General features: G+C 62.2%; 41 protein-coding genes and 2 pseudogenes. 17 read left to right on the top strand and 26 right to left on the bottom strand.

The window, feature by feature from the left end; genetic code table 11:
• The first annotated feature begins 44 nt into the window (after positions 1–44).
• Positions 45–245: a hypothetical protein gene (locus tag OKB81_RS03625; protein WP_270666129.1), complete on the top strand. Its 201-nt coding sequence runs from the start codon at positions 45–47 to the stop codon at positions 243–245.
• Positions 246–317: 72 nt separating this feature from the next.
• Here OKB81_RS03625 and maiA read toward each other — a convergent pair whose 3' ends face one another.
• From maiA to OKB81_RS03595, 6 genes are all read right to left on the bottom strand, one after another.
• The gene (gene maiA, locus OKB81_RS03620) at positions 318–956 is read right to left on the bottom strand and encodes a maleylacetoacetate isomerase (RefSeq protein ID WP_010675120.1); all 639 of its coding nucleotides are present in this window, start codon (positions 954–956) and stop codon (positions 318–320) included.
• Between the two features lie 69 nt (positions 957–1,025).
• Positions 1,026–2,024 carry a fumarylacetoacetate hydrolase family protein gene (locus OKB81_RS03615; RefSeq protein ID WP_160837118.1) on the bottom strand — a complete coding sequence of 333 codons (999 nt, stop codon included), beginning with the start codon at positions 2,022–2,024 and terminating at the stop codon, positions 1,026–1,028.
• 10 nt (positions 2,025–2,034) lie between these two features.
• Positions 2,035–3,183, bottom strand: a complete 1,149-nt coding sequence (locus OKB81_RS03610) for a homogentisate 1,2-dioxygenase (protein WP_160837116.1) — start codon at positions 3,181–3,183, stop codon at positions 2,035–2,037.
• Positions 3,176–4,330 (bottom strand): 4-hydroxyphenylpyruvate dioxygenase, encoded by a 1,155-nt coding sequence (hppD, locus tag OKB81_RS03605; protein ID WP_041214989.1) that lies wholly within the window; start codon positions 4,328–4,330, stop codon positions 3,176–3,178. Before hppD ends, OKB81_RS03610 begins: the two co-directional genes overlap by 8 nt.
• 239 nt (positions 4,331–4,569) lie before the next feature.
• Positions 4,570–5,223 (bottom strand): HAD family hydrolase, encoded by a 654-nt coding sequence (locus OKB81_RS03600; RefSeq protein ID WP_160837114.1) that lies wholly within the window; start codon positions 5,221–5,223, stop codon positions 4,570–4,572.
• Positions 5,220–5,864 carry a TIGR01621 family pseudouridine synthase gene (locus tag OKB81_RS03595; protein WP_160837112.1) on the bottom strand — a complete coding sequence of 215 codons (645 nt, stop codon included), beginning with the start codon at positions 5,862–5,864 and terminating at the stop codon, positions 5,220–5,222. The genes OKB81_RS03600 and OKB81_RS03595 overlap by 4 nt, the downstream gene beginning before the upstream one ends.
• Before the next feature lie 88 nt (positions 5,865–5,952).
• Between OKB81_RS03595 and OKB81_RS03590 the strand changes: the two genes are divergently transcribed.
• A complete protein-coding gene (locus OKB81_RS03590) occupies positions 5,953–7,545 on the top strand; it encodes a GGDEF domain-containing protein (RefSeq protein ID WP_010675126.1) in 1,593 nt (530 codons plus the stop codon).
• A gap of 321 nt (positions 7,546–7,866) precedes the next feature.
• Here OKB81_RS03590 and OKB81_RS03585 read toward each other — a convergent pair.
• Positions 7,867–9,251, bottom strand: a pseudogene (locus OKB81_RS03585) (methyl-accepting chemotaxis protein).
• Between the two features lie 192 nt (positions 9,252–9,443).
• Positions 9,444–9,638, bottom strand: a pseudogene (locus OKB81_RS03575) (PAS domain S-box protein); the annotation flags it as partial.
• A 382-nt stretch (positions 9,639–10,020) separates the two neighbouring features.
• Between OKB81_RS03575 and prpB the strand changes: the two are divergent.
• From prpB to prpF, 4 genes are all read left to right on the top strand, one after another.
• The gene (gene prpB / locus OKB81_RS03570; protein ID WP_160837110.1) at positions 10,021–10,920 is read left to right on the top strand and encodes a methylisocitrate lyase; all 900 of its coding nucleotides are present in this window, start codon (positions 10,021–10,023) and stop codon (positions 10,918–10,920) included.
• A gap of 64 nt (positions 10,921–10,984) precedes the next feature.
• Positions 10,985–12,142 carry a bifunctional 2-methylcitrate synthase/citrate synthase gene (prpC, locus tag OKB81_RS03565; RefSeq protein ID WP_160837108.1) on the top strand — a complete coding sequence of 386 codons (1,158 nt, stop codon included), beginning with the start codon at positions 10,985–10,987 and terminating at the stop codon, positions 12,140–12,142.
• Entirely contained in the window at positions 12,142–14,760 is a 2,619-nt protein-coding gene (gene acnD / locus OKB81_RS03560; RefSeq protein WP_202395053.1) for a Fe/S-dependent 2-methylisocitrate dehydratase AcnD, read from the top strand. The genes prpC and acnD overlap by 1 nt, the downstream gene beginning before the upstream one ends.
• Before the next feature lie 157 nt (positions 14,761–14,917).
• Positions 14,918–16,117, top strand: a complete 1,200-nt coding sequence (prpF, locus tag OKB81_RS03555) for a 2-methylaconitate cis-trans isomerase PrpF (protein WP_160837106.1) — start codon at positions 14,918–14,920, stop codon at positions 16,115–16,117.
• A gap of 104 nt (positions 16,118–16,221) precedes the next feature.
• On the opposite strand, the gene OKB81_RS03550 is transcribed toward prpF, so the two are convergent.
• From OKB81_RS03550 to OKB81_RS03540, 3 genes are all read right to left on the bottom strand, one after another.
• The gene (locus OKB81_RS03550) at positions 16,222–16,455 is read right to left on the bottom strand and encodes a DUF6719 family protein (RefSeq protein ID WP_160837104.1); all 234 of its coding nucleotides are present in this window, start codon (positions 16,453–16,455) and stop codon (positions 16,222–16,224) included.
• Between the two features lie 163 nt (positions 16,456–16,618).
• Entirely contained in the window at positions 16,619–17,665 is a 1,047-nt protein-coding gene (locus OKB81_RS03545; protein WP_160837102.1) for an alpha/beta hydrolase, read from the bottom strand.
• Positions 17,666–17,762: 97 nt separating this feature from the next.
• Positions 17,763–19,919, bottom strand: coding sequence for a TonB-dependent siderophore receptor (locus tag OKB81_RS03540; protein WP_160837100.1), 2,157 nt, complete (start codon positions 19,917–19,919; stop codon positions 17,763–17,765).
• A 130-nt stretch (positions 19,920–20,049) separates the two neighbouring features.
• On the opposite strand from OKB81_RS03540, the gene OKB81_RS03535 reads away from it, so the two are divergent.
• The 5 genes from OKB81_RS03535 (at position 20,050) to OKB81_RS03515 (ending at position 24,681) form a co-directional block, all read left to right on the top strand.
• Positions 20,050–20,988 (top strand): helix-turn-helix transcriptional regulator, encoded by a 939-nt coding sequence (locus OKB81_RS03535; RefSeq protein ID WP_202395052.1) that lies wholly within the window; start codon positions 20,050–20,052, stop codon positions 20,986–20,988.
• A 163-nt stretch (positions 20,989–21,151) separates the two neighbouring features.
• Complete coding sequence (locus tag OKB81_RS03530) at positions 21,152–21,808, top strand: Bax inhibitor-1/YccA family protein (RefSeq protein WP_010675134.1); 657 nt, start codon at positions 21,152–21,154, stop codon at positions 21,806–21,808.
• 95 nt (positions 21,809–21,903) lie between these two features.
• Positions 21,904–22,071, top strand: coding sequence for a hypothetical protein (locus tag OKB81_RS03525; RefSeq protein ID WP_158657330.1), 168 nt, complete (start codon positions 21,904–21,906; stop codon positions 22,069–22,071).
• Position 22,072: 1 nt separating this feature from the next.
• Positions 22,073–24,214, top strand: a complete 2,142-nt coding sequence (yccS, locus tag OKB81_RS03520; RefSeq protein ID WP_160837098.1) for a YccS family putative transporter — start codon at positions 22,073–22,075, stop codon at positions 24,212–24,214.
• Positions 24,215–24,336: 122 nt separating this feature from the next.
• Positions 24,337–24,681: a TusE/DsrC/DsvC family sulfur relay protein gene (locus tag OKB81_RS03515; protein ID WP_039038798.1), complete on the top strand. Its 345-nt coding sequence runs from the start codon at positions 24,337–24,339 to the stop codon at positions 24,679–24,681.
• A gap of 113 nt (positions 24,682–24,794) precedes the next feature.
• On the opposite strand, the gene dedD is transcribed toward OKB81_RS03515, so the two are convergent.
• From dedD to OKB81_RS03480, 7 genes are all read right to left on the bottom strand, one after another.
• Complete coding sequence (gene dedD / locus OKB81_RS03510) at positions 24,795–25,583, bottom strand: cell division protein DedD (RefSeq protein ID WP_160837096.1); 789 nt, start codon at positions 25,581–25,583, stop codon at positions 24,795–24,797.
• A gap of 179 nt (positions 25,584–25,762) precedes the next feature.
• The gene (gene folC, locus OKB81_RS03505; RefSeq protein ID WP_160837094.1) at positions 25,763–27,022 is read right to left on the bottom strand and encodes a bifunctional tetrahydrofolate synthase/dihydrofolate synthase; all 1,260 of its coding nucleotides are present in this window, start codon (positions 27,020–27,022) and stop codon (positions 25,763–25,765) included.
• Positions 27,023–27,024: 2 nt separating this feature from the next.
• The gene (gene accD, locus OKB81_RS03500; protein WP_010675139.1) at positions 27,025–27,888 is read right to left on the bottom strand and encodes an acetyl-CoA carboxylase, carboxyltransferase subunit beta; all 864 of its coding nucleotides are present in this window, start codon (positions 27,886–27,888) and stop codon (positions 27,025–27,027) included.
• A gap of 119 nt (positions 27,889–28,007) precedes the next feature.
• A complete protein-coding gene (truA, locus tag OKB81_RS03495) occupies positions 28,008–28,817 on the bottom strand; it encodes a tRNA pseudouridine(38-40) synthase TruA (RefSeq protein ID WP_270667760.1) in 810 nt (269 codons plus the stop codon).
• A 156-nt stretch (positions 28,818–28,973) separates the two neighbouring features.
• Entirely contained in the window at positions 28,974–31,112 is a 2,139-nt protein-coding gene (locus OKB81_RS03490) for a FimV/HubP family polar landmark protein (protein WP_270667762.1), read from the bottom strand.
• A gap of 293 nt (positions 31,113–31,405) precedes the next feature.
• The gene (locus OKB81_RS03485) at positions 31,406–32,422 is read right to left on the bottom strand and encodes an aspartate-semialdehyde dehydrogenase (protein ID WP_160837090.1); all 1,017 of its coding nucleotides are present in this window, start codon (positions 32,420–32,422) and stop codon (positions 31,406–31,408) included.
• Between the two features lie 147 nt (positions 32,423–32,569).
• Positions 32,570–33,691, bottom strand: a complete 1,122-nt coding sequence (locus OKB81_RS03480) for a 4-phosphoerythronate dehydrogenase (RefSeq protein ID WP_160837088.1) — start codon at positions 33,689–33,691, stop codon at positions 32,570–32,572.
• Between the two features lie 250 nt (positions 33,692–33,941).
• Between OKB81_RS03480 and OKB81_RS03475 the strand changes: the two genes are divergently transcribed.
• Positions 33,942–34,664 carry a phosphatase PAP2 family protein gene (locus tag OKB81_RS03475; RefSeq protein ID WP_160837086.1) on the top strand — a complete coding sequence of 241 codons (723 nt, stop codon included), beginning with the start codon at positions 33,942–33,944 and terminating at the stop codon, positions 34,662–34,664.
• 53 nt (positions 34,665–34,717) lie between these two features.
• On the opposite strand, the gene OKB81_RS03470 is transcribed toward OKB81_RS03475, so the two are convergent.
• Positions 34,718–35,539, bottom strand: a complete 822-nt coding sequence (locus tag OKB81_RS03470; RefSeq protein ID WP_270667763.1) for a MetQ/NlpA family ABC transporter substrate-binding protein — start codon at positions 35,537–35,539, stop codon at positions 34,718–34,720.
• Positions 35,540–35,880: 341 nt separating this feature from the next.
• Here OKB81_RS03470 and OKB81_RS03465 point away from each other — a divergent pair, with 341 nt between their 5' ends.
• Positions 35,881–36,333: a VOC family protein gene (locus OKB81_RS03465; RefSeq protein WP_270667765.1), complete on the top strand. Its 453-nt coding sequence runs from the start codon at positions 35,881–35,883 to the stop codon at positions 36,331–36,333.
• Positions 36,334–36,347: 14 nt separating this feature from the next.
• On the opposite strand, the gene OKB81_RS03460 is transcribed toward OKB81_RS03465, so the two are convergent.
• The gene (locus OKB81_RS03460) at positions 36,348–36,545 is read right to left on the bottom strand and encodes a hypothetical protein (protein WP_010675148.1); all 198 of its coding nucleotides are present in this window, start codon (positions 36,543–36,545) and stop codon (positions 36,348–36,350) included.
• Positions 36,546–36,765: 220 nt separating this feature from the next.
• Here OKB81_RS03460 and OKB81_RS03455 point away from each other — a divergent pair, with 220 nt between their 5' ends.
• Positions 36,766–37,305, top strand: coding sequence for a hydrolase (locus OKB81_RS03455; RefSeq protein WP_160837084.1), 540 nt, complete (start codon positions 36,766–36,768; stop codon positions 37,303–37,305).
• A gap of 17 nt (positions 37,306–37,322) precedes the next feature.
• Positions 37,323–37,547, top strand: coding sequence for a hypothetical protein (locus tag OKB81_RS03450; protein ID WP_270667767.1), 225 nt, complete (start codon positions 37,323–37,325; stop codon positions 37,545–37,547).
• On the opposite strand, the gene modF is transcribed toward OKB81_RS03450, so the two are convergent.
• Positions 37,520–38,974 carry a molybdate ABC transporter ATP-binding protein ModF gene (gene modF / locus OKB81_RS03445; protein ID WP_270667769.1) on the bottom strand — a complete coding sequence of 485 codons (1,455 nt, stop codon included), beginning with the start codon at positions 38,972–38,974 and terminating at the stop codon, positions 37,520–37,522. The two genes, OKB81_RS03450 and modF, sit on opposite strands and share 28 nt — an antisense overlap.
• A gap of 118 nt (positions 38,975–39,092) precedes the next feature.
• Positions 39,093–41,465 (bottom strand): phosphoenolpyruvate synthase, encoded by a 2,373-nt coding sequence (gene ppsA, locus OKB81_RS03440; protein ID WP_039041363.1) that lies wholly within the window; start codon positions 41,463–41,465, stop codon positions 39,093–39,095.
• Between the two features lie 307 nt (positions 41,466–41,772).
• Here ppsA and ppsR point away from each other — a divergent pair, with 307 nt between their 5' ends.
• Positions 41,773–42,585 carry a posphoenolpyruvate synthetase regulatory kinase/phosphorylase PpsR gene (gene ppsR / locus OKB81_RS03435; RefSeq protein WP_010675153.1) on the top strand — a complete coding sequence of 271 codons (813 nt, stop codon included), beginning with the start codon at positions 41,773–41,775 and terminating at the stop codon, positions 42,583–42,585.
• Between the two features lie 129 nt (positions 42,586–42,714).
• On the opposite strand, the gene OKB81_RS03430 is transcribed toward ppsR, so the two are convergent.
• Entirely contained in the window at positions 42,715–42,990 is a 276-nt protein-coding gene (locus OKB81_RS03430) for a hypothetical protein (protein WP_081000923.1), read from the bottom strand.
• A 356-nt stretch (positions 42,991–43,346) separates the two neighbouring features.
• On the opposite strand from OKB81_RS03430, the gene OKB81_RS03425 reads away from it, so the two are divergent.
• A complete protein-coding gene (locus OKB81_RS03425) occupies positions 43,347–44,723 on the top strand; it encodes an amino acid permease (RefSeq protein WP_160837080.1) in 1,377 nt (458 codons plus the stop codon).
• Between the two features lie 379 nt (positions 44,724–45,102).
• Here OKB81_RS03425 and OKB81_RS03420 read toward each other — a convergent pair whose 3' ends face one another.
• The 3 genes from OKB81_RS03420 to OKB81_RS03410 all read right to left on the bottom strand — a co-directional run bounded on the left by OKB81_RS03420 (position 45,103) and on the right by OKB81_RS03410 (position 47,199).
• On the bottom strand, positions 45,103–45,804 hold the full coding sequence (locus tag OKB81_RS03420) for an SIMPL domain-containing protein (protein WP_160837078.1): 702 nt from the start codon (positions 45,802–45,804) through the stop codon (positions 45,103–45,105).
• Between the two features lie 54 nt (positions 45,805–45,858).
• Positions 45,859–46,416, bottom strand: a complete 558-nt coding sequence (locus tag OKB81_RS03415; RefSeq protein WP_010675157.1) for a hypothetical protein — start codon at positions 46,414–46,416, stop codon at positions 45,859–45,861.
• Positions 46,417–46,503: 87 nt separating this feature from the next.
• Entirely contained in the window at positions 46,504–47,199 is a 696-nt protein-coding gene (locus OKB81_RS03410) for a type I secretion C-terminal target domain-containing protein (protein WP_270667771.1), read from the bottom strand.
• Positions 47,200–47,437 lie beyond the last annotated feature (238 nt).

Here is a 47,437-nt window from a genome sequence, read left to right as displayed (position 1 = left end):
GCAGCGAAAATCGATACAGAACAGGACCTTAGAAGGAATTTCAAATGAAGTGTTTTCTTAAGGTCCTGTATATGTATGTGGCCGGTCCGCACTTCTCGCTGGCAGACATTCCCATCGGGCTGTCAGTCAACCGCTGGCTGGAGACGCCCTATGATCGCCCGTCGCTACCCGCCGTGGACGACTACTATCAGCGACTGAAAGAGCGGCCGGGGTTTCGACGCTATGGGGCCAATGGCACGCCCTGAGGCGAGCAAGATAACCCGGGCAAGGAAAGAGACGGCAGACCGGGCCAACGCGCTGGCCCGGTCTGCACAGCTTCAGGGCTGGGCATCCGGCTGATTGGCGGGGGCGGCCTTGATAAAGGCTTGCAACTGCTCGCAGTTGGCGACGATGCGCGCAATGGTGGGGTAGTCATCCAGGGTCATGTCGAAGCGGCGGGCGTTGTAGACCTGGGGCACCAGCATGCAGTCCGCCAGGGTGACCTCGTTGCCCACGCAATAGATGCCGGCGGTGGTCATGAGAAGCTGCTCCAGCGCGGTGAAGGTCTCGTCAATCCAGTGGCGATACCAGGCATCCCGCGCCATCTTGCTCTGCCCCAGCTCCTGCTCCAGGTAGTGCAGCACGCGCAGGTTGTTGAGGGGGTGGGTGTCACAGGCGATCATGTTGACGATCTGGCGCACCCGGGCACGTTCGATGGGGGCGGAGGGCATCAGGGGGTAGGCGGGATAGGTCTCGTCGAGGTACTCCATGATGGCCACCGACTGACCCAGATGCACGTCATCGTCCACGAGAAACGGCACCAGTCCCTGTGGATTGACCCGGCGGTAGGCCTTCTCCTTCTGCTCACCCTGCCGCAAGTTGACCGGGTGCTGCTCATAATCGAGCCCCTTGAGTTGCAGTACCAAACGCACGCGAAAGCTGGCCGATGAGCGCCAATATCCAAACAACTGCAGCATAGTGTGTCCCTGTGGTGGCAGGTGTCTGCCACCTGCCGTGTCGCCCGCCCCTCCCGGGGTCGGGCTCTCCTAGCTCGCCCGCTCGGCCGTTGCTTGCGTGACCCGCTGCAAAATGGTGCCAAACAGACTCATCCCGTTGCGATCCTGCATCGCGATGGACACTGTATCACCAAAGCGCAGAAAGGGTGTAGTGGCTTGACCTGACTCGATAATTTCCAGCATCCGCCGCTCGGCAAGGCAGGAGGATCCCCGGCTTCTGTCGTAGTTGGAGACGGTGCCCGAGCCGATGATGCAGCCCGCCCCGAGCGGCCTTGTCTTGGCGGCATGGGCAATCAGTTCATCAAAGTTGAAGGTCATGTCCACCCCGGCGTCGGGCTGCCCGAACAGGGCGCCGTTGAGGTGGGTCACCAGGGGCAGGTGGACCTTGCCATCGCGCCAGTCATCCCCCAGCTCGTCCGGGGTGATGGCCACCGGCGAGAAGCTGCTGGAGGGCTTGGACTGGAAGAAGCCGAAGCCCTTGGCAAGCTCCCCGGGAATGAGGTTGCGCAGGCTCACGTCGTTGACCAGCATCAAGAGCTTGATGTGGCTCGCCGCCCCCTGCGAACGGGTGCCCATGGGCACGTCGTCGGTGATGACGGCGACTTCCGACTCGAAGTCGATACCCCACTCCTCGGAGCCCATCACGATGGGGCCACGGGGCGGCAGGAAGCTGTCAGAGCCTCCCTGATACATCAGGGGATCGTGCCAGAAGCTTTCTGGCATGTCGGCACCGCGCGCTTTGCGCACCAGCTCCACGTGATTGACGTAGGCACTGCCGTCAATCCACTGGTAGGCGCGAGGCAGCGGGGAGAGGCAGGCGGTCTCATCGAAGGGGAAGGCGTCGGGGCAGGCGCCCTCGTTGAGTCGCTGATAAACCTTCGCCAATTGCGGCGCCACTTCGCCCCACTCGTCGAGGGCCGACTGCAGGGTCGGGGCAATGGTCGTCACGTGGACGGCGCGCGCCAGATCGCGGCTCACCACCACCAGGGCGCCGTCGCGCTTGCCATTGTTCAGGGTTGCCAGTTTCATATCGAATTCCTTATTTGCCGAGCGTCTCTGGACGCTGCCAGCTGGTGACATAACCGGGGTGTTCGACCCCTTCGCAGATCGGGCCGACGGCCAGGGCATCCCGGGTGTCGAGCATCACCGCCACCTCGTCGGTGAAGGTCTTGGCATGAGCCAGTCCCGCCGCAAAGGCCTTGGGATGGGGACCATGGGTGAAGCCGGCAGGGTGGAAGGTGACCATGCCCCGCTTGATGTTGTCCCGGCTGAAGAAGTACCCAGCGTGGTAGAAGAGCACTTCGTCGAAGTCGTCGTTGCTGTGGTAGAAGGGCACCCGCAGGGCGCCTGGGTCACTCTCGATGGGACGCGGCACGAAGGTGCAGACCACGAACCGGCTCGCCACGAAGGTGGAGTGAGCCGAGGGAGGCAGGTGGTAGCGGTGGCTCATCAGCGGGCGGATATCCCGCCAGTTGAGGCGCACCACGCACAAGTCCCCGTGCCACCCTTGTGCATCCAGCGGGTTGAACGGCCAGGTGACGACCGAGACCTGATCGTGGCGCTTGATCTGCAGCGACCAGGGGTTTTCATCCTGCTGGGCCAGGAAGCGCTCGTTGATGGCGGGCACGTCCAGGGCCGCCGGATCGAAGATGGCGTGATTGCCCACCAGTCCCTTGTCCGGCAGCTGATAACTGTCTTCCGTCGCCTCTATCATCAGGATGAAGAGGGGCGCGGTGGGCTCGATGCGCCACATGGTGCCACGGGGGATCACCACATAGTCGCCATCTCTCAAGATGAGGTGTCCGTAGTCGCAGTAGAACTCTCCGCTCCCCTCGTGAATGAACAGGAGCTCGTCGCCATCGGCGTTTCGCACCAGAAACGGCATGGGCTCATGCAGGCGCCAGATGCGGTAGCGGCAGTGGGGGTTGCTGAGAATATCCGGCATCACCCAGGGGGAGAGGGAGCTCACCTCCTCCTGCAGATCGTTCAAGTCAAACGCCCGTGGCCGAAGCGGTCCCTCCCAGTTGACCCAGTCGGTGGGAGCATGCTTGTGGTGCATGTGGGTGGCCGGACCGAAGAAGCCCGAGCGCCCCAGCTCGCGCTCATAGATGGCCTGCTCCGGCAGATCGGCATGGGCCTGGCGGGAGTGGGTTCCCTCCCGATGGGGGAAGCTTATCCAGTTACGCATCGCTCGGTTCTCCGTTTTTCTGGCCCTGCGCGGCACTGTTCACCTCCCCTTGCGTGGATCCGTCCAGCACGCCACGGCGGATCTGATCCAGCTCGATGGATTCGAACAATGCCTGGAAGTTGCCCTCACCAAAGCCCTCGTTGCCCTTGCGCTGGATGATCTCGAAGAACACGGGACCGATGACGGTGTCCGTGAAGATCTGCAGCAGGATGCCGTCCTTCGTCGGCGAGCCGTCGATGAGGATGCGCAGCTCTTTCAGCGCCGCCAGATCCTCCTGATGACCCGCCACCCGGCTGTCCACCTTCTCGTAGTAGGTGTCCGGCGTCGGCATGAAGCCGGTTCCCCGCCCTCTGAGCGTGCGGATGGTGTGATAGATGTCGGCAGAGGCGAGCGCGATGTGCTGGATCCCCTCCCCCTTGTACTGGCGCAGGTACTCCTCTATCTGGGACTTGTCGTCCGCCGACTCGTTGATGGGAATGCGAATTTTGCCGCAGGGGGCCGTCATGGCGCGCGAGTGCAGTCCGGTCAGCTTGCCCTCGATGTCGAAGTAGCGGATTTCCCGGAAGTTGCCGATCCGCTCGTAGAAATTCGACCAGAGGTTCATGTTGCCGCGATGGACGTTGTGGGTCAGGTGGTCGATCTCATAGAGCCCCGCGTCCACCTCGGCCATGCGGGCCTGCCAGTCGGGGTAGAAGATAAAGTCCACGTCATAGATGGAGCCCCGCTCGCCATAGCGATCGACAAAGGAGAGGGTACTCTCGCCGATGCCGTAGATGGCGGGGATGTTGAGTTCCATGGGGCCGATTTTGCCCACAAACGGCTTGGCCCCCTGGCCAATGGCGTACTGCTGGGCACGGCCGGCATCGCTCACCCGAAACGCCATGCCGCACACGCTCGGACCATGGGCCCGGGCAAACTCCTCCGCTTGGGAGTGGGGCTCGGCATTGACCACGAAGTTGATGTCCCCCTGGCGATAGAGCCAGCACTGCTTGTGCCTGTGCTTGGCCACTTCGGCAAAGCCCAGTGAGACGAACAGCGCCTTGAGGGCCGCAATGCCCTTGAGATCCGGCGCCGTGTACTCGACAAACTCAAACCCGTCGGTGCCAAGGGGGTTGATGGTGTGAGTACGGGAAGAGGGGGTGGTCATGATGCGCTCCTTGCGATGAACTGATAACGAAACGGTTCACGCCGCAAGGGCTCGACAGGCAGCCCGCACGGCATTTTTAACAACTTGTTTCATTAGAGTGGCGAGCGCAGGGAATGAGAAGGGGCGGCGTTCAGATAGTTTGGCGGGGATCCGCGCCAAAAAATGTAAATGAAATGTGACATCACAGCCCCAACCTTGCACTGCGCTCGTTAGCGTCCCGCAAGGCTGTCAGCTTTGCCTTACAGCGACCAATAACGGGGTTCGATATGGGGCAGCACCGCCCTCGCCTTTAGCAATCGAGTCCTTTGCGGGTTGATGAGCCAGGCTTGCTCCCCCAACGCCAGCAGGGGCAGATCGTGCAGGCTGTCACTCAGGGTGAGTGCGGCCTCCAGGGTCAGGAGCTCGGGCAGCAGCTTGTGCCTGCCATGGCAATAGAAGCGCGGCACTAGGCCGCCGAAACGGTAACCCATCCGCGAGCCGATGATGCGGTGAGGGAGCCTTGGCAGTTGACGATGGAGCTGGGCACGGACCAGGGCGCGGGGACTGGCGGAGATGACCCAGCAGCGGTACCCCTCCCCCGTCAGGAGGGCTCGCGCCTCCCGATACAGACCGGGCCGGGTCAGGCTGTACTGCCGTATCAAGGCGCGCCAGGCCAGGGGGGATAGCCCGAGGGTGATGGTCCACCAGATGAGTGCAATGCCGCGACTGCGCTGACCTGGCAGCAGATAGATCACGGCACCGAACGCCATCAGTGGCCACAGCAGCAGCGGCCAGAGACGGCGGCGCAAGATGAAACGCAGCAACCCCGCATGGCTGTCATCCGGCGCCAGGGTGTCATCGAAGTCGGCCAGGATCCAGCCACGGGCTGGGACTCTCACGGTTGCTGCGCTCATTCGGTGATCTCTGCGATGGCGGCATGCAACTCGGGCAGGAGGAACAGTGTCCCCTCATCGGGCGGACAGACGAGATCGAAACTCTCACCTACCAGGGTGAAGGCGAGGCGCCAGGCGTGCAGATAACCGCGATCCGCCACCGTGCCGCCGTAACGCTCATCCCCGAGGATGGGGGCTCCCACGCTCTTCAAGGCCACCCGGATCTGATGGGTCTTGCCGGTCCGGGGCTTGATGCGATAAAGGCGCAGCCCCTCGCGCACCGAAACGGAGTCGAACCAGCTGATGGCCGGGTTATCCTGGGTGCGGCTCAGCATCCAGCTGCCGCCTCGCCCTTTCTCCATGTCCCCCTTCACCCAGCCCTGCTTCTTCTTCGGCTTGCGATCGGAGAGGGCCAGATACTGCTTGCTCACTTCCCGCGCCGCGAAAGCCATGCTGAGGGCGCGATTCGCTTCGGGGGTGCGGGCCAACAGCACCAACCCAGAGGTCATCTTGTCCAGTCGATGGACCGGATAGAGGTCAAGACCGGTATCCATTCTGACCCGATTGACGAGACCCGGCTCGCCGGCATCATCGTGCATGCCAATGCCCGGACGCTTGTTAATCACCATGAAATCTTTGTGCTGCAATTGTATCCGGTACATGTATAACCCTTTAGAATGTTACTTGTTAACAACTTGAATGCAGGCCTGCAGGCCATCTTCATGGACCCTCAGCACAAGAATCGCACGAATGAAAAAATGCCTGTTTTGGCTGTTGTTGCTTGGCATCACTTGCTTCTCGCCCCTCCAGGCCAGTGAACGGACACGTGATCTGCCGGAGAAGGTGGTATTGCAGTTGCGCTGGCTGCATCAGCCCCAGTTTGTGGGCTATCACATGGCCAAGGCCAAGGGGTATTACGCCGACGCCGGTCTGGATGTCGAGATAAGGCCAGGTGGCAAGGGAATAAGTCCGGTTCAGGAGGTGCTGGCCGGACGCGCCGACTTTGGCGTCGGCAACACCGAGGTGCTGACCCACTACGCCCAGGGCAAGCCGCTGCTGGCGCTGGCCAGCGTCTACCAGCACTCTCCCTCCATCTTCCTGGCACGCCGCGACAGCGGCATTCTCACCGTTGCGGACATGCGTGGCAAACGGATCATGATGTTTCCGGGTCATCAGGATGCCGAACTGCTGGCCACCCTCTACTATCAGGGACTTCACGAGCGCCAGCTCATCCCGGTACCCACTTCGGTCAACATCGACGATCTGATCGCCGGCCGAATAGACATCTTCAACGCCTATCTGAGCAATGAGCCATTCTATCTGGAAGAGCGCGGCATCTCGGTGTCCGTCATCAACCCTCGCAACTACGGCATCGATTTCTACAGCGACATTCTCTTCACCACCCAGGCACAGGAGCGGCTCAATCCGGAGCGGGTGGCACGTTTTCGTGCAGCCAGCCTCAAGGGATGGCGCTATGCCCTCACCCACCCCGAGGAAGCCATCGCCCTGCTGCGCACGGAGTATGGCGTCAACCGCAGCCAGGCCCACATGGAATACGAGTTGCAGATGAGCAAGGAGATGATCCAGCCGCTCTATGTGGAGATCGGGTATATGAATCCGGATCGCTTCGCTCACATCATGCAGCAGCTGGTGGAGATAGGCCTCCTTGCCAAACCGGTCTCCCTGACCCGTTTTCTCTATCAGGTTCCCTCAGAACAGTGGAGCTTCTGGCGTCCATGGTTCCTGCTGAGCCTGGGTGTTGGTGGTCTCATCCTGCTGCTCTCCCTCTATCTTCTGATGAGCAACAAGCGGCTCAACCAGGAAGTGGCCCTGCGCAAGCAGCGAGAGCAGGAGATACTGCAACTGGCCCGCCTCGATCCCCTTACCGGGCTGCCCAATCGCCTGAGCCTGATGGAGCAGTTGAAACACCAGGTGCAAAGCGACAATCCGGGCTGCCTGCTGTTTTGCGATCTCAATGACTTCAAGCGCATCAACGACAACTTCGGCCACAGCCAGGGGGATGCCATCCTCTGCCAGCTGGCCCGACGGATCCACGACGCCATCGGCCACCAGTGCTATTTTGCCCGCTTGGCGGGGGACGAGTTCATCCTGCTGCTGCCGGGCTACGATATCCGTCAGGCAGAGGAGGTCACCGCCGTGATCCGCCAGGCCATGCAGGCCCCCTTCGTGGTCAATGACCAGCCGATGCAGGTGGGCATCAGCATCGGCGTCAGCCACTACCAGCATGACTGGAGCCCGGAGCAGTGGCTCATCCAGGCCGACAGGGCCATGTATTGTGACAAGGGCGGCCGCGTCATCACGCTGGCGGAGCAGTCCGGCTGACTGGTTCATCTCCCGGCACACAGAGCCGATACCCCCATGAAACCAATAACAGGAAGGCCACCCCAGGGGTGCAATGCTGTTCAGATAAGCACATTTTTGACTAATTATTCATAAATGCGACTTGAGTTGGGGGAGCAAGGCTGTTTCCAGTCGATGTTCCTTCAGCCTTTATCCAGCGTGGCTTGCAATAGAAAGAGGGAGGCATCATGCCTCCCTCATTTTTTTAGCCCTGATACTACGTGGACTGGAACTCAAATTCTCTTAAGTGAACAGCATTGACCCCAGGGGTGGCCTTCCTGCATTGCATGAGTCTGACCGCTCTTACCCGAAGGTCTGCCCCAGGGATTTGAGCTGGCGAGCCTTGGTGAGCAGGATGTCGCTCGAAGCGTCCATGTCCTGCATCTTGTTGCTGTTGGTGTGGGAGTGCTGGGAGATGGCGTTGACGTTGCGGCTGATGTCCTCCACCACCGCCTGCTGCTCCTCTGCCGCCGTCGAGATCTGGGCCGAGAGGTCCACCACCCGTTCTATTTCCGTCAGCACCTGATGCAGACTCTCTGATCCCTGGCGGGTCAGGGTCACGCAGGATTGGGTCTGTTGCAGGTTCTGCTGCATCATTCCCTTCCAGCCGTTCAGGGTACGCTGGATCTGGCCTATGCTGCTCTGGATCTGCTCGGTCGCCTTGTGGGTGCGCGTGGAGAGGGTTCGCACCTCGTCCGCCACCACCGCAAAGCCTCGCCCCTGCTCCCCTGCACGCGCCGCCTCGATGGCGGCGTTGAGCGCCAGCAGATTGGTCTGATCCGCAATGCCCTGGATCTCGCTCATCAGCACACCGATGCGGTCCGACTCCTCCGCCAGTGCCACGGCGGCCGTGAAGGCATGCTCTGCCTGGGTGGCCAGCTCCGTCACCCTGTGCTGGGTATCTTCCAGCTGCTGATCGGTGTGTTGGCAGTGCGCCTTGGCCTGGGCTATCTGGTTGTCCGTCTCTAGGATATTGCGGGCAATCTCGTGGGCTGTCGCCGCCATCTCGGTGATGGCCGTCGCCACCTGTTGGGTCTGGACATCCTGTTCGGCGATGTCGGCGCTTGCCTCGCTGGAGGCTGTTTTCAGATGCACCGCGAGATCCTGCAGGGAGAGGGTCGCATCGTCCACTCGCCCAAGGACGGTGCGGATCCTGGCCTGCAACAGCTTGATGTGGAAGTCTGCAATGGCACTGGCATCCTCCCCCGAATAGATGAGCCGGGTCAGGCTGTCATATTCGTCCGCGAGCTGTCGCAGATAACGGGGGGTAGTGATGAGGGTGTCACGATAGATCAGGGCCAGCCACAAGAGAGGCAACAGGGTGAACAACGGCCCCCAGGGCCCCATTAGATAGCCCCCCCCCCCGCCAGCATCAGCAAGACACCGACGATGGCCAGCCCGTGGCGCATCGGGCGCAGGCTCAATCCGCTCTTTCGCTCCCCCCGCTCCACGCTCTTCAATCTGGCATAGGTGCGCCCGGCCACGGCTTTCATCTCCGGCGCGGCGCGACTGCGGACCGACTGGTAGCCATTGATCCGCCCCTGCTCGAAGATAGGGGTGACATAGGCATCCACCCAATAGTAACGCCCATCCTTGCAGCGGTTTTTCACCATGCCGCGCCAGGGTTTGCCCTGCTTGAGCTTGCCCCAGAGGTCAGCAAAGGCGCAATGCTGTTCAGATAAGCACATTTTTGACTAATTATTCATAAATGCGACTTGAGTTGGGGGAGCAAGGCTGTTTCCAGTCGATGTTCCTTCAGCCTTTATCCAGCGTGGCTTGCAATAGAAAGAGGGAGGCATCATGCCTCCCTCATTTTTAGCCCTGATACTACGTGGACTGGAACTCAAATTCTCTTAAGTGAACAGCATTGCAGCAAAGGCGGCCTTGGGCATGTCCGGGTGGCGAACCATGTTGTGGTGCTGGCCGATGAGCTCGGCCCGGCTGTACCCCGCTACCCGGCAGAAGTGATCATTGGCGTAGGTGATCACACCCTGCAGGTCCGTGGTGGAGACCAGCTGTTCATTGGCAGGAAAATCCACCTCTTCGTCGATGAGATGAACCTGGGTTTTCTTCATGGCGCACACCCCTTGTTTGATCACCCAATGAGCGTAGCCAAACGCCTACGGGCAAGCAACGCAGAGACCCAGTCGGGGAGGATGGCTGAGACACAATTTGCATCCTGTTTGACGCCGCGCAAGATTTTGGCCCCAAAAGCCCAGATTTGGCCAAAAAATGCCCGGTATTTTCCCAGGTTCACCGCTCTCCCGCACAATGCATCACAGCAAAAAATGGTTCTAACGAGTCTGTGGCACTGGCGTTGCCAGGGGGCCGTCAGGGGAGAGCACACTTGATACGACCTTGGACCTAAGCATGATTGACGTTAACGTAAACGTAGTGTGAGATGATACCGTTCACCCTACACATACAGCAGACACGCACCCCATGAAAGGAGTCACCATGTCCAACCTCTCCCCCTCGGCCGGCAAGCGTTTTCGCACGGCCCTGGCCAACGAAAAGCCTCTGCAGATTGTCGGTACCATCAATGCCTACATGGCGCTGATGGCCGAGCGCAGCGGCTTCCAGGCCCTCTATCTCTCCGGCGCCGGGGTGGCGAACGCCTCCTATGGCCTGCCGGATCTCGGCATGACTTCCATGAATGACGTGCTCATCGATGCCGAACGCATCACGGCTGCCACGCAAGTGCCACTCCTGGTGGACATCGACACCGGCTGGGGGGGCGCCTTCAACATCGCCCGCACCATCCGCGCCTTCGAGCGTGGCGGTGTGGCCGCCGTCCACATGGAAGATCAGGTGGCCCAGAAGCGCTGCGGTCACAGGCCGAACAAGGCGGTGGTCACGGTCTCGGAGATGGTGGACAGGATCAAGGCCGCGGTGGATGCCCGCCAGGACGAGCACTTCGTCATCATGGCCCGCACCGACGCCCTGGCGGTGGAAGGACTGGGCTCGGCCCTGGAGCGGGCCGCCGCCTATGTGGAGGCCGGTGCCGACATGATCTTCGCCGAGGCGGTCACCGAGCTGGATCAGTACGATCGCTTCAAGCAGGCGGCCGGGGTGCCCATCCTCGCCAACATGACCGAGTTCGGCAAGACCGAGCTGTTTGACAAGGAGGCGCTCGCCTTGCATGGCGTCGACATGGTGCTCTACCCCCTGAGCGCCGCCCGCGCCGCCAACCAGGCCGCCCTCAATGTTTATCAGACGCTTCGCCGTGACGGCCACCAACGCGCCGTGGTCGACACCATGCAGACCCGGGAGTCCCTCTACGATTTTCTCGGTTACCACCACTACGAGCAGACCCTGGACAGGCTGTTCACCCAGGACTTGTCGACCAAGGAATAAGACGGCGACCGGCCGCCTTATGCTGGCGGCTGGCGCATCAACGGACTGAATGAGGAAACATGTGATGAGCGCCCTGCCCGAAACCACCGGCTTCAAGCCGAAGAAATCCGTCGCCCTCTCCGGCACCGCCGCCGGCAATACCGCCCTGTGCATCGTGGGCCTCAGCGGCAACGATCTGCACTACCGTGGCTACGACATCCTGGACGTGGCCACCAGCTGCGAGTTTGAAGAGATAGCCCACCTGCTGGTGCACGGCCATCTGCCCAATGTGGCGGAGCTCGCCGCCTACAAGGCCAAGCTCAAGGCCCTGCGCGGCCTGCCCACCGGAGTGAGGACCGCCCTGGAGCAGTTGCCTCCCTCCGCCCACCCCATGGACGTGATGCGCACCGCCGTCTCCGTGCTGGGGTGCCTGTCGCCGGAGAAGGACGATCACAACCACCCGGGCGCCCGGGACATCGCCGACAAGCTGATGGCCTGCTTGGGCTCGGTGCTGCTCTACTGGTACCACTTCAGCCACAACGGCAAACGCATCCATGTGGAGACCGACGACGACTCCATCGGCGGCCACTTCCTCCACCTGCTGCACGGGCACAAGCCACGCGACTCCTGGGTACGCGCCATGCACACCTCTCTCATCCTCTACGCCGAGCACGAGTTCAACGCCTCCACCTTCACCGGCCGCGTCATCGCCGGTACCGGATCGGACATGTACTCCTGCATCACGGGAGCCATCGGTGCCCTGCGCGGGCCCAAGCACGGGGGCGCCAACGAGGTGGCCTTCGAGATCCAGAAGCGCTACGAGAATCTGGACGAGGCGGAGGCCGACATTCGCGCCCGGGTCGAGAGAAAAGAAGTGGTCATCGGCTTCGGCCACCCGGTCTACACCGTCTCCGATCCGCGCAACAAGGTGATCAAGGAGGTGGCGCGCGCCCTCAGCCAGGAGCAGCACAACACCAAGATGTTCGATATCGCCGAGCGGCTGGAATCCACCATGTGGGAAGTCAAGAAGATGTTCCCGAACCTCGACTGGTTCAGCGCCGTCAGCTACCACATGATGGGGGTGCCCACCGCCATGTTCACCCCGCTGTTCGTCATCGCCCGCACCTCAGGCTGGTCGGCCCATGTCATCGAGCAGCGCATCGACGGCAAGATCATCCGCCCGAGCGCCAACTACGTCGGTCCGGCCGATCTGACCTTCGTGCCGCTCAAGGAGCGCAAGTGATGATCAACACGCAATATCGCAAGCCCCTGCCCGGCACACAGCTTGACTACTTCGACGCCCGGGAGGCGGTCAACGCCATCGCCCCCGGCGCCTGGGACAGGCTCTCCTACACCGCCCGCGTCCACGCCGAGAACCTGGTTCGCAAATGCGATCCGGCCATCCTCGGCGAGTGCCTCGGCCAGATAGTGCACAACAAGCGCGATCGCGACTTTCCCTGGTTCCCGGCGCGGGTGGTGTGCCACGACATCCTGGGACAGACCGCCCTGGTGGACCTCGCGGGCCTTCGCGACGCCATCGCCGAGCAGGGGGGAGATCCCGCCCAGGTGAACCCGGTCGTGCCGGTGCAACTCATCGTCGACCATTCCCTGGCCGTTGAATGTGGCGGCTTTGACCCCCAGGCGTTCGAGAAGAACCGCGCCATCGAGGATCGCCGCAACGAGGATCGCTTCCACTTCATCGACTGGACCAAGCAGGCGTTCAAGAACATCGAGGTGATCCCGCCTGGCAACGGCATCATGCACCAGATCAACCTGGAGAAGATGTCCCCCGTCATCCACGCCGATCGCGGTTTGGCCTACCCGGATACCTGCGTCGGTACCGACAGCCACACCCCCCACGTGGATGCCCTCGGCGTCATCGCGGTGGGGGTGGGCGGGCTGGAAGCCGAGAACGTGATGCTGGGGCGCGCCTCCTGGATGCGGCTGCCTTCGATCGTCGGCGTCGAGCTCTCCGGCAAGCCGCAGCCCGGCATCACCGGCACGGATCTGGTGCTGTCGCTCACCGAATTCCTGCGCCAGCAGAAGGTAGTCGGCGCCTACCTGGAGTTTCGTGGCGAGGGCGCCGCCGCCCTCACCCTCGGCGATCGGGCCACCATCTCCAACATGGCGCCGGAGTATGGTGCTACCGCGGCCATGTTCTTCATCGACCAGCAGACCCTCGACTACCTCAAGCTCACCGGCCGTGACGACGAGCAGGTCAGGCTGGTGGAAACCTATGCCAGGGAGGCCGGTCTCTGGGCCGATGCCCTGGCGGGCGCCCAGTACGAGCGGGTGCTGCACTTTGACTTGTCGAGCGTGGTGCGCACCCTGGCCGGCCCCTCCAACCCCCATCGCCGCCTGCCGGTATCGGCATTGGCCGAGCGCGGAATCGCGGTGGACCTGGACAAGGCTCGTGCCCAGGAGGCTGACGGCCTCTTGCCCGATGGCGCCGTCATCATCGCCGCCATCACCAGTTGCACCAACACCAGCAACCCGCGCAACGTGATTGCCGCAGGCCTCCTGGCCCGCAACGCCAACCGGCTCGGCCTGATGCGCAAGCCCTGGGTCAAATCCTCCCTCGCCCCCGGCTCCAAGACGGTCGCGCTTTACCTGAAAGAGGCGGGGCTGATGGATGAGCTGGCACAGCTCGGCTTCGGCGTCGTGGCGTTTGCCTGCACCACCTGCAACGGCATGTCCGGTGCCCTGGATCCCGCCATCCAGCAGGAGATCATCGAGCGGGACCTCTACGCCACGGCGGTGCTGTCGGGCAATCGCAACTTCGACGGCCGCATCCACCCCTATGCCAAGCAGGCGTTTCTCGCCTCGCCCCCCCTGGTGGTGGCCTACGCCATCGCGGGCACCATCCGCTTCGACATCGAGAAAGATGTGCTGGGGGTAGTGGACGGTCAGGAGATTCGCCTCAGGGATATCTGGCCGTCTGATGAAGAGATCGACGCCGTGGTCAAGGCGTCGGTCAAGCCGTCCCAGTTCCGCCAGGTCTATATCCCCATGTTCACCCAAGAAGAGGATCAGGGTCCCAAGGTGACGCCCCTGTACGACTGGCGCTCTCAAAGCACCTATATCCGTCGCCCGCCCTACTGGGAGGGGGCATTGGCGGGCGAGCGCACCCTGCGCGGCATGCGGCCCCTGGCGCTGTTGCCGGACAACATCACCACAGACCACCTCTCCCCTTCCAACGCCATCCTGCCCGGCAGCGCGGCGGGGGAATACCTGGCGAAGATGGGCCTGCCGGAGGAGGACTTCAACTCCTACGCCACCCACCGCGGCGATCACCTGACCGCCCAGCGCGCCACCTTCGCCAACCCCCAGCTGGTCAACGAGATGGCGGTAGTGAACGGCGTGGTGCAGAAGGGGTCCCTCGCCCGCGTCGAGCCGGACGGCAAAGTGATGCGGATGTGGGAAGCCATCAAGACCTACATGGCACGCAAGCAGCCCCTCATCATCGTGGCCGGTGCCGACTACGGTCAGGGCTCGTCCCGGGACTGGGCGGCCAAGGGGGTACGCCTTGCCGGGGTGGAGGTGATCGCGGCGGAAGGCTTCGAGCGCATTCACCGCACCAACCTCATCGGCATGGGGGTGCTGCCGCTCGAGTTCAAACCGGGCACCACCCGCCTCACGCTGGGCCTCGATGGCACCGAGACCTATGACGTGGTGGGAGCACGCCAGCCGCGCACCGATCTCACTCTGGTGATCCGCCGTCGCAGCGGCGAAGTGATCCAGGTGCCCATGACCTGCCGCCTCGACACCGCCGAGGAGGTCTCGGTCTATGAGGCGGGCGGCGTGCTGCAACGCTTCGCCCAGGACTTCCTGGCGTCGACCGCGCAAAAGGCCGTGAGCTAAATCGCAACCCCGCTCCGCCCCTTTGAAAAAGGGGAAGGCATAAAGCACCCTCTCCCTTTGAGAGAGGGTTGGGGTGAGGGGAAATCCCCCTCATCCGCCCTTCGGGCACCTTCTCCCAGAGGGAGCAGGATCTATGACTCTTTTCAGGACACTCTCTATGGCCCACCAACCACAAGTCAAAATCCCGGCCACCTACCTTCGCGGCGGCACCAGCAAGGGGGTCTTCTTTCGCTTATCTGACCTGCCCGAGCGCTGCCAGCAGCCGGGCCCGGCACGGGATGCCTTCTTCCTGCGGGTCATCGGCAGCCCCGACCCCTACGGCGCCCACATGGACGGCATGGGGGGGGCCACCTCCTCCACAGCCAAGTGCGTGATCCTCTCCAAAAGCCAGCAACCCGATCACGATGTGGACTACCTCTACGGCCAGGTCGCCATCGACAAGGCATTCGTGGACTGGAGCGGCAACTGCGGCAACCTCTCCACCGGCGCCGGGGCCTTCGCCATCCACGCCGGCCTGGTGGACCCGTCCCGCATCCCGGAGCACGGCACCTGTGAGGTGCGGATCTGGCAGGCCAATATCGGCAAGACCATCCTCGCCCACGTGCCGGTGACAAACGGCCAGGTGCAGGAGACAGGCGATTTCGAGCTGGACGGGGTGACCTTCCCCGCCGCCGAGATCGTGCTGGAGTTTCTCGACCCGTCCGACGAGGGTGAAGACGGCGGCGCCCTCTTCCCCACCGGCAATCTGGTGGACGATCTGGAGGTACCCGCGTCTGTTGTAAAGAGCGGCGTACTGAAAGCCACCCTGATCAGCGCCGGCATCCCCACGGTGTTCGTCAACGCCGAGGACATCGGTTATGAGGGCACCGAGCTGCGCGAGGCGATCAACACAGATCCGCAAGCGCTCGCCCGTTTCGAGGCGATCCGGGTTGCCGGTGCCCTGCGCATGGGGCTCATCAAGCGCCCCGAAGAGGCGGCCACTCGCCAGCACACCCCGAAAATTGCCTTCGTCGCACCCGCCAAGGATTACCGCACCGCCAGCGGCAAGGAGATTATTGCCGGCGAGATCGATCTGCTGGTGCGGGCCCTCTCCATGGGCAAGCTGCACCACGCCATGATGGGCACCTGCGCCGTGGCTATCGGCACGGCGGCGGCCATTCCCGGCACCCTCGTCAATCTGGCCGCCGGGGGCGGCGAGCGCGAAGCGGTGCGCGTTGGTCACCCCTCCGGCACCCTGAGAGTCGGTGCCCAGGCAGAGCAGGTCGCGGGACAGTGGACGGTCACCAAGGCGGTGATGTCCCGCTCCGCCCGCATCCTGATGGAAGGCTGGGTGCGGGTCCCTGGAGATGCCTTCTAGCCCGCTGCGGCATCACACCGACCAGGCCAGCCAGACGAAAAGAGCCCCAAGGCGACTGCCTCAGGGCTCTTTTTTGGATGTTTCAGGCTGTGAAAATCACATCATCATTGCGGTCTTGCCACACACTCCACCTTTCTTGGCACATTGTGCTTCGCGTCCCCGCCGATGAGACGCTTGACCTGCCCTAGTGGGCAGCGACCGTCATCCACATAGGCGGTCTCCCCAAGGGGCAGCCTGCCTGGGGGCGGATCCTGACTCAGATAGGTGACGGGAATGGGCGCAGGCGCAAACCCACTGCACCCCGACATCAGGAGTGCACTGCACCACAGGGCCAGCATGCCTCCCCTCTTTCCTGCAACCGCCATCGCTCACTCCCTGCCTCTGTCGGGGCACCGACCCGGCGCCCCTCGTTTCGGCAGTCTACCCAGGGATGGCGCCGGACCGCCACCCGTCTCCGGCGCCGTTGTGACGATTCCAGACACAGGCAAAAATATCGGCTTTTCACGGCTTCGACCCGTAGTAGTGGGCCAGCAGGGCATCGGCCTCGTCCACGGGGATCGCCATCTGCGGCCAGCGCGCGGCCTTCTCCCTGATGTCCCGCAGGCTCCCCAGCTCCGGGCGCAGTGCGCTGCCGAGGTGGCGGTTCAAGGCATCAAAGCGGGCGATCACCCCCTGTCGGCTGAAGTGCCCGGGCGCCAGATCCATCCGGTAGCCCTGAAACAGCCACTGGAGTCCCTGATAGACGGCGGGGTGGTAGACGCTGTGATGATCCTCCTCCTCGAAGTAGCGGCTGGTGACGTGCAGGTTTGCGCCGGGTGCCCCCACTACCTGCCGCGCAAACTGCTGCAGGCGATCCCGGTGAAACGCCGAGCGCCCGAATCCCGGGGTGAAGGGGTTGTTGGCCACCGCCATGAACAGCGAGGAGGCGTGCTTGAGCGGCCCGGTCAACTCCGACGCGATGCGCTCGTAATTGCGGGGGTAATCGAACCAGAGGCTGGCGTCGATGGCGATCACTCCCTGGAACTGGCCGCTATCTTGCGCCTGTGCATCGAGCGCCAGCAGGCCGCCGAGGGAGTGGCCCACCAGCAGGGCCGGCGCCCGGGTCCGAAACCTCTCCTCGATGAGGGGGCGCAGCTCCTCACTCAGATAGCGCAGGAACCGGGGCCCGCCCCCCGTCACGGCATAGCCGGGCCCCGCCGGTGCCCCATTTGGCAAGGTCATGGTGTGGCTCGGGGTGTAATCCCGCATCCGGTCGGTGTTGTGGACCGCGACGATGATGAGGGGGGGGATAGCCGGATTGAGCCCGGCCCGCAGGGCCCGGGTGATGCCGACAACCTCCAGCAGGCTCTTCTCCCCGTCGAGCAGATAGAGCACGGGGAACCGAGCCCCGGGCTCGCGTTCATATTCCTGGGGCAGGGAGACGCTGTATTGCCGCGTCTCCCCCAGCAGGGCCGAATGGTGGGTGAAGCGCTGGGCGTAGTGGAGCATGTCTGCCTGGGCAGAAGAGAGTGTGATCATGGTGAGCAGCAGGGTGATGAGTCTTGTCATGAGATGAACCAGGATTGTGTCGCCAGCCTTGGGGATCCCCCGTAGGGCGGCTCACAGAGACGACAACAGGGCCCGCAGGCCCTGCTGTCGTCGGTCGTTACAGCTTGTAGGTGAAGCCTGCCATCAGGTTCGCCGGCTCGCCGTACATGTTGAAGGTGCTGGTGGAGCCGACCCGGTAGAAGTACTCCCGGTCGAGCAGGTTGTAGAGGTTCAGGGTCGCCTGCATTCTGTCGTTGATCTCGTAACGCACCGCCGCATCGAACAGGGCATAGCCCCCCTGATGGGTCTCGACCCCCTTCTGGTTGAAGCCGTAGTCGCTCACCGCCGTCATTCCTGCCCCGAGGTGCAGCCCCTGCACCCAGTCGGCCAGGTGGTAGTCGGTCCAGAGCGAGAGGGTGTGACGGGGGATGGTGTCGAATTTCGGGTTGTGATCCCCGGCCTTCTCCTCGATGTCGGTGAAGGTATAGCCGGCCATCACCATCCAGTTCTGGCTGAGATAGCCGCTCGCCTCCAGCTCCACCCCTTGCGTCTCCACCTTGCCGGTAGCCCAGTAGGTGTTGGTGATGGCAATGCCCTGATCGTCGTAGGCCTGGGCCGCGATGTTGTCGTCCTTCATCAGGAAGAGGGTCGCCCGGGTGTTGAGCAGGCCGTCACGCAGCGAGGACTTGATGCCGGTTTCCCACTGGCTGCCCTCCCGGGGCTTGAGCAGGTTGCCGCTCTCGTCCTGGCTGGTCTGGGGCTTGAACACCTTGGAGTAGCTGGCATACCAGGCGTGTGCGTCGCTCAGGTCATAGACGGCCCCCGCGTAGGGGGTGAGCTTGCCGTTGAACGCACTGGACTCGCCACTCTGGGCTCCGGAACTCAGGGTCGTGCTGACGGCATCCAGATCGTACCAAGAGACGCGGGCCCCGGTGATCACCGCCAGCGGCTCCAGCAGACGCCAGGTCACCTTGCCATACAGACCGAGCTCCGACTGCTCCTCATGGTCATTCTTGGTGTAGCTGTAGTCCGGCTTGGCGACCCGGGTCGGGTCGAAATCGAACACATTGATCTTGCCGAGGTTGCGGTTGGTGTAGGTCTGGATGTCCGACTCGTAGCGCTTGTAGTCGGAGCCCAGCACAAACTCGCTCTTGTGCCCCAACAGATCGAACATCTGGCTGTAGTTGGCATCGAAGGCCATGTTCTTCTGCTGGTTCCCCTGGCCGTTGAACATCAGCCCGGTGTTGCCCGCCGCGTCCACGGGGCCGTTGGTGAAGGTCTGCTCCAGCCGCATGTCGTGATCCATGTAGCGGGCCGAGACCTGACCCACTCCGCCGTTGGCAAAGGCGTGTTGCAGCGAGGCCCCCACATCCGTGGTATCGGCGTCGAAGAAGTCTTCAGCCGACCCCAGGTAGGTGCTGCGGCCGATGTCGAGCAGGGAGCCGTCCTTGTACGCCGGCAGGCCGTTGGTGGGCAGGATGTCCTTGGTCTGGTGCAGGGCGTAGACGGAGAGGCGGGTGCGATCCGAGAGATCGAACTCCAGGGTGCCGTAGTAGGTACCGTTGTCGTTGTTGTTGTAGTCCACCTGGTTCTTGATGTCGGCGTTGGCCACCACGACGCGGCCGCGCAGGGAACCCTCGTCGTTGAGTGCGCCCCCCATGTCCGCCTCCAGGTAATGCCTGTCCCAGCTGCCATAGCGCGCCGTGACCGAGCCCTTGAAGGCGTCGGTCGGACGCTTGAGCACCATGTTGATCACGCCCCCCAGCTCGCTGGTGCTGTTGAAGAGGCCGGAGGGGCCCCGCATGATCTCCACCCGATCCACCGCCGCCAGCGACGGCAGGGTGCCGTACTTGCTCTGCATGGGCGATGGCAGGCCGTTGAGGTTCACCTCGTCGTACTCATAGCCGCGGGAGAAGATGGAGGAGCGACCGCTGTCATTGACCAGGGTGCGCAGACCCGGCGTGAACTTGGCCAGATCGTCCACCGCCACGAAGTTGCGCTCCTCGATGTAGTCGTTGGTCAACACGGTGATCGACTGGGGGATGTCTTTGAGGGCCGCCGGCGTCTTGGTGCCAACGGTGGCCGAGTCGACCCCATAGCCTCCCGTCTCCTCCGACGGCGACATCCCGTAGAGTGGATTGCCATAGACGACCAGGGTTTCGTCCGGCTTGATGTCCGGTGTGTGTGCCCCTGCCGGGGCGGCAAAGGTGACGGCCAGAGCGGCAGAGATGGCCAGAGCCAGCGGGCTTCGCGCTTTATCCTTCAAGACAACCATAGTAAGAGTGACCCCAAGATAGAGATGATAATCATTTTCATTTGATTTTCCGGGGGCTAATATATCACTCCATCTTCCGCCGCAGTTTTGCGGTGTGGTCATTTCACTCTTCGACATGGTCAAATTGCACATGACTGACACAGTGGCAAGGGATACCAGCGCACGCCAGCGAGGCCGCTTCACCGGCAGGGTGGAGAACCTGGTGATCCAGGAGGGTCTTCGCTTTCACAACAAGGACATCGTTCACAAGGCAGACTTCGCCACCGAGCGGGAGTTGCCGCCGCAGTTGATCATCGCCATTCCCCTCGAGAGCCGGGCCCTGATGACCTATGGCGCCACTCACAGGCTCAAGGGGTGCCGCTTCCACGAGTCCGACCCCATAGTGGCAACCGCCATCCTCTATACCGAGCCCGACATCGTGCAGGGGGCGGCCAAAGCCCAGGTGCGCAGCCGCAGCATCGTCCTCTCCCTGGACCACACCTGGCTCGCCCACAACCTGGCACAGGCGCATCGCAAGGCTTTCGCACAGACCTTCAGCCGCCATCTGAGCCGCGTCGACTGGACCCTGCCCGCGGCGCTTGGACAGATTGCGGAAGCGCTCAATCTCACCAGCAGCCAGAACGCCTCCGAAATGCTGATGCGCAAGGCCTTTGCCCTCAGTGTCTGGGAGAGCCTGATGACCAACCTCCAGCAGGCCGCCTCCCCCTGTTGCCAGCGCCAGAACGAGCAACCGACGCGCCTCAAGATGCTGCTCAGGGATGAAAAAGTGGACGAGATGACCCTGACCGAGATCGCGGCCACCCTCGGCATGAGCGTCTCCACCTTGCAGCGGGCCGCAAAAAAAGAGCTGGGCATGAGCCTGCAGCGCTACCTTCGCCAGCGAAAGCTGCAAGAAGCGCGGGCCAGGCTGGAGGCGCGCAGCCTCTCTCTGCAAGGGGCCGCCGCCCACGCCGGCTATGACCATGTGGCCAATTTCATCACGGCGTTTAGAAAGCAGTTCGGCTTCTCGCCGACGCGGATCGCCAGACAGGGTAAAGAGCAGGAGCAGGCGCCCTCTGCAACGCCTTGAGCCTCCTTGTTCATGCGCAATACATCTTTGCTCTGGGATAGTAGGCACCACGCAGGTGGGGTGGCGCTTGAAATCAGCGCTCGTCATCCACACATTCAGTGCATACAATGCGTTAACGAAGCACAACTCGTCGCTTCACCCCGGAAATCAAGAGGACATCAAGATGGATACCCGTTCTATCTACACTGGCACCCAGGGTGCCGTGCGCGACACCAACAAGGTGCTGCGCAACACCTACATGCTGCTCTCCCTCACTCTTGGCTTCTCAGCCGTGGTAGCCGGGGTAGCAACCGTCATGAACATGCCGCCCCTGCACTGGGCCGTGTTCCTCATCGGTGTCTACGGCCTGATGTTCCTGACCGAAAAGAACCGTGACAACGGCATGGGGCTGGTGTTCACCTTCGCCCTGACCGGCCTGCTGGGCTATAGCCTCGGCCCCATCATCAACATGTACATGAACAACGGCGGCGGCGAGATCGTGATGACGGCGCTGGGCGGCACTGCGCTCACCTTCTTCGGCCTGTCTGCCTATGCCCTGACCACCAAGCGGGACCTCTCCTTCCTCGGCGGCATGCTGTTCGTCGGGTTCTGGGTACTGCTGGTTGCCATGGTCGCCAACATCTTCCTGCAGATGAGCGCCCTGAGCCTGGCCCTGTCCGCCATGTTCATGCTCTTCTCCTCCGGCGCCATCTTGCTGACCACCCAGCAGATCGTGCGCGGCGGCGAGACCAACTACATCTCTGCCACCGTCACCCTGTATGTCTCTATCTACAACATCTTCCTGAGCCTGCTGAGCCTGCTTGGCGGCAACCGCAACTGATGGATGCTTGATATGCACAAGACCCCGCTTCGGCGGGGTTTTTATTGGCGCCCATTTCTGTCAGGATAAGTTGCAAATCAAGGATATGAAGCGAAGTGGCCCTGATCCAAATCAGGGCCGTTTCGCTGTCGACGGGTTATGCTGTCGCTTTCGTTTCGCTCAAGGGTTGCCTTCATCCCATGCCCATGGACTTCTCAGGTTTATTGCGCCGTCTGCTGACCGACTGCCACATCGATTTCACCTCGTTCAAGGGTGGTGCCTAGCATGCCGATGGATTTCTCCGGCCTGCTGCGCCGGCTGCTGACAGACAGCCACATCTATTTCGCTCTCAAGGTCCTGCTCGCCATCGCGGGGCTGCTCGCCTTCGCGCTGGCTACCGGTGACATCCAGCTCACCGTGCTGCTCTCCCTTGGGGTGGTGGCCGGCGCCATCGCCGAGACCGACGACAGCCTCTGGGGCCGGGTCAAGAACCTCGCCATGACCCTGCTCTGCTTCCTGTTTGCCTCATTGTGCGTACAGTATCTCTTCCCCACCCCCTGGCTCTTTGCCATCGGGCTCGCGGGCTCCACCTTCCTCTTCGTGATGGTGGGTGCCCTCGGCCAACGCTACGCCACCATCAGCTTCGGCTCCCTGCTGATTGCCATCTACACCATGCTGGGGGCCGCCAAGGCGCCGGATCTCTTCTATCAGCCGCTGGCCCTGTGCGCCGGGGCCCTCTGGTACGGCCTGGTGTCCCTGGTCTGGCTCTGGCTGCTGCCCTACAAGACCCTGCACGAGCAACTGGCCCAGAGCTACTTCGCCCTCGCCCGCTACTTGCAGGAGAAATCCCGCTTCTTCCCGGCCGACGAACACGGCGCCCAGGCCATCCGCCACAATCTGGCCCAGCTCAACATCAACCTGGTCAATGCCCTGAACCAGGCCAAGACGGCGCTCAATGCCCGCCTTCATGCCCCCGGCCGCCACGGGGTTGCCCCCGAGCTCGCTGGCCTGCTGCGCCTTTACCTGCTTGCCCTGGAGATCCAGGAGCGGGCCACCTCCAGCCACTACCCTTACAGCAAGCTGGAAGCGGAGCTCAAGCAGGGCATCGTCCTCGACGGCTTCCAGGAGGTGCTGTCACAGCTTGCCGACGCCTGTCAGCAGCTTGGCTACGCCATCCTGGTGCACAAGCCCTACACCCACCACAAACGCATTCACTGGACCCTGGAGGCCCTCGGCGATCAGCTGGAGTTCACCCACCTCAAGCAGCACTACCCCAAGACCCTGCTGACACCGATGAAGTTCCTGCGTCGCAACCTGGCCAGCATCAACCAGTTGCTGCAAAGCGCCGAAGAGCTGCAAAACCCCGCCGCGCCGCCCACCAGCCTGCCTCCCCTGGCACGGCCGGTCGCCCTGCCCTTGCTGGCATTGCTCAGGCAGCACCTCACCCCCAACTCCATGGTGTTTCGCCATGCCCTGCGGCTCTCCCTCGGGCTGGTAGTGGGCTATGGCATTCTGCAGGCGTTTCACCTGGACAAGGGGTACTGGATCCTGCTCACCGTATTGTTCGTCTGCCAGCCAAGTTACAGCGCCACCCGCCGTCGTCTGGTGCAGCGGATGCTCGGCACCTTTGCCGGTATCCTCATCGGCGTGCCCGTGCTCTGGTTCTTCCCCGAGCTGCACCTGCAACTGGGGATCATGGGGCTAGCCGCCTTCCTGTTTTTCACCCAGGTGCGCAGCAACTACAGCGCCGCCGTCTGCTTCATCACCCTCTACGTGCTGATGGCGTTCAACCTGCTGGATGGCATCGGCTTCGCCATCCTGGGACCCCGCCTGCTCGATACCCTGCTCGGCTGCCTGCTCTCCTACGCCCTGGTGGCCTGGCTCTGGCCCGACTGGCAATACAAGCGGTTGCCAACCCTTATCGCCAACTCCCTGTCCGCTAATGCGAAGTACCTCTCGGCGGTACTCGCCAGCCTGCATCGCCAACGGGATGAATCCCTGGACTACCGGGTGGCCCGCAAGTGTGCCCACCTCGCCGACAGCGAGCTGGCCATGGCCTGGCAGAGCATGCTGGTGGAGCCGAGCAAGCGCCGCCGCTTCCTGGATCTCTGCTTCACTCTCACCTGGCGCAACCATGCCCTGCTCTCCTATATCTCGGCACTCGGGGCCCATCGCGACAAACTCGAGCCCATCGAGGGGCTGGAGGAGATAAGCCGCCACATCAGCCAGACCCTGGAGCAGGCCGCCGGTCACTTGGCGGGGCAGATGCCGACGCCACTCACGGGAGCCTGTCCGGCCATCGCTCCGGAGAGCAGCGAGGAGCAGCTGATGCTGAGCCAGCAGCTCTCCCTCATCAGCCAGTTGGCAGACGAGCTGTTGGTGCTGGCCAACGACGGCCAGTTGCTGACAGGTCAGGGGCGAACCTAGCCGGACATAGCCGCCGGGCCAGTCCCACCCGAGGCAGGCGCCAAGCGCCGCCCCGGTTGCCGGACGGGACGCAAGGCGCTACCATGCCCGCCCCATTGAGATAGCCTTTTCGAGGAAGCGTCATGTCCGAGCCACACCATTTGCAGTTCAACGGCCAACTCATCGAGACCGATGCCCAGGGCTATCTGCGCCACAGCGAGCAATGGAGCGAGGCGCTGGCCCTGGTGCTGGCCGAGAAAGAGGGGATAGTGCTGGAGGATCCCCACTGGGAAGTGGTGCGTTTCGTACGGGCCTTCTATCTGGAGTTCAACACTTCCCCCGCCATCCGCGCCCTGGTCAAGGCGATGGAAAAGCAGTACGGCCCGGAGAAGGGCAACAGCCGCTACCTCTACAAGTTGTTCCCGGAAGGCCCCGCCAAGCAGGCCACCAAGATCGCAGGCCTCCCCAAGCCGGTGAAGTGCATCTAGTGCTCCTCGGCAGCCAGATAGCCCGATAGCCACATTGCCTCCCCCGTGTTGGACACAAAAAAAGACCGCGCCCATGTTGCCATGAGGCGCGGTCTTTTCATTTCATCGTCCTGTCAGGGGTTGTATGCCACCACGGAGCCGCTCAAGCCCGTCATCTGGCTGATCCGGCTCTGCATGCCCTGCAACTTAGCCTTGGAGACATCCGGCCCGATGAAGACCCGGTTGATCTGCCCCTGCACCGGGGTTCTCGGCGACGTCTGGGCCGAGTAGCCCGCCGCCCTCAGCTTGCTCACCAGGGCATTGACGCTGTCTGCATTCTTGAAGGCGCCAAGCTGCAGGATCCAGCTCCCCTGAGCCGGGGCTGCTGCCGGTGCCGTAGTCGGCTGGGCCATCTTGCTCGCGATAAGATCATCCATGGTCTTGATCTGGCCCGCCTGTGGCTTGGCCTCCACCGGTTTTTGCACCTCTACCGGCTTGGTTGGCACCGGCTTGGGTTTGGGCTGCTCCACCGGTTTCTTGGCGATCACTTCCGGCTTGGGCTCGGGTTTGGGCTGGGGCTTGGATTGCGCCACGACCTGTACCGGCTGCTGCTGGGTGATGGGAGCCTGACTGGCTCCCGCCTGATTGGCCAGGGTCACGGTATCGCCAATCTCCTCTACCTGCCACTGGGTCGCGGCAGAGGCCTGCTGCTGACTCGCCAGATGCTCGGCCGGCAGGGTGCTCGCCGCCGAGACCTGAAGCGCAGGTTTGGCGGGCTCCAGCTCCGGACGCAGGGGGATCTTGGCGAAGGCCTCGTCCTTCTGCTCCAGCTTGTTGCCGTCCATCAGGTCCGGCAGAAAGATGACCACCAGGGCGACCAGGATGACGGTCCCCACCAATCTGTTTTGAAACTTCGAAGCCAAGTTAATTTCCACCCATGTTACTTAGGATCCATTGCAATCTTGCACACTTCGCAAAGAACGCCTCCCCTCACGCCGGCTGGCGAAGCCGGGTCCCTCGCCACCCACTTGGCCTGAAAGGGGATTATCCAGTGCAAAACCCGGCCCGTCGTCACGATGACGGAGCCAGGGGAGCGAACGGCTCAGACCGCGCTCAGAGCCAGCACGTCGGCGACAGTGTAAAACGAGCCGAACACAATGACCATATCGTCAGGACTCGATGCGGCCAAGGCGGCGCCGTAGGCATCCCCCACGCAGGCAAAGGTGAGCGCCACGCCCCGGCCGCTGCCAAGGGCCGTCGCCAACTGGTCGGCCGTGGCCGCGCGCGGGCCGTGGAGGCTTGCCAGGAACCACTCGTCAATCAGACCGTCAAGCTCGGCCAGCGACCCCGCCATGTCCTTGTCCTTGAGCATGCCAACCACGGCGCGGCGCTTGCCCTTGCCGGGGCGCTGACGCAGCTGGCTGGCGAGATAGGCGGCAGAGTGGGGATTGTGGGCCACGTCGACGATGACCAGCGGCGAGGTTTGCAACTGCTGCATCCGGCCAGCCAGGCGGGCATTGGCCAGGCCGTCGCGGATGGCGGACTCCGCCAATGGCAGACCGAGGGACTCCAGGGCCGCCAGCACGGTGACCGCATTCATCAGCGGCAGGGCCGGTTTGGGCAATCCCGACCAGTGGTGCAGGCCGTGATAATCCCAGTCACCTTCATACTCGTCACCACGAAAATCGATGCCGACCTGACGCAGGCAGGCGCCGAGGCGCGCCGCTTCGCTTGCGATGGTCGACGGCGGATTGGGCTCCCCGCTGATGGCGGGTTTACCTTTGCGATAGACGCCGACTTTCTCCACCGCCACCGCCTCCCGGGTATCCCCGAGCCAGTCGCAGTGATCCAGGGCAATGGAGGTGATCAGGGCGACGTCGGACTCCACCACATTGGTGGCATCGAGCCGCCCCCCCAGCCCCACTTCCAGCAAGAGCACATCGGGCGCGGCGCGGCGAAACAGCCACAGACCCGCCAGGGTGGCGAACTCGAAGAAGGTGAGGGCGATGTCGCCCCGGGCGGCTTCCACCTCGGCAAAGGCCGCGCAGTGATCGCCATCGGCCAGCTCCTGGCCATTGACGCGCACCCGCTCGGTAAAGCGCAGCAGATGGGGGGAGGAGTAGACACCGACCCGGTAGCCGGCGGCCATCAGGATGCTGGCCGCCATGGCGCAGGAGGAGCCCTTGCCGTTGGTGCCCGCCACCGTGATCACCTTGAACGGCAGTTCGGTGAGGCCCATGCGGCGGGCAACCGTGCCGACCCGCTCCAGCCCCATGTCGATGTTGGCCGGGTGGATCTGCTCCAAATAAGAAAGCCAGTCGACCAGCGACCGGCTTTGGGATTGTTGCATGTGTGAACTCATCTTCAGTCTTCGATGACCTGAGTGTTCATCAGCTTGGCCAGCAGACCGGCCAGGCGGTTGCGCATTTCGCGCCTGTCGATGATGAGATCGATGGCACCCTTCTCCAGCAGGAACTCGGAGCGCTGGAAGCCTTCCGGCAGTTTCTCGCGCACGGTCTGCTCGATGACGCGGGGGCCGGCAAAGCCGATCAGCGCCTTGGGTTCGCCTACGTTGATGTCACCCAGCATGGCCAGGCTCGCGGAGACGCCACCCATGGTGGGGTCGGTCAGCACGGAGATGAAGGGCAGGCCCGCCTTGGTGAGGCGATCTAGGGCCGCACTGGTCTTCGCCATCTGCATCAGGGAGAACAGGGCTTCCTGCATCCGCGCACCACCGGAGGTGGAGAAGCAGACTAGGCCGCGGCCCTCCTTGATGCTCTCCTCGACGGCGCGCACAAAGCGGGCACCGACCACGGAGGACATGGAGCCCCCGATGAAGGAGAACTCGAATGAACAGGCGACGACCGGTACCCCCTTGAGGGTCCCCTTCATCACCACCAGCGCATCCTTCTCGCCCGTCTCTTTCTGGGCGGCAGACAAACGATCCTTGTAGCGCTTGGAATCCTTGAATTTCAGGATGTCTTGCGGCTCCAGCTCGGCCGCGACTTCGCTGCGTCCCTCGGCGTCGAGGAAGCTCTCGAGACGGGCACGGGCGCTGATGCGCATATGATGGTCACACTTGGGGCACACTTCGAGATTGCGCTCCAGCTCTGCCCGGTAGAGCACCTGTTCGCAAGCAGTACACTTGGTCCACACCCCTTCCGGAATGTTGTGACGACGCGGTGTGGTGATCTTGCTCTTGGGAAGGATCTTCTCAAGCCAGCTCATGGAATTCCTTAATGCATTTGTGCCTGACAAAACACATCGAGCCTTGATTGTTCAATGACTTAACGGCTCGATGGCAATAAACGACGGATCATTAAACCACAAATTTTCGGGCCCAGTTACTAAAAACTGGTCGTACCCGGTGCCGAGTCCGGCAGCCACAGCGGGCCGAGGGGCGGCCGGGGCAACCCGAATTCGGCCGGGTAATCTACATCCACCAGATAGAGGCCGCCCGCCTTGGCGGTCGGGCCCGCCAGGTTGCGATCCTTCGCCGCCAGCACCTCGGCAATCCACTCCATCGGTTGAAGCCCCTGCCCCACCAGCAGCAGGGAGCCGGTGATGTTGCGCACCATGTGATGCAGGAAGGCGTTGGCCTTGATGTCGAGCACGATGTAGGGGCCGGAACGGCTGACACACAGGTGGGTCACATTGCGCCAGGGGGTGTTGGACTGACAGGCGACAGCCCTGAAGGTGCTGAAGTCGTGCTCCCCCAGCAGGCTCTGGCCGGCCTGGTGCATCAGCGCCGCATCGATGGTTTCGTGGTAGTGACTGACGCCACTGCCGAGGATGGCCGGGCGGTAGTTGTGGTTGTAGATGACGTAACGGTAGCGACGGGCGGTGGCGCTGAAGCGGGCATGGAAATGCTCGTCCACCTCCCTGACCCAGCGCACGGCGATGTCAGGGGGCAGGTTGGAGTTGAGCCCCAGGGTCCAGGCGCCTTCTGCGCGGTTCGACTCGGTATCGAAGTGGATCACCTGGCCTGTGGCATGCACCCCCGCATCGGTGCGACCGGCACACTGGATGGAGACGGGGTGGTTGGCGATGCGGCTGAGGGCTTTTTCCAGCTCCTCCTGAACGCTGATCACTTCGCGCTGGCGCTGCCAGCCGAAGTACCGGCTGCCGTCATATTCAATACCAAGGGCAATTCGCATGGGTAACGGTGTCTTCTGATGAAAGGATGCAGTGAAAGAAACGGGGCGGATTATACGCGCTCGGGCTCAAAAGTCCCAGACCGGGCGAGGCCGCGCCCAAAGAGAGAGGGCAGCCCGCGGGCTGCCCTCTCTGGTGCATGGATGACAAGGGCCTGCCTAGCCCAGGCGCTTGAGCAGCTTCTGCGCCTCGCTGCGCTGGTGCTCGCTGCCCTGGGCCACCGCCTCTTCCAGCAGCTCGCGGGCGCTCTCCTTGTCGTCGATCTCGAGGTAGGCCCGGGCCAGATCCAGCTTGGCTCCCACCCCGCCGTCATCGGCATCCACATCAAAGCCGTTGGACTCCGGCAGCACCTCAGGGAAACCGTCCAGCCCCACATCCAGGGAGAAGCCCTGATAGGGTTCCTGCTCCGTGCTGCTGGCATCGGCATCGGCATCGGCATCGGCCAGCAGCTTGTCGATTTCAACGAAGTCGCTGTCTTGCACCTGCTCGCGGGGCTTCACCTCCCCCTGATGGGACTCCACCTCGGCGAAGGCATCCTCGAAGTCCGCCAGGGCCAGCTCGCTTGGATCCCACTCGGACGCCGCCGGCTTGGTGGGCTCCAGCCCGAGCTCGGCCAGCATGTCGTCCACATCGTCCTTGCCAAACCCCGTCTCGTCGATGTGCGGCGCCTTGGCGGCAAGCTCATCGTCGGTCGGCTCGCCAAACCCGGTCTCTAGATCGCTCAGATCGAAGTTGGCCAGTGTCTCGTCACGCTGGCTGCGGCTCTCCTTCTGGGCCTGGGCCAGATCCGCTTCCAGATCCGCGTCCAGCTCGGCAAACAGGGCGGCTTGCAGCTCCTCCTCGGTCATGATCTCGTCATGACCACGAGCAGAGGAGCTGGGCTCGTCGGAGAGATCGAGTTCCGGCACCACGGGCAGATCGAAGTCACCCTCGTGGGCCAGATCCAGCTCGGGCACCAGATCCGGATCCCGGTTCGCCGTCGTCACCGCAGGCTCCACATCAAAAGCGGAGAGCGCCGTCTCGTCATCCCGGAAGATGACATCGGCGGCAGCACTGGCGCCATCTTGCTTCCTGCTCACTTCCGGCTCGTTGAGATCCGGCATGCCATGGAGGGGCTCGTCATCCGCGATGCCCACCGTCATCAACTGCTCAAACTCGCTGTTCTCGTCTCCCATGACCATGGAGGTCGACTCGGAGAGGCTCTTCTCCTGCTCTTCCAGCTCGCGGCGGGCACGAGCACGCAGCCAGAGCGTGACCAGGGCAAGCACCAGGAGTACCGGCAGCAGGATGATCATGGCGAGATTGAGCGGCGAAGAGAGCAGCTCCATCAGCCAGCTCTGTTTGGGCTCCGGCGCCACCACAGGAGGCGTCGGATTGGCCTTGAGTTCCGCCACCTCTTTTTGCAGGACGGTTTGATCCTGCAACTGGGCCTTGAGGGTCTCCACCTCTTCGGTCAGGGCTTGCAGGCGCAGCTTGAGCCTGTGGTTCATCTCGGTGACCTGGCCGAGCTGGGCGTTGGCATCTTCCAGGGCCAGCGCCATCTCGGTGGAGGGTTTGCCCACCGCAGTGGCGGGCAGGGGCGCCGGCGCCGTGCTGGCGGTGCTGCTCGCAGCAGCGCTCACCACCACGGGGGTGGAGACAGCCGCCTTGGCGGTCTCCTTCACCTCGGGGGCAGGAGCCGTCGCCTTGGGTGCCGCCGGGATCGGCGCCGCCTTGGGCGGTGTATTCTTGGCCACCACAGCCGGCTTGGCCGGAGCAGGCTTGCTCACCACCGGCTGGGCGACGTGAGATTGCTTGTTGGCCAGGTATTTGGGGCTCAGCCCCTTCCAGCTCGCGTTGTCGCTGTTGAAGCGACGGCGTGCTTCGGCATCCGTGATGCGCCCCGCCTCTGCGGCGGTGGGCAGCAGGATGTGGGAACCCACCAGAATATGGTTGATGTTGCCGTCTGCGAAGCTTCGGGGGTTCTTGTCATAGATGGCCACCATGGTCTGGTAGACACTTACCCGGTTGGACGGGCGATGCTTGCTCGCCAGACTCCAGAGGGTATCGGTGGGACGCACGGGACCATAACTGCCAGCCGACGCAGCAGGCACCTGACGCACGATGGGCTGGGCTCTGGGCAGGGTGACGGGCGCCACGGGCTGGGCCCGGGGCTCTGGTTGCACCGCGGGGGGCGGTGAGCCATCCGGTCCCTTGAGTTCGACAAAGAAGGGTTCTCGCGCCCCCTCTTCGGCCTGAACCGTGCCCAGAAGCCCCAATGCGAGTAGCGTTGCCAGCGTTATGCGGGAATGTCCCATATTCGTTCCTTCGTATGACGGCCCTATCACATTGAAAAATCTGGATAGTTACCCCAAAACAATCGGCTCAATATAAATCAGGCGCCGGTCTCAAGCGAGCGATCCGACATATTTCGCGCCCGGCGGCGACCAGAAAGCAGCCCCAGACGCGAACCAGAGTGTAGAAAAAAACCTAGTCCACTGATATCACACGGTATTCCAAAAACCGGAGAGTGGGTTCCCGGTCACATCCCGGGGCCAGGGCGCCCACATCAAGGCGGGGTTCCCTCCCCGCCCGGGGCCGACATCCGGCCTCAGAGGTAGTCGCGTACCAGCAGTTCGGCAATCTGCACGCTGTTGGTTGCCGCGCCCTTACGAACGTTATCGGCCACGATCCACATATTGATACCACTCGGATGAGAAATATCCTGGCGTACCCGCCCGACCATCACGTCATCCTGACCGGTGGCATCGCGCACCGGGGTCGGGTAGTCCCCTTCATCATCAAACAGGGTGACGCCCGGGGCATTGCGCAACAGCTCCTTGACCTGCTCGGCGTCCAGCGGCTGGTGCAGCTCCACATGAACCGCCTCAGCGTGACCGTAGAAGACCGGTACCCGCACGCAGGTGGGGTTCACGGCGATGCTGGCATCCCCCAGGATCTTCTGGGTCTCCCACACCATTTTCATCTCTTCCCGGGTGTAGCCGTTGTCGGTGAAGTCATCGATCTGCGGGATCAGGTTGAAGGCGATCTGCTGCGGATAGAGGGTCGGCTCCACCGGACGGCCGTTAAGCAGGTGGGCGGTCTGGCCCGCCAGCTCGCTCACCCCTTCCTTGCCGGAGCCGGATACGGATTGGTAGGCCGCCACGTTGATGCGACTGATGCCCACCTCGTCGTGCAGGGGCTTGAGGGCCACCAGCATCTGGATGGTGGAGCAGTTGGGGTTGGCGATGATGTTGCGGTTGCGAAAATCGGCCAGGGCGTCCGGGTTCACTTCCGGAATGACCAGGGGAATGTCCTCGTCGTAGCGGAAGCAGGAGGTGTTGTCGATGACGATGCAGCCGTGCTCGGCGGCGATGGGCGCCCATTTGGCCGAAACCTCGGCACCGGCGGAGAAGAGTGCAATCTCCACTTGGCTCCAGTCAAAGGCCTCCACATCAAGGATGTCGACGTTCTTGCCGCCAAAACGCACCGTGTCCCCAGCGCTGCGACTGGAGGCGAGCGGATAGAGGGTCGCTACCGGGAAGGCGCGCTCCTCCAGGATCTCGATCATGGCCTGACCCACGGCGCCGCTGGCACCCAATACCGCTACGTTGAATTGCTGACTCACTGATCTGTTCTCCTGTTATGCGGCCCGTCGGGGCCGGGCATGAGGGCCACGGCTGGCACGCGTATCGGTTTGATGACAGGCCCGCCATGATGCCGGGCCGGGGGGAAGCGCCGCCTGGGCAAGCCCCTCCCCTTGTTGAAATCGGGTTTATTGCTCCGAGACGGCAAAGCCCAGTCGGGCCAGTCTGTCGTCGGCGAAGGGCCCTTTCAGTTGCAGGGCGCCCAATTCGCGCCGCTCGGGGTAGCGCTTGCGCTGCTCATCGAAGCTGCCGGGCAGCCCGATCCGGTTGCGAAAACGGGCGTCGTCACGGCGCACGTCATAAACAAGGTGGACAAGCTGCTTGATGAGCGCCTGATCCGCCGGCTGCCCCGGCGTCAGCTCGCGTACCTCTGGGGCAGGCAGCAGGGATTGCAGATCCTGGCGCGGGGTGCGCCCCAGTTGCCGGCACAGCGCCTCATAGAGCATCCAGGTGCCACGGGCCTTGCCTTCCAGGCTGTAACCGGCGATGTGCGGGGTGGCCAGCTCGGTATGGGGCACCAGTTCCTTGAGGGGCTCCGGCTCTCCTTCCCATACGTCCATCACCAGCCGCAGGGGATGGGGTCCCTGCTGGCGGACAAGCAGGGCATGGTTGTCCCACACCTCGCCGCGGGAGGCGTTGATGAGGATCTGCCCGGCCGGACGCTCGGCGATCTCCTCGGCTCCCAGCAGGTGGAAGGTGGCCTCTTCCCCTTCACGAAGATAGGGGACATGGAAGCTGACGATGTCGGCATCCAGGGCAGTGCGGTAATCCACGAAGTCGCCAGCGGCGCCGCTACGGGCCAGGGGCGGGTCGCAGCGCAGCACCTTCATCCCGAGCGCCTCGGCCTTGCCGGCCACGCTCTCGCCGGTGTTGCCGGCGCCGATGACGGCGAGGCTCATCTCGCTCAAGGTCAGCTCATGGCGTTCCGCCAGAACCAGCAGGGCGGAGAGCACGTAGTCCCCCACCGACACCTTGTTGCAGCCGGGGGCGCTGAAGAAGGGGATGCCCCGCGCCGCCAGCAGCCCCTGATCGATGTGATCCGTACCGATGGTGGCCGTGCCGACAAACCCCAGCCTGGGGCAACTCGCCAGGAGCGCTTCGTTGACCCGGGTCACGGAGCGCACCAGCAGCACATCCGCCTCTTGCAGATCCGCGGCCTTTATTTCTCGTCCCGGCAGGGGAACCACTTCACCAAATTCCGCAAACAGCTCCACCGCATGGGGCATATTTTCATCAACGACGATCTTCATCGGCACGCATCTCGTCCACAAGGGCCACAGGCGCGCCATTCTAGCCCAAACGCGACGGATTTTCAGAGGCTTGTTGGCAGACCGCTCTGCGGCCATCTTTCCGCCTTCCGGCCTCAGGTGCGGGCACGATGCCCGGCAGCATCATATGTAACAGCCTGTTGCCCTCGCCCCCTTCGCCTTGACCAGAGCAACCTGACTGGCACAATGACGCCTCTTTTTAGCCGCTCGCGCCACCGAACCGGACCCCTTGATGCCGACTCACTCCTCTTCGTTGCCACGCCGCAAGGTGCTTCATTTCAATGCCCTCCTGCTCCTCCCCCTGCTGCTGCTCGTCTGCCTGCCCTGGCAGCCGTTCATGACCCAGGCCCTGCAATCGGGCTGGCTATGGTGGCCCTACGCCCTCACCCGCATGGTGGACTTGCCGGGGCTGGTCATCACCATCGCCGCCCTGCTGCTGCTCACAAGACACAAGCTGACGCTGGACGGTCGCGCCCTGCTGGCGCTGGCTGGCGCCCTCTTTGCCGTGCTGGCGAGCGACTGGGTCATCAAGAGCCTCATCAAGCTGCTGACCGAGGAGCCCAGGCCCTACCTCATCTGGCTGGAGAGCCAGGAGCTGATCCCCGCCATCCGCCAGTTCTATGGAGGAAGCCAGGCCCTTCGCAGTGAACAGGTCCACGCCGCGACCCAGTTGTTGGCGCTGCCCGCCTGGCTCGGCCAGCACTGGCAGGCAGAGGTCAACTATGCCTTTCCCTCCGGTCACAGCATCGCCGCCATGAGCCTCGCCCAGTTCTTCGGCCTGATCTGGCTGGCCCGGGCACCCGCCGGGGCCTGGCTGCTGCCACTCTGGGCCATCGGGATTGGCCTCTCGCGCACCCTTATCGGCATGCACTGGCCCCTGGATGTGCTGGCAAGCGCCCTGCTTGGCAGCCTCACCGCCCTCCTGGCCGCCCGCTGGTGGTTGCGCCACTACTGACGTCCAATAAAAAACGGGCACCTGGGTGCCCGTTTTTATCGCTTGTACGCCACTCACCCCTTCTGCTGCCAGCCCTCGGGATACTTGTAGCCGACGAAGCGCTTGGCGGCATAAGCCTTGAATTCAGGGGAGTTGTAGGCGGCCGCCACATCCTTGGCGAACGGCTTGCCCGCATCGGCGCTCTTTACCACCACCCAGTTGATGAAGTCATAGCTGCGCTCGAGGAAGAGGCCGGAGCTGAACGGGATCCCGCTTGAGGCGGCAAAGTTGCCGTTGATGACGGAGAAATCCACATCCTCACGGGAGCGCGGCAGCTGCGCCGCCTCCAGCAGCACCAGCTTGAGGTTGTGGGGGTTCTTCACCACGTCGAACTCGCTCGCCTTGAGGGGATTGATCCCCTCCTTGAGGCTCAGCCAGCCCAGATCCTGCAACATCAGCAGTGCCCGCGCCTGGTTGGTGGGATCGTTCGGGATGGCGACCGTGCTTCCCTCTTTCACCGCCTTCAGATCCCCCAGCTTGCCGGCGTAGAGCCCCATGGGACCGGTCGGCACCTGGGTGATGGGCGCCAGAGAGAGACCCCGGTCTTTGGCGAAGCTCTCCAGATAGGGCTTGTGCTGGAAGCAGTTGACGTCAAGCGACCCGTCCGCCAGGGCGATGTTGGGGGTCACGTAATCGGTGAACTCCACCAGTTTGACCTTGTAGTCCTTGGCTTCGAGCTGCGGCTTGATGGCGTCGGTGACCATGTCGGCAAAGTCGCCAACCGTGGTGCCGATGACGATCTCTTTCTTCGCCTCATCGATGGCAAAGGCGGACAGAGGCAGGCTGCTGGCGAGCAGCGCCAGGGCGGAAAGGGTGAAGAAGGAACGACGTTGCATAAAAAACTCCCTGTCAACATGATCATCAAAACGGTGAGCGGTCGGGGGCGCGAACATGCAGTCAACGCACAACCATCTAGCCATCCAAACGGCCAACTTAACACACCATAACAGAGCTCGTAGCCTTCGCCAAGCAACAAAACCGGGCAAGCTTGGCCAGCACGAAGCAAAGCGCATCCCGCAACTGGATGAATAATCTTTGACAGAGCACGCAGTTATGCGCCTTGCCCTCTCCCTGCCTGGCGTCAAACTGGCTTATTGTGGTCATTCGATACCCATTTCAACGGTTCCCATGAGGGCCTGATGGGCTGCTCTACACCCAGGCAACACAAGGAGTCACCGTGTTCGATCATGTTGAAATCAAGGTGGTGCGTTTTGACTCCTGTCAGCACTTCTACGCCACCGTGCTGGCTCCTCTTTTGATAGAACTCAAATGGTCTGATGAGACGGCGGCCGGTTTTGGCCTGATGGGCCGCGATCACTTGGGCTTCCTGATTGAGCGGGGGCAGCAGGGCGCCTCCTGCCATCGCGCATTCAGGGCCGACGACGCGACACAGGTGGATGCGTTCCATCACGCGGGGATCAAGGCAGGCTTTGCCTGCAATGGGTTGCCGGGACTGCGTCCCCACTATGCCCCCAATTACTACGCCGCCTTCCTGGGCGATCCCGATGGCAGCAACATCGAGGCGATGACCTACATTGAGTCCTCACACGCCGCAAACACATCGCAGCACTGTGCCACCCAGCAAAAGGCCCTGCATTCGGTGAATCCAGGGCCTGAGAAGTACACGTAATGAGTCGGGTTAGATTATTTGACCGCCTTGCTGGCGTTCTCCAAGGCCTGCTTCTCGGCGGCGTTCATGATGGACGCCTGGCGGTTTTGCTCGGCCTGGTAGCAGGCGTCCTTGCTGATCCCTTGCGCCTGGCATTCCGCCATGCGTTGTGCCGGGCTGGCGCAACCGGCCAAAAGGCCAGCCAGGGAGACGAACAGGATTATCTTCTTCATGGTACTTCTCATCGTTAATGGAAAATCGTCCAACTACGCAGTAGCGGGTTGATGCGTCGCCCCTTGTCATGCACACCAAAACTGAGAAAACGGGCTCCATGACGCGCATCCTAGTGCCCGCCACGCCGTCGGTCAGCTCACAATTTGTATCAAGATGTACGCGAGAATGGCTCCCAGGATGGCGCTGTATCTCATCCGCAACGGAGAAAGGAGACAAAAAATGCACAAACACCATCACCCAGGCCTGCTGGTGGTCGATATTCAGGGCAAGCTGGCCCGCCTGGTCGAGGAGAGCGACGCCCTGATTGCCAATACCGCCAGGCTGGTGCAAGGGGCCAGGGTGCTGGGGCTGCCGGTTGTCTGGCTGGAGCAGAACCCGGACAAGCTCGGTGCCACCGTGCCCGAATTGCAATCGCTGCAGGCAGGCGATCTTGTGCTGCCCAAATACAGCTTCGGCGCCCTGGGGGAGCCCACTGTGGCGACCGCGCTGGCCGAAAGCGGGGTAGAGCATTGGCTGGTATGTGGCATCGAGACCCATATCTGCGTCTACCAGAGCGTGTTGGGACTTCTGGCCAGCGGCACCCGGGTCTCGCTGGTGGTGGATGCGGTGTCGTCTCGCTCCGCTGCCAACCGGGATCTCGCCATCGGCCAGCTTGCGGCCAGGGGAGCTGCGCTGACGTCGGTGGAGATGTGCCTCTATGAGCTGATGGGGGACTGCCGCCATCCGGCATTTCGCCAGATCCTCTCTCTGGTGAAATGACCGCCATGATGGACAATATGGCGCCCTTTCTGTTCGCCCTCATCGCCTTCGGGGCGGCACTCATGGTGACGGTGACGGGGATGGCCGCCACCCGTCACTATCTGGCCTGGCTCTGGCTGGGGATCATGCTCTTCTTCGGGCTGTGGTGGACGCTGCTGGGATGCCGCCGCTCCTCGCCGAACCGGCCCCTCTCTGACCATGCCGCCCGGACGGCTCAGCTCCCCAGACGCTCCTGCAGATAGTCGTATCCTTCCCCCTCCCTTGGCACGAAGCTCAGCCTGTGGGTCAGACCGGGGGGCGCATCATCGGCATGATGGGAAACGAACAATAGCTGGGTTCCCTCGCCCACGAGGCGCGCTACCATCTCCCGCACCAGGTGACGGTTGAGGGGATCCAGTCCCTGCAGGGGTTCGTCCAGGATGAGCAGCGGCGGATGCTTGACCAGGGCACGGGCGATCAGCACCAGTCGCTGCTGACCGAAAGAGAGAGAGTGGAAAGGCTGCGCCCCCTGATCGGCCAGCCCCAGCAGGGCCAGCCACTGGTTGGCCAGCGCCAGCTGACGATCCCCCGGCCGGGTATAAAGCCCGATGGAGTCGTAGAAACCGGAGAGGATCACTGTCTGCACCGGGCAGCTGACACGATAGTCCAGATGCAGCGCCGGGCTCACGAGCCCGATGTGGCGCTTGATCTCCCAGATGCTCTCGCCGCTGCCCCGCCGCCGTCCGAACAGATGGAGCTCATTGTTGTAACCTTGCGGGTGATCTCCGGTGATGAGGGAGAGCAGGGTCGACTTGCCAGCGCCATTCGGTCCCACCAGTTGCCAGTGCTCCCCCTCGTCAATGGTCCAGTCGAGCCCATCGATGATCACCTGATCCCCGTATGTGATACGCATGGCTTTCATGACGACCCGAGGGCCGGGAGGCAGGGGCTCGGGGGTCGTCAGCGGTGGCGGCAAACGGGGGGATACCGTTTCGGCGCGTGCCAGCTGGGCAACCTCCTGGCTGCCGAGCACCTCCTCGCGCTCCCCCGCCAGCAGCAGACGACACTCGCCGAGCAGGCCGAGGTGAGTGGCAAAGGGGGGGATCTCGTCAAAACGGTTGACGATCACCACCAGGCGCAGCCCCTCTGACACCAGGTCGGCCAGCAACATCATCAAAGAAGCCCTGGCCCCCTGATCCAGACCATCGAAGGGTTCGTCCAACACCAGCAGTTCGGGTCGCCCCAGCAGGGCCCGGGCCAGCAGCAGCTTGCGCCCCTCCCCGCTCGAGAGGTAGCGATAGGGGCGCTCCCACAGGGATTCAATGCCAAAACGGGCCAGCAGCGCGCGGGCCTCATGCTCCTCACCCCCTGCCTCCAGCATCAGGGTCGATACCCGATACCCCGCCTCCTCCTCTTCCCCCAGCATGTCGGTATTGCGCCGCTGCCAGTCCAGCTCCCCCAGCTGTTGCTGCGACTCGAACGAGAGTCGCTCGGCCCGGACTCGACCCGATACCGCTCCGGCACGCACGACCAGCTCGCCGCACAGGGCCGACGCCAGCGCCGTCTTGCCGCTGCCGTTGCTGCCGACGAAGGCCCAGCAGGCCTGCGGGGTGAGACAGAGTTCGGGAATAACCAGGGTGTGGTGGCCACGCAGGGCCAGGGTGGCGGATTGCCACTGCAATGAGGTCATGGGATCGTCCTGTGATGGGTGCGGAGCACCTTGCTCTTTCCCCTTGTAACAGAAAAAGGGGGGCGCAGACAAAAACGGCGCCATTGCGGCGCCGTGTCATCAAAAAGCGGGGACGGGTTTAGCCGGCCTTGTGCTGCTCGGCCAGATAGAGCCAGGTGTCGACCACGGTATCGGGGTTGAGCGACACGGAATCGATCCCCTGCTCGACCAGCCAGGCGGCGAAGTCCGGGTGATCGGACGGCCCCTGGCCGCAGATCCCCACGTACTTGCCCGCCTTGCGGGCGGCGGCGATGGCCATGGCCAGCAGTGCCTTGACCGCCTCGTTGCGCTCGTCGAACAGGTGGGCGATGAGCCCGGAGTCCCGATCCAGCCCCAGGGTCAACTGGGTCATGTCATTGGAGCCGATGGAGAAGCCGTCGAAGTGCTCAAGGAATTTGTCCGCCAGCAGCGCATTGGAGGGCAGCTCGCACATCATGATGACTTTCAGGCCGCGCTCGCCACGGCGCAAGCCGTTCTCAGCCAGTATCTCCACCACCTGCTCCGCCTCACCCAGGGTACGCACGAAGGGGATCATCACCTCGACGTTGGTCAACCCCATGACATCCCGCACCCGTTTCATCGCCTCGCACTCGAGGGCGAAGCAGGGGCGGAAGCTGTCGGCGATGTAGCGCGACGCACCACGGAAACCGATCATGGGGTTCTCTTCATGGGGTTCGTAACCACGGCCCCCCACCAGGTTGGCGTACTCATTGGACTTGAAGTCCGACATCCGCACGATGACCCGCTCAGGCCAGAAGGCGGCCGCTAGGGTAGCGATCCCTTCCGTCAGCTTGGCTACGTAGAACTCCCTGGGGCTCTCGTAGCCCGCGATCATCCTGGTGATGGTGGCCTGGAGTTCCGGGGTCTGCTGATCGAACTCCAGCAGCGCCTTGGGGTGGACCCCGATCATGCGGTTGATGATGAACTCGAGGCGGGCCAGGCCCACACCGGCATTCGGCAACTGGGCAAAATCGAAGGCGCGGTCCGGATTGCCGACGTTCATCATGATCTTGATGGGCAGGCGCGGCATGTTGCCCACCTCGGTCACCGCCACGTCAAAGTCGAGCTCGCCGTCATAGATGAAGCCGGTATCCCCTTCCGCACAGGAGACGGTGATGAGCTGACCATCCTGGATGTGGTCGGTGGCGTTGCCGCAACCCACCACTGCCGGAATGCCAAGCTCCCGGGCGATGATGGCGGCGTGACAGGTGCGTCCACCCCGGTTGGTGACGATGGCGGAAGCGCGCTTCATGATGGGCTCCCAATCCGGATCGGTCATGTCGGTGACCAGCACATCGCCGGGCTGCACTTCATCCATCTGGCTGATGGAGGAGATGACACGGGCCGGACCCGCGCCAATCTTGTGGCCGATGGCGCGCCCCTCGATCAGCACCTTGCCGGTTTGCTTGAGGGCAAAGCGCTCGAGGGTATTGGCTTCCTGGCGGCTACGCACGGTTTCCGGACGGGCCTGAACGATGTAGAGCTTGCCATCCTGACCATCCTTGGCCCACTCGATGTCCATCGGGCGGCCGTAGTGCTGCTCGATGATGAGGGCCTGCTTTGCCAGGGCCATCACTTCCTCGTCCGTGATGCAGAAGCGGTTGCGCTCGGCATCGGTGGTGTCGACCACCTTCACCTGACGGCCATGACCGGCATCCCCGGAGTAGGTCATCTTGATGAGCTTGGAGCCCAGCGTCTTGCGCACCACGGCAGGGCGCCCGGCCTTGAGGGTCGGCTTGTGCACATAGAACTCGTCCGGGTTGACGGCCCCCTGCACCACCATCTCGCCCAAACCCTGGGCGCCGGTGATGAAGACCACGTCGTTGAAGCCGGATTCGGTGTCCAGGGTAAACATGACGCCTGAGGCAGCGAGATCCGAGCGCACCATGCGCTGCACCCCGGCGGAGAGAGCGACCCCCTTGTGGTCATAGCCCTGATGGACCCGGTAGGAGATGGCGCGATCGTTGAACAGCGAGGCAAACACATGCTTGATGGCAGTCATGACGGCATCGATACCGCGCACGTTGAGGAAGGTCTCCTGCTGACCGGCAAACGACGCATCCGGCATGTCTTCCGCAGTGGCGGAGGAGCGCACGGCAAAGGATGCCTCGAGCCCCGCGCTCAGCTTGTCATAGGCCTCGCGCACCGCCTGCTCCAGAGCGGGCTGGAAGGGCGCTTCCACCACCCAGTCGCGGATCTGCTGACCGGCCCGGTTGAGGGCGGCGATGTCATCCACATCCAGACTGTCGAGCAGGTCATGGATCTTGCCGTTGAGGCCGCTTAACTCCAGAAACTCGTTAAACGCAAAGGCCGTGGTCGCAAACCCGCCCGGCACGGACACGCCGACCCCCGAGAGGTTGCTGATCATCTCGCCAAGGGATGCATTCTTGCCGCCGACGCGTTCAACGTCCTGCATACCGAGCTGTTCGTACCAGAGTACGTACTGTTGCATTTGCATGTCTCCAGATTGGGGGGCCAGGGTGACAATTCACCTGCTGTGCCAAGTCGTGTGTTTTTGTTAGTGTCTGTTGCCAACGACCATGAAAACGTTTTCTATTTATTGTCAAAAAAATCCCCGAGCAAGAGTTGGGGATGGTCGTTTGACACAGGCATTCTACAATAGCGACACAAAAAGGTAACGACTCAGGTTTGCAAGCGAGTTCACAACTTGGGCATGGCAGATCTGTTGACAAAAACGATATGGTTTCGAGAGATACTTATTTCTCGCCGCCCCCTGGAGCGCACCACAGGAGTCCGCAGTGCACACCGTATTCTATGTATCCGACGGCACCGCCATCACCGCCGAAGTCTTCGGCCACGCCGTGTTGAGCCAGTTTCCCCTGGCCTTCGAACAGGTCACCATCCCCTTTGTCGAGACCCAGGAAAAAGCGCGCCAGGTACGGGCACGCATTGACGAGCAGTTTCGCCAGACCGGGGTGCGCCCCATCCTGTTTCACACCATCGTCGACCCCATGGTGCGTGAAGAGGTGCTCAAGGCCCAGGCCAGCAGCCACGATTTTCTCAACACCTTCGTGAGCCCTCTCGAACAGGAGCTCGGTATCAAGGCCGAACCCAGGTTGCATCGCACCCATGGCATGGAAAACCGCAAGCTGTACGACGATCGCATCGAAGCGGTCAACTTTGCGCTGGCCAACGACGATGGCATCACCACCAGGGAGTATGACGAGGCAGACATCATCCTCATCGGGGTCTCCCGTTGCGGCAAGACACCGACCAGCCTCTATCTGGCACTGCAATTTGGCATTCGCGCCGCCAACTATCCCTTTATCGAGCAGGACATGGGATCGCTGGAGCTGCCCGCCGCCCTCAAGGCCAATCGCCACAAATTGTTCGGCCTCACCATCATGCCGCAGCGGCTGCACGAGATCCGCAACCAGCGCCGCGCCAACAGCCGCTACTCCTCGCTTGATCAATGCAAACAGGAGCTGGCCAGCGTCGAGAGGCTGTTCCGCCAGGAGGCGATCCGCTTCCTCGATACCAGCTCCCACTCGGTCGAGGAGATCAGCGCCAAGATCCTGGAAGCGACCGGCCTTCGCCGCCAGCTCTGCTAACCTGCAAGGCTGCGACAGCACAACGCACCATGAGACAGAGGAGTGGCAAGATAACGAAACAGAAGAACAGGATGAAAAAATAATGCCAGCATCATCGCTGGCATCCCATCACTCGCGGGGCAATCAGGCTCAGGGCTTGTTGAGTTCCTTGTTGTTCATCAACATGCCGTGAAAATTAATGAGTCCCCTGCCCTTGCGGACTCGCTCGCTCAGCCAGCAAGCTGGCACCAGCCCCATCCCGGCAGCAAGGATGAGCACCATGGCGATGTGGTTCACCAGGTAATCCGCTCCCAACCAGCCCCAGACAACAAGGCTGCTCATCGCCATCGTCAGCAACATGGGGGATAGCCAGATCCCGAGCCAGAGCACGACCATCACCAGGCCACCCACAATACGCTCCATCATATGAGTCCCTTTTTATCAAAGGGCAACAAGAGCATGAAAACCGGACTGAGTCAATAGATAGAAATCCATCAGAACACAAAACCAGCAACCACTCTCAAACCCCCTTTCTAGGTCATGAAAAACCTGCATGTCGCACAAAATAGCAGCCAATGATGAGGAAAACAGGTGCATGAATGGTCGATTATCACTATTCTGCTCGGGTTGGTAGCCGCTACAAAAAACAGCCAGCGGCAAACCGTAACGATATAAATACGGGTTTCGTCACGTTTTCGGCACAAGATGCCGCGCCAGGCAGAGGACGTGCTGTGGCTGACGGGACGCGAGCCGAGTGATTTCAGCGACGTAAGGAAGGATGCATGGATCTTCAACAACACGGCGACGAGCTCAAGCGCGGTCTGAAAAACCGCCATATCCAGCTTATCGCACTGGGCGGTGCCATCGGTACAGGCCTGTTCCTCGGCATTGCCGACACCATCAAGATGGCGGGCCCTGCGGTGCTGCTGGGCTATGCCATCGGCGGCTTCATCGCCTTCCTCATCATGCGCCAGCTGGGCGAGATGGTGGTGGAAGAGCCGGTTGCCGGCTCATTCAGCCATTTTGCCTACAAGTACTGGGGTGACTTCGCCGGCTTCGCCTCCGGCTGGAACTACTGGGTGCTCTATGTGCTGGTGAGCATGGCCGAGCTGACGGCAGTCGGTATCTATGTCCAGTACTGGTGGCCCGAGATCCCGACCTGGATGTCGGCGGCTTTCTTCTTCGTGCTGATCAACGCCATCAACCTCTCCAACGTCAAGGCGTTCGGCGAGATGGAGTTCTGGTTCGCCATCATCAAGGTGATCGCCATTCTCGGCATGATCGGATTCGGCGGCTGGATGCTGTTCTCCGGCAGCGGCGGCCCCGAGGCCACGGTCAGCAACCTCTGGGCCCAGGGTGGCTTCTTCCCCAACGGCGTCGGCGGGCTGGTGATGGCAATGGCCTTCATCATGTTCTCCTTCGGCGGTCTGGAGCTGGTCGGCATCACGGCAGCGGAAGCGGACAATCCCGAGAAGAGCATCCCCAAGGCCACCAACCAGGTGATCTACCGCATCCTCATCTTCTACATCGGCGCCCTCACCGTACTGCTCTCCCTCTATCCCTGGGGCAAGGTAGTGGAAGGCGGCAGCCCGTTCGTGATGATCTTCCATGCGCTCGACAGCAACCTGGTAGCCAATGTACTTAACCTGGTGGTGCTGACCGCCGCGCTGTCGGTGTACAACAGCTGCGTCTACTGCAACAGCCGCATGCTGTTTGGCCTGGCCAAGCAGGGCAACGGCCCCAAGGCCCTGCTCAAGACCAACAAGAGCGGCGTGCCCCTGACCGCCATCACCATCTCGGCCGCGGCCACCCTGCTGTGTGTGCTCATCAACTACCTGATCCCGGGCAAGGCCTTTGGTCTGCTGATGTCCCTGGTGGTCTCCGCCCTGGTCATCAACTGGGCCATGATCAGCCTGGCGCACCTCAAGTTCCGCAAGGTGAAGGCCGCAGAAGGTGTCACCACCAAGTTCAAGGCACTGTGGAGCCCGTTTGGAAACTACCTCTGCCTCGCCTTCATGGCCGCCATCCTGGTGATCATGTACATGAACGACGGCACCCGCATCTCGGTCGAGCTGATCCCGGCCTGGGTCCTGGTACTCGGTATCGGCTATCTGCTCAAACAGAAGAGCCAACGCAAGCTGGCTACCAACCTGGGCTAGGCATCATCCCTCTCCAGCAAAAATGCCGGTCACTGACCGCAATGCTGTTCACTTAAGAGAATTTGAGTTCCAGTCCACGTAGTATCAGGGCTAAAAAATGAGGGAGGCATGATGCCTCCCTCTTTCTATTGCAAGCCACGCTGGATAAAGGCTGAAGGAACATCGACTGGAAACAGCCTTGCTCCCCCAACTCAAGTCGCATTTATGAATAATTAGTCAAAAATGTGCTTATCTGAACAGCATTGCGGTCACTGACCGGCATTTTTTATTCCATTCCCGTTTCACCTGACCCAATTCGCGGCTCACTTGTCCTGCCAGCCCCTGCAATGACAAACCCGAGGGGTTGCCTCGGGTTTGAGTGATGGACAAAGGGGCTGTGTTATTCCAGCAGGAAGACGGCTTCTACATTGTCAGTGATGCTGATCTGCTGCTGTTGATAGCTGTTTTCCATCATGTCGGCGGCAGGGGCTGCCGCAGCCTTCATGGCACGGGTATAGACCGGCATGGGGGAACTGTTGCGGTATTCAACGCTATACACCTTGCCAAGCTTCATGCCGAAAGCCTTGGCCAGGGATTCCGCCTTGCTCGTGGCATCAGCAACAGCACCAAGCCGGGCCTGCTCCTTGATGACCTGTGGTGACTTCAGGCCGTACTCTATCTGGGTCACGGACTCCAGACCCGCCTTGAGGGCGGTGTCCATCAGCTGGCTCAACTTGTCGAGCTGGTAGAGTTTGACCGCCAGCTGACGCTGGGCACGGTAACCCACCATTTCGGGTTGCTTGTTCTGGGGGTACTGGTACTCGGGGGAGATCACCAGATTGCCAGCCTCCACGTCGCTGCGCTTGATGCCGAGGCTCTCCAGCTGGCCAAAGAAGGCTGCTACCTTGGTATCTACCTGCTGTTTGGCCTTGATGCCCTGCTTCTCCAGTGCCGTGACGGCGACATTGAGCGTCAGCATGTCTGGTTCAGCCTTCTGCTCCGCATAGCCACTGACGACCAGATGGGGGGCCTGAGGAACCTCGATGGCAAGCAACGGAGCACTGACAACCAGCACGGACAGGGTAAGAAGGGGACGCCACATAAAAAAACCTCCATCATTTAGATGGAGGTCATTATGCATGTCGTCGATTGGGATTCATATATCGTGTGTCGGCGGGATCTGGTCCAGCACCTGATTGGTCATGTCGATATTGATGCTGATCTCCCCTCCTCCTGAATTGCCATGGCTTGTCATCACGGGAGCAGGCGCCTGGCTGCCAAACAGCGATTCATCCTCAAAGTGGAACGAATCCCACGACAGAACATGACCTTGTGATGGCAGATTCGGCTCGGACGTCGTCACGACGGCCAGCGCACCCCAGTCAAGCTCCTCGCCGTGGCTGAGCAGCCCCTGCAAGGAGGTATCGCTCAGGCTCTGCAACGAATACTCCTGCTGCCCCCACTCATGGCCGACCAGCACCATCATATGGGGCAGGGGCGCATCCTCTGCCGGCGTGAAGCTGATACGAGAAGCGGCAAAGTCCACATTCAGCAACCCCGCCACCTCACCATCTTCGCTCTCCAGCTCCAGACCGTTGAGCGTGTCACCCGTCATCGTGGCCTGATAGCCAAAGCGGCCGGTGCAGACGATATTGTCCTGCCCGTTCCAGCTATAGCGAATGCCGTCGATGTCGACCCAGTTGAATGACTGCATGGTGACCCTCTCCTGATACTGCAGCTATCTTATCTGCCCACTCCATCAAATAACAGGGGCCGGGCACACCCGGCCCCCATACCCTGCTTACGGATCGACCTTGAGGTTGCCCTGATCCAGCAGATCCTGAATGATCTGCAGATTGGATTTGCCAGCCGTCAGATCCACGTTGTCAAAGAGGATGGTATGAGTCGTGGTGCCACTTCCCGCTCCATCCAGATCAATGGTCAGTGTCGACTTGCCACTGCCCGGACCAGGAGCAAAGGTAAGATAGTGATCCAGTGTGCTCGCATCGGCATGCTCACCACTGAGCAGTTCACTCAGGTCCAGAACATCTCCATTGGCCCCCGTGGTGAAGTCTTTGATGGTATCCGTGCCTCCTGCATCACCTGCCATCCATTTGAAGGTATCCTTGCCAGCCCCACCAGTCAGGGTATCACTGCCGATACCCCCAATCAGCAGGTCATTGCCATCCCCCCCCAGCAGGATGTCGTTGCCAAGGCCACCCGTCAGAGTGTCGTTGCCGGACTCTCCGAGCAAGGTATCGTTACCACTGCCTCCATCCAGCTGGTCGTTTCCGGTTCCCCCGACCAAGGTATCCTTGCCGCCAGCTCCTAAGAGCAGATCATCACCGGCGCCACCCGACAAGATATTGTCCAGACTGTTCCCTGTTATGCTGTCCCCAAAATCGGAGCCGATGGCATGCCCTTGCGTGCTGTTGAAGGTCACATTCACAGCGCTGGCGGCGGCATCATAGTCTGCTGTGAACGGGGCTTCCGGCAACAGGCTTAGTCCGATATTGCTGTGGACTGCATCGCCGTCCCCGTCAATCAGTGTGACTGGCAGTTGCAGACTGACCGGGATCCCAGGAGTGGCAACGCTGGAACCAAAGTCCCCTATCTTGAAGTCACTGCCCGCAGCGTAGTGGAATTCTAGGCTGTTATCATATACAGGACCTTAAGAAAACACTTCATTTGAAATTCCTTCTAAGGTCCTGTTCTGTATCGATTTTCGCTGCTTG

It is taken from the genome of Aeromonas sp. QDB56 (assembly GCF_027705505.1).
Lineage (GTDB): Bacteria > Pseudomonadota > Gammaproteobacteria > Enterobacterales > Aeromonadaceae > Aeromonas > Aeromonas caviae.
Note: the sequence above shows the minus strand (reverse complement) of the source record. Positions and strands in the feature narration are given on the sequence as shown.

Coding starts and splice junctions, on each gene's coding strand:
- OKB81_RS03625 (WP_270666129.1), top strand. CDS start 45: ATGAAGTGTTTTCTTAAGGTCCTGTATATGTATGTGGCCGGTCCGCAC.
- maiA (WP_010675120.1), bottom strand. CDS start 956: ATGCTGCAGTTGTTTGGATATTGGCGCTCATCGGCCAGCTTTCGCGTG.
- OKB81_RS03615 (WP_160837118.1), bottom strand. CDS start 2,024: ATGAAACTGGCAACCCTGAACAATGGCAAGCGCGACGGCGCCCTGGTG.
- OKB81_RS03610 (WP_160837116.1), bottom strand. CDS start 3,183: ATGCGTAACTGGATAAGCTTCCCCCATCGGGAGGGAACCCACTCCCGC.
- hppD (WP_041214989.1), bottom strand. CDS start 4,330: ATGACCACCCCCTCTTCCCGTACTCACACCATCAACCCCCTTGGCACC.
- OKB81_RS03600 (WP_160837114.1), bottom strand. CDS start 5,223: ATGAGCGCAGCAACCGTGAGAGTCCCAGCCCGTGGCTGGATCCTGGCC.
- OKB81_RS03595 (WP_160837112.1), bottom strand. CDS start 5,864: ATGTACCGGATACAATTGCAGCACAAAGATTTCATGGTGATTAACAAG.
- OKB81_RS03590 (WP_010675126.1), top strand. CDS start 5,953: ATGAAAAAATGCCTGTTTTGGCTGTTGTTGCTTGGCATCACTTGCTTC.
- prpB (WP_160837110.1), top strand. CDS start 10,021: ATGTCCAACCTCTCCCCCTCGGCCGGCAAGCGTTTTCGCACGGCCCTG.
- prpC (WP_160837108.1), top strand. CDS start 10,985: ATGAGCGCCCTGCCCGAAACCACCGGCTTCAAGCCGAAGAAATCCGTC.
- acnD (WP_202395053.1), top strand. CDS start 12,142: ATGATCAACACGCAATATCGCAAGCCCCTGCCCGGCACACAGCTTGAC.
- prpF (WP_160837106.1), top strand. CDS start 14,918: ATGGCCCACCAACCACAAGTCAAAATCCCGGCCACCTACCTTCGCGGC.
- OKB81_RS03550 (WP_160837104.1), bottom strand. CDS start 16,455: ATGCTGGCCCTGTGGTGCAGTGCACTCCTGATGTCGGGGTGCAGTGGG.
- OKB81_RS03545 (WP_160837102.1), bottom strand. CDS start 17,665: ATGACAAGACTCATCACCCTGCTGCTCACCATGATCACACTCTCTTCT.
- OKB81_RS03540 (WP_160837100.1), bottom strand. CDS start 19,919: ATGGTTGTCTTGAAGGATAAAGCGCGAAGCCCGCTGGCTCTGGCCATC.
- OKB81_RS03535 (WP_202395052.1), top strand. CDS start 20,050: ATGACTGACACAGTGGCAAGGGATACCAGCGCACGCCAGCGAGGCCGC.
- OKB81_RS03530 (WP_010675134.1), top strand. CDS start 21,152: ATGGATACCCGTTCTATCTACACTGGCACCCAGGGTGCCGTGCGCGAC.
- yccS (WP_160837098.1), top strand. CDS start 22,073: ATGCCGATGGATTTCTCCGGCCTGCTGCGCCGGCTGCTGACAGACAGC.
- OKB81_RS03515 (WP_039038798.1), top strand. CDS start 24,337: ATGTCCGAGCCACACCATTTGCAGTTCAACGGCCAACTCATCGAGACC.
- folC (WP_160837094.1), bottom strand. CDS start 27,022: ATGAGTTCACACATGCAACAATCCCAAAGCCGGTCGCTGGTCGACTGG.
- accD (WP_010675139.1), bottom strand. CDS start 27,888: ATGAGCTGGCTTGAGAAGATCCTTCCCAAGAGCAAGATCACCACACCG.
- truA (WP_270667760.1), bottom strand. CDS start 28,817: ATGCGAATTGCCCTTGGTATTGAATATGACGGCAGCCGGTACTTCGGC.
- OKB81_RS03490 (WP_270667762.1), bottom strand. CDS start 31,112: ATGGGACATTCCCGCATAACGCTGGCAACGCTACTCGCATTGGGGCTT.
- OKB81_RS03480 (WP_160837088.1), bottom strand. CDS start 33,691: ATGAAGATCGTCGTTGATGAAAATATGCCCCATGCGGTGGAGCTGTTT.
- OKB81_RS03475 (WP_160837086.1), top strand. CDS start 33,942: ATGCCGACTCACTCCTCTTCGTTGCCACGCCGCAAGGTGCTTCATTTC.
- OKB81_RS03470 (WP_270667763.1), bottom strand. CDS start 35,539: ATGCAACGTCGTTCCTTCTTCACCCTTTCCGCCCTGGCGCTGCTCGCC.
- OKB81_RS03460 (WP_010675148.1), bottom strand. CDS start 36,545: ATGAAGAAGATAATCCTGTTCGTCTCCCTGGCTGGCCTTTTGGCCGGT.
- OKB81_RS03455 (WP_160837084.1), top strand. CDS start 36,766: ATGCACAAACACCATCACCCAGGCCTGCTGGTGGTCGATATTCAGGGC.
- OKB81_RS03450 (WP_270667767.1), top strand. CDS start 37,323: ATGGCGCCCTTTCTGTTCGCCCTCATCGCCTTCGGGGCGGCACTCATG.
- modF (WP_270667769.1), bottom strand. CDS start 38,974: ATGACCTCATTGCAGTGGCAATCCGCCACCCTGGCCCTGCGTGGCCAC.
- ppsA (WP_039041363.1), bottom strand. CDS start 41,465: ATGCAACAGTACGTACTCTGGTACGAACAGCTCGGTATGCAGGACGTT.
- OKB81_RS03430 (WP_081000923.1), bottom strand. CDS start 42,990: ATGATGGAGCGTATTGTGGGTGGCCTGGTGATGGTCGTGCTCTGGCTC.
- OKB81_RS03425 (WP_160837080.1), top strand. CDS start 43,347: ATGGATCTTCAACAACACGGCGACGAGCTCAAGCGCGGTCTGAAAAAC.
- OKB81_RS03420 (WP_160837078.1), bottom strand. CDS start 45,804: ATGTGGCGTCCCCTTCTTACCCTGTCCGTGCTGGTTGTCAGTGCTCCG.
- OKB81_RS03415 (WP_010675157.1), bottom strand. CDS start 46,416: ATGCAGTCATTCAACTGGGTCGACATCGACGGCATTCGCTATAGCTGG.